Source organism: Agromyces sp. ISL-38, from assembly GCF_018613935.1.
Classification (GTDB): Bacteria; Actinomycetota; Actinomycetes; order Actinomycetales; family Microbacteriaceae; genus Agromyces.
The window spans coordinates 452830-508394 of sequence record NZ_JAGGPF010000009.1 but is presented as its reverse complement, the minus strand read 5'-3'; the positions used below and the strand labels follow the sequence as shown (position 1 = coordinate 508394).

Sequence of the window (55565 nt, the reverse complement as noted above, 5' to 3'; positions counted from 1 at the left end):
CGGTGCCGCGCCGGTGGCGCGCCGACATCCGCTCGGCTACGCGCTCTTCTGCACCTCGCGCCGGGAGCCCGCCTCAGCGACCTCTTCCGGGTGGTAGTGCTCGTACCCGAGCCGGCCCCGCGTCACTACGATCAGCACCAACGCCGTGACGGTGAAGCCGATCAGCACCGGCAGGAGTCCGAACTCGTTCAGGATCGGAGCGGGGAAGAGTGGCGCCTCCACCTTGTTGGCGAAGGTGTTGAAGGACGCGTGCATCAGCATGGTGATGAGGAGGCTGCCGTTCGCGTGGTTGAAGACCCACGTCATCATGATCGTGAGGGCGGTGATCATCACGATGAACATGAGGATGTTCGGAATCGTGGGCGGCGTCCACACGCCGCTCCAGAACAGTGGGAGGTGCCAGAGCGCCCACAAGACCCCCAGGATGATGCTTCCGACCAATGGGCCGTTCCGCCGCTGCAACCGGGGCAGGGCGAATCCGCGCCAGCCGGGCTCTTCGCCCAGCGGACCTCCGAGGAGGAAGGTCGTCGCGAACGCCAGGGGATAGGCGAGGATCAACGAGAGCGTCAGCGGCTGGAACGAACCCAGGACCCCAGGCACCACGATCGCGCCCAAGAGGATGATGACTGGGATGCCCAGGAGCACGAACAGGTACCACTGAACCCCCACGCGCCACTGCACGTACCGACGCAACAAGCGTCGAACGCCCGCGCGCCCTTGGGTCACGCCCGTCATGATGAACGCGGACACGGTGGGGCCCAGGTAAGTCGCGCCGGCGATCGAGAGTGCGATGACGGGTTTCGGAAGCGTATAGGGCAAGAGGCCGGTGCCCGTCTCGGAGAGCACGACCGGCAACTCCACGAGCCACGAGAAGGCGTAGGCCATGACGAAGAACGACGTCAGCGGATGCCGGGCGAGCACGCCGTGCGGAGCAGCGCGCATTGGCTGGTCGGCGTTGTCGACGGATGTCATGACGATGCCTTCCTCTGCGATGAAGAGCGGCCTCAATCTTCGGCACCGATGTGGCGCGCGATGAGCAGAGTTTCCCATGCGCCACGCTGCGTGCGCTGGCCCCAATTCAGGTCTGCCCGCACGCCCGGTGGTTGAGCAGCGCCCGCGCGTAGTCGGAAGCGTATCGAAACCCTTGGGTTGAGTAGCGCCCGGCGGAGCCGGAAGCGTATCGAAACCAACCCGTGAACCCGGTGGCGGGGTCTATCCGTAATTGGGCAACTGCTGCAGGGTCCACTTGTTGCCGTCGGGGTCGTTCAGGGTGACGAAGCGGCCCCACGGCTGCTCGTCAACGCCCTCGGCCTCGACGCCGTTCGCGTGGAGATCGGCGAGCACCGCGTCGGCGTCTAGGATGACGACCTGGATCGAGTCCTGCTGGCCCGGCTGCAGCGTGCCGCCGATGCCCTCGCCGAACGCGATCGAGCAGGCCGAGCCGGGCGGCGTGCACTGCACGAAGCGCAACGTCTCGGAGACCCGCTGGTCGTGGTCGGCGTTGAAGCCGAGCTTGTTCACATAGAAGTCCTTCGCTCGGTCGACATCGGTGACGGGCACGAAGATGAGTTCGATCTTCCAGTCCATTGGGTGTGCTCTCCTTCTCGATGGGCAATCGGCTTCATCGTGGCACCGACCCCTGACGTTCGCACCCCGGTGGTTGAGTAGCGCCCGGCGCAGCCGGACGCGTATCGAAACCACACCCGAACTGCGAAGATTGACCCCATGGCGCTGAACTTCACCGGAGACACGGCCGCCGACGAGCTGCTCGGCAACCACGCGTTCGCACTGCTCACGGGCATGCTGCTCGACCAGCAGGTGCCGATGGAATCCGCATTCGCCGGGCCCGAGAAGATCCGCCAGCGCATCGGCACGATCGACGCCGCTGCGATCGCCGACTACGACCCAGAGGCATTCGTCGAGGTGTTCAAGCAGACGCCGGCCGTGCACCGGTACCCGGGCTCGATGGCGGGGCGGGTGCAGGCGCTCGCCGTGGCGGTGCGCGACGACTGGGGCGACGACGCATCCGCCATCTGGACGCAAGGCGACCCCGACGGCGCCGAGGTGCTGCGCCGCTTGAAGTCACTGCCCGGCTTCGGCGAGCAGAAGGCGAAGATCTTCCTGGCGCTGCTCGGCAAGCAATTCGGGCTTCAGGCGAGCGGATGGCGCGAGGCCGCCGGCCACTACGGCGAAGACGGCGTGTACCGCTCGGTCGCCGACATCGTCGACCCCGAGTCGCTCGTCAAGGTGCGTGCCACGAAGCAAGCGGCCAAGGCCGCCGCGAAGGACGCGAAGAGCTAGGCCGTCTGCTTGGGGTCGATCGTCGCTTCACGGGTGTGGTTTCGATACGCGGCCGGCTCCGCCGGGCGCTACTCAACCACCGGACTGGCCGGGCGCTGCTCAACCCAAAGGTTTCGATAGGCGGCCGGCTTCGCCGGGCGCTACTCGACCGCCGGACTGGCGAGGCGCCCGAGCACGCGGGACGAGACATCCGTCAGCGCCTGCTTCTCGTGGGGCTCGAGATGGTCGAGGAAGAGGCTGCGAATCGCCATCGCGTGATCGCGCATCGCCTTGAGCAGGGCGAGGCGGCCGGCCTTCGTGAGCACGACCAGCGTGCCGCGGGCGTCGGTGTCGTGCTCGACGCGCTCGACGAGCCCGCGGGTCGCCATGCGCGTGAGCTGGTGCGACACCCGGCTCTTCTCCCAGCCGATCTTCTCGCCGAGGGCACTCGGTCGGAGCTGATGCTCAGGGGCCTTGAAGAGCGTGAGCAACACGCCGTAGTCGCCTTGCGAGATGCCCGCGTCGCGTTGGAGTCGGCGGTCGAGCTCGCGGGCCAGGTGGTTGTGCATGGCTACGAAGTCGCTCCAGAGAGCCCATTCGGACTCGTCGATCTCGGACACCTCGGACATGCCTTCGAGGCTACCCGATCATTGGTTGACACGTCAGCTTTCGGTCCAGTCGTCAGCGTGGATCCACCCGAAGGGTCGTGCTCGTGGCGGCGTCACTCGTGATGGCCCGCACGCCGCCGCTTCCCGTGCCGTACTTGGCCCGATAGGCCTCGTCGATCTCGGCGTCCAGTTCGTCGGTGCGATGGAAGGTCACGTCTTTCGTTACTCCGCCGGCCTCGATGCGCCCTTCGCCGCGAATCTGGGTTCCTCTGAACCATGCGGCATCCGGACCGTTGACCGAGCGGATGTAGATCGCATCGCCGATGCGCACCGACCAGATGATGACGCGCTTCCGCAGGGAGCCGTCGCGCTTCATACCGGCGATGCGCAGCTCGCCGGCGCGTCCGATGCGATCGAGTTCGTCCTCTGTCCAAGCGGTCATCGCTCAGTCCCTCCTCGCGGGCCAGGTTCCAGGTCGTCATCTCGACTCTCAGAACGATCGCCGATGCCTGACAGGCCCCAGCACTACACCCTTCGCCCACCGATCGGGCGGTGGCCGCAAAGCCTGGGTGGCGGCATCCGCTCGCTCAGTCGACGAGGAACTCCGCGATCGTCAGCGCCATGATTCTCGGCTCCCAAGTGTGATCGGCTGCCGGGATGACGCGCTTCTCGGCGTTCGGCAGCGCCGCCACGATCGAATCGGCCGCCGGCCCCATGAAGTCGAGGGTCTCCTCACCGACGAGTGCGAGCGTGGGCTGGGTGACGTCGCGCCAGAGCTCTGCGCGCGGAGCGCTCTGCGTCCACGCGAGCGACTCCGAGTCGGGCTCGAGGCTCGGGCCCATCGCGGTCATGATCGGCCAGCCCGGGCTCGCCTTCGCGCCCTCGAGCCATTCGCGCGGCATGTCCTTCATGAAGTACTCGATCGTGGCGTCGCCGTCACCGATCGCGATGCGCTCGCGCAAGCCGGCGAGAAACTCGGTGCCCTGCGAGCCGAGCTCCTCGTCGAGCGGCACCTCCCAGAGCACGAGCTTCGAGATCGGGAGCCCGGATGCCGCGGCTGCGAGCGCGATCGCACCGCCCGACGAGCTGCCGAACAGGGCGACCGCGTCGTCGGCGCCCTCGGTGACGGTGGCGATGAGCGCGCGCAGGTCGTCGAGGGTCTGCGCGAGCGTGATCGGACCATCCGCCGGGCTCTCGCCGCGGCCGCGCCGGTCGTAATTCACGACGGTGAAGCCGTGGGACGCGAGAATCGTGGCCATCTCGGCCGTCGTGGGATCGAACGCGCGGAACTGCATCGCCCCGTGGACGAGGATCACGGGCGGCCCGGAGCCCTCCATGTCGTAGGCGATGCGGGTGCCATCGGCGGATGTCACGTACAGGGTCATCGTCGAGTCCTTCCTCCTGCTCGGGGTCAGGCTACCCAGCCCGTCCGACGGCCGCATCGAGCTGGGGTCGGGTGGCGCGGTCGGGATCTCGATACGCCTGCTTCGCGAGTTACTCGACCGCTGCGCGAGTGAGTCCCGACGCGCCTCTGCGATCCCACTCCCGCGGATGAGGCACATTCGGGCGACACACCGGGGCGGATGCCCCGACACGCCGCGGTCGCGATGAATCTGCCTCATCCGGGCGCTCGCGGGCTACTCGACCGCCGGGGAGGGGGGTCTCGATATGCCTGCTTCGCTGGCTACTCGACCGCAGGGCGAGTCGGTCATCACTGCGCGCCTTTGGGCTCTCCCACTCCCGCGGATGAGGCAGATTCGCGCGCCACGCCGAGGCGGATGCCCCGACACGCCGCAATCCCGATCGTTCTGCCTCATCCGCGGTGCAGGCAGAGGTGCGGGCACAGACACGGGCGCGAGTGCGGGTGCGCGGACGCGCCCCAGGAATGTCGGTGGGTGGTGGCATCGTTGGAGTCACAACACCATATGTAGGGGTCGGCGGGTCGAGCAGGCCCAAGGGATCGTGCCGGGCGACACGCCGCGACACGCCCGGCATCCGTCCACAGGCGAAGAGTTGTCCAGCTCGCCGCATGTGGATAACCTCGGGGCCACCCGCGAGAATCCGCCGATCGTCGCGACATCCGTTGTGCACAGCCGGTGGAGAAACCGGTGGATAACTACACGAATGTAACTACAGCATGTTGTGGCAGTTCAGTTACACAGGCACTAGATGTAGTATTAGAAGTCCAGTGAGGTACTGGGGGCGAGCTCCCTCGGGAGCCCGGAGAACGAGGGGAAGACAATGACGGTAACGGTTTACACGAAGCCTTCGTGCGTGCAGTGCAACGCCACGTATCGTGCCCTCGACAGCAAGGGCATCGAGTACGAAGTGCTCGACCTGTCTGTCGACGAGAACGCCCTCGCGCAGGTCAAAGAGCTCGGTTACCTGCAGGCGCCGGTCGTCATCACCGACGAAGGTCACTGGTCCGGTTTCCGCCCCGACAAGATCGACGAACTCGCCTCACGCCTCGCATAGCGGCCCTCCGGTCGCTCGGGGGAGCAGCCGGAAGCGAACGCAGTGCGAAGGATGAACCATGACGAACCTGGTCTACTTCTCAAGCGTTTCGGGCAACACGCAACGATTCATCGAGAAGCTCGGTCGCTCGGCGACCCGCATCCCGTTGTACGCGCGTGACGAAGCGCTCACGGTCGACGAGCCGTATGTGCTCGTCGTTCCCACCTACGGTGGCGGCGACGGGCACGGTGCGGTGCCCAAGCAGGTCATCCGCTTCCTCAACGACCCGCACAACCGTGCACTCATCCGCGGCGTGATCAGCGCCGGCAACACGAATTTCGGTACGGCCTTCGGCCTCGCCGGCGACGTCATCGCCGCGAAGTGCCACGTGCCGCACCTCTACCGCTTCGAAGTATTCGGAACCCCTGACGACGTTCGCGCCGTCGACGATGGATTGGACGCATTTTGGCGAACTCAGCAATTGCAGACGGTGTCTCAGTGATCGAGGCACCTCGCACGGCGATGGATTACCACTCGCTCAACGCGATGCTCAACCTCTACGGTCCGAACGGCGAGATCCAGTTCGAGAAAGACCGTGAAGCGGCGCGCGAGTACTTCCTGCAGCACGTCAACCAGAACACCGTCTTCTTCCACTCGCTGAAAGAGCGCCTCGACTACCTCGTCGAGAAGGAGTACTACGAGCAGGCCGTGCTCGACCAGTACTCGTTCGAGTTCACCCAGAAGCTCAACGACCTCGCCTACTCGAAGAAGTTCCGCTTCGAGACCTTCCTCGGCGCGTTCAAGTACTACACGAGCTACACGCTCAAGACGTTCGACGGCAAGCGCTACCTCGAGCGCTTCGAAGACCGCGTGGTCATGACGGCGCTCGGCCTCGCCCAGGGCGACGAGCAGCTCGCCGTCGACCTCGTCGAAGAGATCATCGGCGGCCGCTTCCAGCCGGCCACCCCCACGTTCCTCAACACGGGCAAGGCGCAGCGCGGCGAGCTCGTCTCGTGCTTCCTGCTCCGCATCGAAGACAACATGGAGTCGATAGCCCGCGGCATCAACTCGGCCCTCCAGCTCTCGAAGCGCGGTGGCGGTGTGGCACTGTCGCTCAGCAACATCCGTGAAGCCGGCGCGCCCATCAAGCAGATCGAGAACCAGTCGTCGGGCATCATCCCCGTCATGAAGCTCCTCGAAGACAGCTTCAGCTACGCCAACCAGCTCGGCGCACGCCAGGGCGCCGGCGCCGTGTACCTCAGCGCGCACCACCCCGACATCCTGCGCTTCCTCGACACCAAGCGTGAGAACGCCGACGAGAAGATCCGCATCAAGACGCTGAGCCTCGGCGTGGTCGTGCCCGACATCACGTTCGAGCTCGCGAAGAACAACGAAGACATGTACCTCTTCTCGCCGTACGACGTCGAGAAGGTCTATGGCAAGCCCTTCGGCGACGTGCCGATCAGCGAGAACTACCGCGCCATGGTCGACGACGGGCGCATCAAGAAGACGAAGATCAACGCGCGCGAGTTCTTCCAGACCCTTGCCGAGATCCAGTTCGAGAGCGGATACCCCTACATCGTGTTCGAAGACACGGTGAACAAGGCCAACCCGATCAAGGGCCGCATCAACATGTCGAACCTGTGCTCCGAGATCCTGCAGGTGAACACGCCGACGACCTACAACGAAGACCTCTCGTACAACGTCATCGGCAAAGACATCAGCTGCAACCTCGGTTCGCTGAACATCGCCCTCACCATGGACTCGCCCGACTTCGGCAAGACCGTCGAGACTGCCATCCGCGGCCTCACCTCCGTGTCGAACCAGAGCCACATCACCTCGGTGCGCTCGATCGAAGACGGCAACGACAAGTCGCACGCCATCGGCCTCGGCCAGATGAACCTGCACGGCTACCTCGCCCGCGAGCGCATCTTCTACGGCAGCGAAGAGGGCATCGACTTCACGAACATCTACTTCTACACGGTGCTCTTCCACGCGCTGCGCGCCTCGAACCGCATCTCGATCGAGCGCGGCGAGAGCTTCGACGGCTTCGCCGACTCCAAGTACGCGTCGGGTGAATTCTTCGACAAGTACACGGATGCCGCGTGGGTGCCCGAAACCTCGAAGGTCGCCGGGCTGTTCGAGGCATCCGGTGTGCACATCCCCACGCAGCAGGACTGGGTGGAGCTGAAGGCCTCCGTGCAGGACCACGGCATCTACAACCAGAACCTGCAGGCAGTTCCGCCCACCGGGTCGATCTCGTACATCAACAACTCGACGGCGTCGATCCACCCGATCGCGTCGAAGATCGAGATCCGCAAGGAAGGCAAGATCGGCCGCGTCTACTACCCGGCGGCGTTCATGACGAACGACAACCTGGAGTACTACCAGGACGCCTACGAGATCGGCTACGAGAAGGTCATCGACACGTACGCCGCGGCGACGCAGCACGTCGACCAGGGGCTGTCGCTCACGCTCTTCTTCAAGGACACGGCGACCACGCGCGACATCAACCGCGCGCAGATCTACGCCTGGAAGAAGGGCATCAAGACCATCTACTACATCCGCCTGCGGCAGATGGCGCTCGAGGGCACGGAGCTGGATCTTTGCGTGAGCTGCACGCTCTGAGCTCATGATCGAGACAGTCGAGTGGTCGCCAGAATTGGGGCAGGGAGCTCCAATCGTGGGCACCGTCTATGGGTTCCGAGTGCGGGCCACGGGCGAGTATCGCTATGTGGGGCAGACCACAAAGACTTTGAGGCGTCGAATGAGTGAGCATCGAAAGGTAGCTCGAAAGGGGCGTAAGACCCCGTTCTACGACTGGCTGCGAAAGAGTCCGGATGACGCGTACGAGGTCGTTGTGCTCGAGCATGTTGTGACGACTCGCGAAGACCTCGGCCACGCAGAGATCGGATGGATTGCGCTCTATCGTGCGACAGGTGACCGCCTGTTGAACCTCTCAGAGGGTGGGCTCGGCCCGACTGGTGTGGTTTGGACAGATGAGCAGCGGAAGGCGGCTGGCGATCGCGCGCGGGGGCGCCCGACCGGCGTCCACCGATTCGGTGCGGACTCTCCCGTGTGGGGACGCACGCATTCTGACGAACAGAAGGCGAAGTGGTCTGCCATGCGGAAGGGCAGCTACAGCGGACCCGAGAACCCGAACTTCGGAAAGTTCGGCGCCGATCACCCGAGCTTCGGCCACACGATGTCAGCTGAGTCTCGCGAACGGCTCTCTGAAATGCGACGAGGCGAACTCAACCCGAACTTCGGGAAGACCGCCAGCGATGAGACCCGCGCGAAAATGTCAGCGGTGCGCAAGGACAGGCCGATGCCTTCAAGCGTGCGGAGCGCCCACACTCGCCATCACACCAACAAGGGCGTCTTCAAAGAGACTTGTCGACACTGCGTCGACGACCAGAACAACGAAAGAGGCACCTCATGACCCTCACAGACCCGGTCAACTCGGCACAGAACGACCCGGCACACGTCGGCGGCAAGCTCAAGCTCGTCTCCCACGTCAACGCGATCAACTGGAACAAGATCCAAGACGAGAAAGACGTCGACGTCTGGAACCGGCTCGTCAACAACTTCTGGCTGCCCGAGAAGGTGCCGCTGTCGAACGACGTGCAGTCGTGGAACACGCTCACGCCTGAAGAGCAGACGCTGACGATGCGGGTGTTCACCGGCCTCACCCTGCTCGACACGATCCAGGGCACGGTCGGCGCGGTGTCGCTGATTCCCGATGCGATCACCCCGCATGAAGAGGCGGTGTACACGAACATCGCGTTCATGGAGTCGGTGCACGCGAAGAGCTACTCGTCGATCTTCTCGACGCTGTGCTCGACGAAAGACATCGACGACGCCTTCCGCTGGTCGGTCGAGAACGAGAACCTGCAGAAGAAGGCTGCGATCGTCATGGAGTACTACCGTGGCGACGAGCCCCTGAAGCGCAAGGTCGCCTCGACGCTGCTCGAGAGCTTCCTGTTCTACTCGGGCTTCTACCTGCCCATGTACTGGTCGTCGCGGGCGAAGCTCACCAACACCGCCGACCTCATTCGCCTCATCATCCGCGACGAGGCCGTGCACGGGTACTACATCGGCTACAAGTTCCAGAAGGGACTCGAGCGAGTCGATCAGGCCAAGCGCGATGAGCTGAAGGACTACACGTTCTCGCTGCTCTACGAGCTCTACGACAACGAGGTGCAGTACACGCAAGACCTCTACGACGGCGTCGGCCTCACCGAAGACGTCAAGAAGTTCCTGCACTACAACGCCAACAAGGCCCTCATGAACCTCGGCTACGAGTCGATGTTCCCGTCCTCGGTCACCGACGTGAACCCGGCGATCCTCTCGGCCCTCTCCCCGAACGCGGATGAGAACCACGACTTCTTCTCGGGGTCGGGCTCGTCGTACGTGATCGGCAAGGCCGTGGTGACTGAGGATGAGGACTGGGACTTCTGATCCGTCTGAGAGAAGCGACGACAGGTGATTCAGCGAGCGAGCGAAGCTGATCCGTTTCGGGCGCCTTCATCCTGTCCTGGCTGTTCCCTCCACCTCCGGGAACGAGTGAGGGCATTTGTCACATGACCCTTGGCATCGCATTTGCAGGTCGAGACTTCGCTGGAATCGTCTCGGATCGACGAGTCTCAGGCGGTGGGACAGACCCTGACGATGAGTACACGAAGAACGGGGTTGTCGAGTTCATTGACGCCCGCCTCGCGTATTCATTCACCGGCCTCGCTAGGGCTCCCACGCTGCACCTCGAAACAAACTTGTGGGCCGCAGAGGCGCTCTGCCGTGCCGGGGAGGGGCGCAGGATGCGAGCTGCCCTGGACGATTTCGCCCAGCGGTGCAGCGAGAGGTTTCGCCAGCTCCGGGGTGTGCGTTTGGCTGACAGGGCGGCGACCTTTATCTTCGCGGGTTATGAGCGGAGCGCGTTCGGCGCGCTCGCGCCGGTTGTGGCCACGGTGAGCAACCTCGCGATCGGCGAGTCTGTAGGTGGGGCGTTCACCTTGGCTCTTGAACCGATCGAGGACGGAATTGCCGTCGGCGCCATAGGGAGCGGGGCAGCCCATGTGAACCAGGGCGAAATCACGAGGATAGTTGAGGCGGTCAACCGGTCGCGGCGCACAGACGTTCTTGCTCAGATGACCGCCGAAGTGATTAAGCGAATCGCGCAGCTAGAGGCCACCGTTGGTGAGCGAGTGACGAGCATCATAGTGCCGCCTGACCCAACGATCCCCTGCGAAAGTAGGTATCACGCGGCCACGGCAGCTCGTAGCATCCCGCTTGCTGCGCATGTGATCGCTGCATGGGACGACCGCGGGGCACACATCATGATCGACGGTTCGACCTCAAGGGTGGATCAAGCTGTAGTCAGCGTGCCGAACAGCCCACGGAATAGTCCGTGCCCGTGCGGAAGCGGGCTCAAGTACAAGGCCTGCCACGGTCGGCGAACCCGTCCTGGCGGGCAGCAAATTAGTGCGCCGTACACGCAGCAGATTGGCATGCGTTTCATGATTCTCAAACACGCAGCAAGCGAGGTGGACGTGATGGGCTTGGGAGACGATGGCTCGATCACCGTGGGCGGCAACCACATAGCGAGGTAGCAACGCACTTCCGAATATCCTCAAACTTCTCGATCACCACACGCCCACCATTTGGCTGCTGATGGAGGATGATCGGGGGCTCATCCGTGAACTCTTGGAGGTAGGACTCCAGCTCGTACTTCCTCGCGTCGTCTTGGCCATGCACGATGAAGAGTTGTGTGGATGGCTCGGCGTCGATTCGGCAGCAACTACCGGCGTGGCCGATTCGGCTGCGAGTTCAAGTTCGAGTTTCGACGCCTCGAGAATGCTCATGACTTCCTTTACCCCTGCTCGACGGTACGAGAAAAAGGCAGCGGAAGCCCAGCGGGTAAAGGACGCTCGGAAGCAGTACGTCCGCCTCCATGCTCGACTCGCCGGGTTGTACAACGATTTGCGCGGCCTGTTGTATCCGGGGGAGTCGGCCCCCAACCCGAAGCTCGAAACCATCGAGGCTTCATCTCTAATGGAGGGTGATTGAGCCCGGTCATATCGATCGCCGATCTCATGCGATCGCGATACTGGACGAGGTGGCGGGCTGTCCAGGCCCGCACCTCGCGAATGGCACCTGACCGAGTGTGGGGCGACGGAACTGTTCGCCGAGCTCGACCGGCTCGGCGGCCGAAGGGCGCGCGCGAGCGTCGGCCTGAGAGTCATGCTGGCCCGTCCCGCAGTAACCGGATCGAACGCACCGTCGAGATGTGAAATACGCAGCGCCTGCGTGCATTCGCTTGAGAGCTCCCGCTCGGGATCAAGTAGTTTGAACCAGCTCGCTGAGTATGGGTCTGCAGCGCGTATCAACCGAATGGATCATGAAAGGCCGGACCGCATCAGTACCGCGAGGGGTCACAGGCGTTGCGACGCGAGCGCGCGCACGCGCTGGCAGACAGCCGGAGTATCCTGACGCACTGCCGCCCGGGTGGAGACCTGAAAAACGGCGTGAGAAAGATCCTCCAAATGAAGAGATAAGACGCGAGGATTGCCGCATGACAAAAGAGGCCGTGCGAAGAATCGCAGAGGGGCGTAACGCTGACCTCGTTCCAACGCCACTCTTGTCTCCAGATGAGTTCGAAGATTTCGTTGAACGGCTCCTCAGCGTGCACCGCTTCTGCCCGGAGCCGCTCGTCCACGTAACGAGAGTGGAACGCTGGGGTCGTAAGGGCGACAAGCAGGACGGTATCGACTTCGAAGGAGATTTCAGTGACGGCGCGTCCGCCGCGTGGCAATGCAAACGCCAAGACGCACTCTCCGCTAGCGACGTGAAGGCCTACATCGCGGCCGGTACCTTTACCGCAGACCGGTACTATCTGGCGTTCTCCGGGGAAGCGTCCAGTGAAGCGCGGAAGGAAATGCTGGAACATCCCAAATGGGAACTCCTAGATCAGCGAGGGCTTGGACGAATGCTCCAAGATCTCCCATTACACAAGCGCCGCCAAGTCCTTGACGACACTTGGGGTCCACAATGGCGGCGCCAGTACCTGCAGACGCCAGGCGAAGATGCCTTCCTTTCGATGGAACAGGTTCTGGCGGCCCGAACCGACGAAAACAATCTCATCAACGACAGAGGGATCCTGGTCGGCCGTGACCGAGAACTGGAGGAGCTACGCACCGCACTGAACCGCGATCGTGACTGGCCGAGCGTCATCGTCGTGGCTGGCGCAGGTGGGCGAGGCAAATCCAGAATCCTCGCGCAAGCGCTCAGTGAAGCCGAACAGGACTCACCCCAGATTCCAATCCTCACCTTGGGCCCAGGCCGACAGGTCGACGTTGACGCACTCAAGGAATTGCCCCAGATCCCAGCGACGATCTTCGTCGATGACATCCATCGGGACCCAGATCAGCTGTCCACGCTTCTCGCCTACCAACGGAGCGTTGAGGGCACTCAACTCATCTTGGGCTCGAGGGGCAGGGCATCGATCCGATCAAGAATGTGCTATTCCGAGCCGGCTTGACTGATTCGCAGATCGAGATCATCGACGTTGGGGAGCTCTCGCTCAAGGAGGCTCGCGCAATGGTCGCGGACTTGGCAGCCGGGTTGACCCTTCCACCTGGACTGGGGGAGCACCTCGCCAACCAGGCTCGAGAAGCTCCCTATGTGGCCGTGGTCGCATTGAACTTGGCTCGCCGCGGAGAACTCCAACCCGGCTACCTCAGGCTTGACGACGGGATAAGAAGGCAGGTTCTCGCAAGATACGAGGACGTCCTCATCGGATCGCCCCACGGATTCGACACCGACCTCGTCAAGAGATTCCTTGCCACGGTGGCCGCTCTTGGCACCGTTGATTTCACAGACGCAGACACACAATTGGTGATCGGCGATTTTCTCGGAATGAAACGAACCGACGTCCTCCGCCTCGCGAAGGCTCTCACAGAACAGGGCGCCTTCGTGACAAAGGAAAAGGTCTCACGAGTCATTCCGGAGGTGCTCGCAGATCAGGTTCTTGAAAGTGAGGCCATCGCTTTTGGCAGCGACACTGGATTTGTCTCAGAGCTCTGGGCGGCGTTCGGCGACAGTGATGATTGGCGGCTCCTTACGAACCTCGCTTCGTTGGAATGGCGGCTCACGAGCCAAGGTTTGCCGTCGGTGATCGGACCCATTTGGGATCAGATTCGTGAGTTCATCGACGTAGCTTCACTAAGAACGTTGCAAGCGTTCCTCGGCGCCAGCGCCGACCTCGCCTTCAGTCAACCCGTCAGGCTGATGGAAACTCTCTTGCGAATTCGCGAGAGATTGAACTACCTCACTTCGAACCCGAGCGAGGTGGTCGAGGACGAACTTTTCGTTTCCGTCTGGGGCGGACGTCCAATCCAAGTTGGCGACGTCGAGAAGACGCTCCCGAAACTCTTCGCCGATTGCGCACGCAATGACGCAAGTCTTCTCGAGCAAGCGCTGGACGAGATCTGGTCACTTGCCCGAACCGACAATCGCCCCACCAATCAGTTCACGGAGCATCCGCGGCGAGTGATCATCGATTCTCTGGCGGACATCGGCAACCTTGCCGACCCAAGCTTCCCGTCGAGGATCGTCGAACGCGTCAGACTCTGGCTACAAACACCAGGTGCGGCCTCCGATGCTGCAACACCGCTGTTCCCGCTTACCGCACTACTGGCGAAGGAAGGATCGCGCGTTCGTCTCGCTGATCGACGCACAATCCAGTTCGAGCCGTTCCTCGTCAACGCGGAATGGGCCCACCCCATTCGAGACGAAATCAGATCGGTGCTAGTCGAACAAGGCCTTGCCGACGACATCCGCCGCGCCGCCCAGGCCGTGAAACTCCTGACAGATACGCTTCGCTCCCCGCATGGACAATTCGGACTTGTGATTGACCAGGAGGCAGTCGAGTCGTGGGAAGCCGACGACCTGGACACGATGACCGCGCTCGAAGCTATCGCCGACGGCACTGCGGGCCATGTAGTTCGCCGATTAATACGACGAGGGATCGAATGGCACGCCCGACGTGCCGCATCGCCAACGGTCAAGAAGCGCGCCTATCGCCTTCTCGTCCAGCTGGATCAACTTGTTGATGATGATCTCGCCGAGATTCTCCTGCCATCGCATTTCACAACCGTACCCAGCCAGCGCGGTGTACTGGCCGAGGCATGGGGCGATCCGGATTCGGACCTGGATGGCGACAGCGAATCCGCCATGCGGCGTATGGAACGGGACTCGGCCGCAAGACGCAGACAAGCTGTCGAAGTTGCGGACTCCCTCTGGCATACCGGCCTCTCGGAGGAGTCATTGGCTCAGATAGCGCAGACCCTCGATGAGATTGCTCTCGCCCTAGAGGACGACCGAGACGGCCTGGCAATGCTGTTCCAAGCAGTCGCGGTCGAACGACGTCAATACCTCCCAGGCCTGATCGAGCGTGTGGAGGACGCGCAACACCCCGTGATGGATGCGCAACTTCATGTTCTGCTGGTCGGTCTGCTAATGGCAGACCGGCCGGCTGCGCTCGTTCGTCTCACGTCGATGGGCACCGCCCGAGAGGCTGTACGACTCGCTGCTGCCCGAATGTACAACTCCCTCGAATCAGAGAATCGAGCGGACCTGCACGATCTGAGAGAGCAGGGAATGAGGGATGCGTCCGAGCCGGTTTGCCAGGAGTACCTAGCATCCATGGGGCCCGACCTTGTAGCCAGCGTTGCAAGCACCGCGAACGCCCTGATGGGGCAGCAAGCAGAGCCCAAGACGATCGAGCGCGTTCTCTTCGACGCATGGCGGATCGACGAGGACTGGGCAGCAGAACTGAGTCCGGACGATGCGGCCCAAGTCATCAAGCTCATCGTCGCGAGTGACTGGACCGAATGGATGGCTCAACACATTCTTGTCAAGTTGGCGCCCCTCCATCTTGCGCTCATACTCGACTCGCTAATGGGGGTCGACGGCCTCAGCGAGACGTCACGACACAGCCTCGATCACGAGCTGATCGAGGCATTCCGTATGCAACCAACCGTGGTTGCGGACTGGTTGGTCAGCGAGATCCGGGCCGGAACCGAAGCGGGCACACTCGACTCGATACTGGAGATCATCGGAGGCGAGTCCTTCTCTCAGTCACTGGGCGATGCGATCGCCACCCACATCCCCGATTTGAATGCGGAGCAGACAGCTGAGCTAGTCCGAAGCCTTGCAAGTTCTCAGACTTGGGCAGCCACGTCCCCGGCGCTTGCCTTAGCCGTGTTGACCAACGCCCGAAACAACGGGGCAGAGATGCAAACGGAGATTGAAGAGCAGGTCAGCTACGGCACGCGCCCGCACCACTGGAGCGGGTCCAATGGCGTGTCAGACGAACTCAACGCGGCTCTCGCAGCGAACGAGCAAGCCGCTGCCGACGAGACCGACCCACACCTCCACACCGTATTCGAACAGTCTGCAGAAGTCCTACGAGCCATGATCGAGCGGGATCGGCGGGACTTCGAGGATGACGAGGATGAAGACAAATAGGAGTGACGGCATTCACGATGGCAGTCGAAGAGTGCGTGGCCGGAGAAGGATGAAGCCAGCGAAGGTCTGCGTCGACTGAGCTTTGCACTGTTGGCCGTCCGGCACTCGACGGATGCGCACCGGATCTCCCGAGAATCTGAGAGATCTCGTCTTGCCTCGCCTTGGGGCTGGTGGAGATCGGGCGTCAGGAGGAGATTCCTGTCATGGACCTTTTTCTGATCGTGGCATATCTGGTCGGACTGCTGATCTGGTTTTACATCCTCTACGCGGTCGTGGTTAGGGCGGTAACTGAATCGTTGGACCGGCACTATCGCACCGTGAGGTGGTACGAACACACAGGCGAGTGGCCGGGAAAGCAACCTCCGAGGCCATTCAACGCCGGCCCCGTCAACCCGAAGAAGTAGCAGCGGAATCGACACCGCACCTCCCTGCGTCCTGGCATGGTGCGGAAGCCGCCCGCGCGCCCGCCGGAAGCGATGCGATCTCGTCGCGCGGGCTGTAAGCCGCCCACGCCCCGAAGGAGACACTAGGGCGTCGAGCCGAGCGGGATGTGGACGGCCCGCATGGGCGCGTAGTGCAAGGGGGCGATGAAGATTCCGGCCGCGAGGAGGAAGATCACGGTTCCGATGGAGCACACCCGCGTCATGACGGTGCCGATCCTGTCCTGAAACCGAAGGCGCGCCAGGACGAGCAGGCCGAGACCGGACAGGCCCCCGGCGGTGTTGACGACGAGGTCGGTGATGTCGCAACTCCCGACCGACAGGACCCATTGGGTGACCTCGAGCGCGAGGCTCGACCCGGCGACCACGCCCGCAAGCTTCCACCAGGGCCACGACGGTGCCAGGAGGGCGAGGTAGACGCCGAAGGGAACGAAGAGCACGACGTTCGCGATCACCTCGAGGGGGTCACTGGCGCCATCCTCAGCGGTTGGTACGAACGGGACGAGCTTGATGTGGCGCAGCGCGCCCTCGCCGACATACGGCATATGGAGCTTCCACAGCACGACCCAGGTGAGGAGCACGAGGTTAGCCGCGAACAGCGCGACCAGCAAGCCACGCCCGCCCGCTCGCGAGGGGTGGAGAGCCGGGGGCTCCTCGTGCGTTGACGGCCCGATGCGGAGTCCTGCACCGCCGGTCACTGCTGCATCCTCAGGTCCTGGGTGGGGTCGGTGTACGTGCTGGGGCAGCCTTGATCGACGGCTTCGGGGCGCAGTTCGTAGTGCCAGGGCTCGTTGTCGTAGATCTGGCAAAGTCCGTACACGGCACCATGCTCGGACAGCCACGCCGTCGCATCGTCGTACCCGATATCGACCGCATATCCCGACACGTGAGGAGATGTCGCTGCGGTGGCGACCCAGCGGGCAGCTTCCTCGTGCGAGCCGTACTCAGAGATGGCCTCGCGAAGGAGCTGATCCTGGTACTCGGGAGAACGCCAGCCACTGTTGAGGATGAACACCACTCCGTCGCCCGCGGCATCCGTTGCGGCCTGACGGAGGGCCTCGAGCAGAGCCGGATCGAGGTTGGCGAGCGCCGGAACCTCGTCGTCGAAGACCGTGACGCCGTCAGCAACTCGACCGGTCTCGTCGAGCACCCCGCGGTTCTCGCTGCGAGGAGGCGCTGGTGCATCCGGGGACATCAAGGACGGAGATGCAGACGAGGAGCTGGGCAGCGTGGAGGAGATGGCGGCGGTGGTCGCCGCGATGACGATGACCAGGCCGCAGACGACGAGGAGCCCACGAACCCAGCGAGTCGCTGTTCGTTCTGATCGTCGGTTTCGATTCATGCTGCCAGTCAAGGCCGCGCGGTGTTGCCAGCACGTATGCGGGTTTCGATAAGCGGACGATATGCGCGGGTTCGTAGCATGAACAGCATGCACGTGTTCGGCCCAGCGGAGTGACCGAGAATCGAAGCATGACGGAACCGGCCGAGTTCATCGACCGCACCCTCCAGGCCGAGGGCACCGAGGTGCGGGCGGATGTGGACGCCGACCGGATCGGGGTTGGCCTGAAGTTTTACGGCGCCTCGGAAGGCGCGGTGCGCGGTGCGGTTCGTGACGCAGATCGGCGGTATCCCGGGATGTCGCACGACGAGGTCACGGCGCTCGCCTGGGAGTTGTGGTCGGAGCCGGTGTACGAGCGCCGACTCGCGGCGATTGTCCTCCTGCAGCGCTTTCTAGCGGTGCTACAAGGGAGCGACCTCACCCGGCTCGAGCAGTTCCTTCGCGACGCGCGTGTCCTTGAGCTCGTCGACCCGCTCGCCATCGACGTGGTCGGTCCGCTGCTCGATCGGTTGGAGGAACCGGACGCGACGCGCGCACGACGGATCATCGATCGTTGGTCGGAGTCCGAAGACTGGAACCTGCGCCGCGCCGCCGGTTTGCTCTGAGAGTGAATGAAGGCGAAACTGCCCGGATGACCACCGACATCGAGCTGGCGCGGATCGCGGCTGGCGCCGTCACGCTCCACGACGCCCGCCGCAAGGTGCGGTGGAGCGTCGAACTCGAGCCGTTCGAGATCGGGGTGTACGCGGTGACGCAGGAGCAGCTCGGCGAGATGCTCGGCGAGACGGCGTCGCATCAACGCCGGCCGGCGACTGAAGTGAGTTGGCTGCGTGCGATCCGGTTCTGCAACGCGGCATCCGAGTGGGAGGGGCTCGACCCCGTCTACACCTTCGATGGCGAAGACGTCACATGGCACGTCGACGCTGACGGGTACCGCCTGCCGACCGAGGCGGAGTGGGAGTTCGCATGCCGGGCGGGGTCGACGCGCCCGCTCTACGGCCCGCTCGACGAGGTCGCCTGGACGAGCGCCGACGGCGTGACCGCACCGCAAGACGTCGGCGGGAAGCATCCGAATCTCAACGGGCTCTTCGACACCCTCGGCAACGTCTGGGAGTGGTGCTGGGACCTGCTCGATCCCGCCCGCTACGACGCCTACCGCGTGTTCCGCGGCGGCGGGTTCGCCGATGACGCCTGGAGCGTCAGGGCCTCGACCCGGCGGGGCGGTGCACCGCGCATGCACCACGAAGACGTCGGGTTCCGCGTGGCCCGCGGCGGGTTCGATGCGACGGATGCCGCGCAGGGATGGTCCGCGGAGGCCGACCGGGAACGGGCCGCGATCGACGGCCCGCTGCCGTCGGGGTGGACGCCTCGACGCGCGTGACCACGACTACGTGTCGCTGGAGGTGATTGCCTCCAGACCAGCACTCCGACTACGTGCCCGCAGACCGATCCGCTTGCGGTTGTCCGATGAGGACCGGCTTAGGGGCCGGCACCTGGTCGACTAACATTCGGGGATGACGAACCCGGCTCCGATCGACGACGTCCCGATCGGCGGAGAGGTCATTCGCCTCGGGCAGTTCCTGAAGTTCGCTGGGCTCCTCGACTCCGGTGGAAACGTGAAAGAGGCCATCATCAACGGCTATGTGGCCGTGAACGGCGAGGTTGATCGCCGACGCGGACGGCAGCTGCAGCTCGGCGACATCGTCAGCTTCGATGGACGCAGGGTTCGCGTCTGCCCGTGAGGGTACCTATGCCGACGGAGACAGGGACGACAAGCGCAGAACCGGTGATTCGCGGTCGAGGATCCCTCTGCCGGTCAGGCGCGGCCGCGCTACTCCGCTCCCAGACGCTGGAGCAGCCGCTCCGCCTCCGCGTCAGTGAGCGTCAACGCAGTCCGATCGACCCAAAGGATGGTCGCAACTCCGCAAATGCGCGACCCCTCGTACATCCTGACCGCGTCACCCGGGCCAACTTCCCACCATTGCGGCACCTGCTCAGCGAACAGGGGAATGATAACTGCCTCGGTCGTGTCGCCCTGGCTGATATTGGACTTGCTGAAGCCCAGTACTGGCCCGGCGGTTTGGTCGCCATCCGGCCAGCCCGGAAGCCCCCAGTTCGGCCGATACTGCATTCGAGTCTCGATCGAGTTGCCGCCGAGTACCGAGCGCTGCCTGCCTCCTGCTGAGGTCGCCGTGAAAGCGAGTCGAACACCGAGAGCGGGCCGAGCGTCGATCATGGCTTCAATCATCGCGCAGTCACGCCGTGGCTCACAGTCAGCAGCGCACGGGGGAAGGCCAGGTGCTGACTCGTTGAGGGATCCGCCCGCGGGCCCCTATTCATGGTCCACAGGACGCGCTGGTGTCGCCCACAGGTGGAGCGTGTTCAGCGCTGGCTCGTGCCATACGGTGGAGAGACTGCGCGTCAAAGGAGATGCCCGCGTCATCCGTTGCACGAAGGGGCCATCTTGATCACGCTTGCCGCTGCCGTAGGCATCGCCCTTGTCGAGTTGGGGATGGCACTCACTCCCGGGCCCAACATGGCCTACCTGGTCTCCCGCAGTATCAGCCAGGGGTGGCGCGCCGGCATGGTGTCGATGGCGGGCACCGCAGTCGGGTTCGTTGTCTACATGACGATGGCGAACCTCGGGCTCGCTGCGGTGTTCATCGTGGTTCCCTGGCTCTACACCGCGCTGAAGGTGGCCGGTGCGATGTATTTGCTCTGGCTGGCGTACAAGACGCTGCGCCCGGGCGGCATGTCGCTGTTCGAGACCCGCGAGCTTCCCCGCGATTCCGCCGCCAAGCTCTTCCGGATGGGGCTCGTGACGAATCTGCTGAATCCGAAGGCGGCGCTCATGTACCTGGCACTGATCCCTCAGTTCGTTGATCAGGGCGCTGGCAACGTGGTCGCCCAGGGGTTCCAGCTGGGAGCTATCCAGATCGCGGTGGCCATGGTCGTGAATGGGGCGATCATCCTCGCGGCGGGGTCGATCGCGGTGTTTCTTCAGCGCAAACCCACGTGGATGCGCTGGCAGCGGTGGGTCACCGGGACCCTGCTTGGCGCGGTGGGCGTGAAGCTCGCACTTGACGCGCCAGCCCCCGCGTCGCCCGCGTAGCGGTCATCGGAGTGGCTGCGGCGCGGGACACTCTGGTCTTCCGCGCCGCAGCGCTCAGAGGTTCTACTCGGCGGTGTAGGCGGCGGCCACGTCGAGGATCCAGGTCACCCCGAAGCGATCGGTGAGCATGCCGGCTCAGTTTGCGGATGATTCTCGCGGCGGGTTGTACATGAACTCGATGCGGATGCCGTTGTCGTCCTCGATGAAGGATGCGTAGTAGCGGTCGTTGAATCGCGGGTACAGCTTGGGTTCGCGCACTGCCGTCCAACCCGCGCCGAGCGCGATTGCATGCAGGCTGTCGACCTCCGCGCGCGAATCGACGGCGAATGCGAGGTGCTGCCAGCCGACGCGGCCGTGGCGGTGCGGCCCGCCGCTCGTTTCGCGGGCGGGGAAGAGGATCAGCTCCTCCTCGCCCTTGTACCAGGAAACCGAGTCATCTGCGTCTTGCCGCGTGCAGCCGAGCGCCTGCATCACCGGGTCGAACTGTGCGATCGAGCGAGGCAAGTCGTCGACGCTGATTCCGAGGTGGTCGAAGAGAGGCATCCGGTCATCCTATGGGGGCATTTCGGCGGTGCGGTTTCTCTCGCTCGTCCACCGTCGAGTCCAGCGCTTCGGAATCACGCGTCAGCGAGCTTCGCCTGCAGGTCGCGGATGACGAAGCCGAGGATGCCGGAGGTGAGAAGACCAGTGCCGAGCGGGCCGGCCGAGTCTTCCCCCAGTCGCGGCAAGTGCTGCAGGGCGTTCCTCACCGGCGCGGACATGTGCTCGAGTTGCCATCGAATCTCCTCCGCGACGGCTTCGGCGTCTTCGGGGTAGGCGAGGCTCACGGCTTTCGCGGCGTACGCCGCGGCGCCGAGACCGTGCGCGCCCATATGCGCGACGCCCGCAGCTTGTGCGGCGGATCGCGCGGATGCCATCGCGGCTGGGCTGCTCGCGCTGTGAGCGGCGCGGCCGGCGACGAAGCGGCGGCGTATCTCTTCCGCCGCGCTCAGCTCGCCGCGCGAGAAGGCGCGTGCGCGTTCGATGGCGTCGCGAGGGCGACTGTCGTCGGCAACCTCTGCCTCGTAGATGGGCAGCACGCGTTCGGCGCAGTCCGCCGCCCAGGCGGCGACGAAACGGCGGTCGATCAAGCTCAGCGACTGAAGGGAGCTCACGGTCTTACGCCAGTCGCTCTCGGCGGGTCGCGCGAGCCTTCGCCGCGTCGTGCGCGTTCCGCAATAGAACGAGGAGGGCGTCGCTCGTTCGGGTTGCCGGATTGACGACCGAAAGCCACCCCGCAGCGCCGTAGAGCGGGTGCGCAACGAACGAATCCGGCTCGGCCGGGTCGTCGCCCTCGATCAGTCGTTGCGCCTGACCGCGCTCGACCTGAACGTTCACACGAAATCGGCCGGGCTGTTCGAGTCGGGACCGTTCGTCGTCGGGGTAGTTCTTCGTGATGATCGTGCCGTAGGGCTGCGATCGCTCCGGCATGACCCCGTCTGGTGCGTAATAGAAGAACGCGTCGCCCCACGCGAGCTCGGGGAACTCACTGCCTTCGGCGGGTTGCACGACGAGTGCGCCGTCGAAGCCGAGGACTGCATCGATGATCTGTTGCATCTCCATCTCTCAATCGTGACGCTGAAGTGCTTATGTGGAGTTACAGGATGAAAGACCGGGTATTCAGATGGGGAACCCTCAAGAACAGATCTTGAAAACTGCCGAGCTCGGCCGCCGTGTGGGGTACTCCACCCAGCAGGTGCGCGATCTGGAGCGCCTCGGTGTCATCCCTCGCGCGGAACGGGGGAGCAACGGCTACCGCCGGTACCGCGAGCAGCATGTCATCGCGCTCCGCGCATACCGCGCGCTTGCGGGCTCCATCGGCCCCGTCCCCGCCCGCCAGCTGATGCCCTGGCTGCGGACCTGCTCAGTTGACGAAGTCGCCGAGAAGATCGACGAGCTGCATGCGACTCTCGCGAGCGCTCGCGCTCGCGTGAGAGAGGCACGACAAGCGCTGGATGCCGTTCTTCGAGACGCCGGCGAGGTCTTCGACGAACGCGACGCGATGACGATCAGCGAACTCGCTCAGGCACTCGGTGTTCGCACCTCAACGCTCCGGCACTGGGAGCACGAAGGACTCGTCGCCCCGGCGCGTCGCCCACCCCATAACCGTCGGTACGAATCGAACGCGATCGCCGATGCACGTATCGTCGCCGCGCTCCGAAGCGGCGGCTACCCGATCCCCACCATCGCCCGGGCCCTCGATCAGCTCCGAACTCACGGGATGACTTCTGACGCTCGAGAACTGCTGGACGCTCGCCTCGCCGACCTCACCCGTCGCAGCATCAAGTTACTCGAAGCGGCCAGCGATCTGCACACCTTTCTCCGCGGCCGAATGCAGGACGAAGGTCGTTCGCTTATGCTGTCGCGGTGAGCCAAGCACTGGACGAAGGGCCGTTCTTTCACGGCACGAAGGCCGACCTGCACAACGGTGATCTGCTGACGGCGGGCTTCCGGTCGAACTATCGACCCGAAGTCGTGATGAACCACATCTATTTCACCGCTCTTGCCGATGGTGCCGGACTCGCCGCGGAGCTCGCGGCCGGTGACGGTGCCCCGCGCGTCTACGCCGTCGAGCCGACCGGACCGTTCGAAGACGACCCGAACGTGACCGACAAGAAGTTCCCCGGCAACCCGACTCGGTCATACCGCAGCAGCGCCCCGCTCCGTGTCGTCGGCGAGATCACCGATTGGACGCGGCAGACGCCCGAGGCGCTGCAGGCGTGGAGAGAGCGGCTGGCAGAGCTTCGCGCCGACGAGCGAGGCGAGATAATCAACTGACGAGGTGCGGAAACGCATCGAGCGTGGGGTTCACTCGCGCGACGTGACATCAGCCCTTTCGGACCGTTCACTCGACGAGCTTGCCGGCCGTCGAGACCTCGCGCATGAGCGTCGCGATCTCCTCCGGGATCGGCGGGATCTCCTCTCGGGTCACGCCGGTCGAGGGCGACCAGACGAGGTTCACCTGCAGCGACTCGTCGAGTTCGGGGTAGTCGCTGCGGTTGTGGCATCCGCGGGTCTCGCGTCGTTCGAGCGCCGCCTCGAGGGTCGCACGAGCGGCCAGCGCGGCCGACTTGAGGTCGAAGGCGTGCGCCAGATCCTGGTAGCCGGCGATGTCGGGGTGGACGCCGATGTCGCCCATGCGGGCCTCGATCGCGTCGAGCTCGGCGAGCCCAGTGAGCAGGCCGGCTTCGTCGCGCACCACTCCGGCGTGTTCGGTCATGGTGTTGCGGATGGCGCGCTGCAGGGCGCGCACGTTCTCGGAACCATCCGATGCGAGCAGCGAGGCGATCTCGTCGCGCGCGGTCTGCACGGCGGCCGCCGACCGCTTCTGGGCGTCGAGCGACGCGGAGTAAGAGGCCGCGGCCTGCCCCACGATGCGCCCGAAGACGAGCAGTTCGATGAGCGAGTTGCCGCCCAGGCGGTTCGCGCCGTGCAGGCCAGAGGATGCCTCGCCGATGGCGTAGAGGCCCGGGACGTCCGTGCCGTGGTCGTCGGGTCGCACCCACACGCCGCCCATCGAGTAGTGCGCGGTGGGAGCGATCTCGATCGGCGACTTCGTGATGTCGAGCATCTGCAGCTCGAGCATGGTCTGGTACACGCGGGGGAGCCGCGTCATGATCGTCTCCCGCGGGAGGTGCGAGACATCCAGCCAGACACCGCCATTGGGGGTGCCGCGGCCCTCCTTGATCTCGGTGTAGCAGGCGAGGGCCACGCGGTCTCGTGTCGAGAGCTCCATGCGCTCGGGGTCGTACTTGGCCATGAAGCGCTCGCCGAGACCATTGGTGAGGATGCCGCCCTCGCCGCGCGCCGCCTCGCTGATCAGCGTGCCGGCCGCGTTCTCGGGCTCGATGATGCCCGAGGGGTGGAACTGCACGAGTTCGGGGTCGCGCAGTCGGCCGCCGGCCTCGACGGCGAGCCGCCACGAGTCGCCCGTGTTCTCGTCGCGCCGCGACGAGGTGCGCCGCCAGATGCGGTTGTGGCCGCCGGCGGCGAGGATGACCGCGTCGGCGTGGATGAGGTAGCGCGTGCCGTCGTCGAGGTCGAAGCCGTAGGCGCCGAACACGGCGCCGTCGTCGTTGACGAGGATGCGCGTGACGTAGACCGTGTCGAGGATCGGCACCTTCAACTGTGCGGCCCGGTTGATCAGCGTGCGCTGGATCTCGAGCCCGGTGTAGTCGCCCGCGAACGCCGTGCGGCGGTAGGTGTGGGCGCCGAAGAAGCGCTGGGAGATGCGGCCGTCGTCTTCGCGGGCGAACGGCATGCCGTAGCGCTCGAGGTCTTCGATGCCGCGGGCGGCGCCCGAGGTCACGATCTCGACCGTGTGCGGGTTCGCGAGCAGGTAGCTCTCCTTGAGCGTGTCGGCTGCGTGCTGCTGCCAGCTGTCGTCGGCATCCATTGTGGCGAGGGCCGCGTTGATGCCGCCGGCGGCGAGCGAGGTGTGGGCGTCGGACTTCGGGCGCTTGCCCAGGGCGAGCACGTCGACGCCTGCCTCGGCGAGCTCGATGGCGGCGCGCAGGCCCGATCCGCCGGTGCCGATCACGAGGACGGTGGTGGAGATCTGACGCTCTGAGGTGCTCATGCTTCAACGCTAGGCAGCAGCATTCGATTACTCCAATGCATATAAATCGTCGTAACGATGCGCGTAGACTATCGATGTGAACCTCGAGCAACTGCGCAGCTTCGTCGAGGTGGCTCGCTTCGGCAACTTCACCCGCGCCGCCGAAGAGCTGTACCTCGCCCAGCCCTCGCTGAGCCGCCAGATCGCCGCGCTCGAGCTGGATCTCGGCGCCGAGCTGTTCCACCGCGCCCGTGGCGGCAGCACGCTGACGGTCGCGGGTGAATCGCTGCTGCCGCTCGCGCGCCGCATCCTCGCCGACGCGGAGGCGGTCAGGCGCGAACTCGCCGAACTCGCCGGCCTCGAGCGCGGGCGGGTGCGGCTCGGCGCCACGCCCACCCTGTGTATCAGCCTCGTCGCCGAGGTGCTCAGCGCGTTCCACGCGGAGCATCCGGCCATCGAACTGCACCTCTCGGAACAGGGGTCGCGCCGATTGCTCGACGAGCTCGCGAGCGGTGAGCTCGACCTGGCACTGATCACCACGACGGATGCCTCGTCGGCCGAGCGGTTCACGGTGACGCCGCTGCTCATCGAGGAGCTCGTGGTGATCTCGTCGGCCGCCGCGCCGCCGGTGACCACCCGCGACACCATGGGACTCGCGGAGGTTGCGACTCTGCCGCAGATCGGGTTTAGCTCCACCTACGACTTGCGCAGCGCGACCGATGCCGCCTTCCGCGCGGCTGATCTCACGCCAGATGTGGTGCTCGAAGGGGCGGAGATGGATGCCGTACTTCGGTTCGTGGAGCGCGGGCTCGGCGTCGCAATCGTGCCCGCGATGGTGCTCATCGATCGCCCTGGACTGCGATCGGTGCGACTCGACGGCCCGACGCTCGAGCGGACGATCAGTCTCACCCGCCCCGCTGACGTCGCACCGACCGCGGCGGTCGAGGTCATGCGGCAGACGATCACCGCCAGCGCCACGGCGTTCGCAGCACGAGCAGGGGCGACCATGCGGATCGCCGGTGCGAGCGCGTGACGCTCGGAGAGCAGCCACGAGGGAACGGAGATCCGCTGCGGGCGGACGCGTCGGCATCCGTCCGTTCGTCCATGTGTGCCGCAGCGGGCGGTGAGGGGTGACTCGCGCAAGTGCGCGAGCCACCCCTCACCAGCTTCCTTACCGTTCGCGAGCTACTTGCAGTTCGCGGCGGCGTACGCGACTTCGCCGTCGAACGTGGCCGGGCCGCCCGGCTCGGTCGCGCTCACGGTGGCCGTGCCTGCCGGCATCGACCCAGCGCGAGAGCGGAAGTCGGCCGACACTGACTGGCCCGGTTGCACCGACGGGAACGACTTCGCTCCGTAGACCGTGGTGATCGACACGTCGGCCGGAGTGTCGTCATCGTTGCGGACGGCGATCTCCACATGCGCCTTCTTGGCGACACAACGTGTCGTCGCCGAGGTGGCGAGTTTGAGCAGATCCTGCGGAACTCCCTCGACGATCTGCCATTCCTGTGAACCGTCGGCGAGCGCGTTCTGCAGGGTGAGCGGGGCGCCGGCGTTCGGTCCGGTCAGGTAGACGCTCGGGTTCGCCGAGGACTGGAACTTCACGTAACCATCACTGGATTCGACGATGTTCCAATGCCCGACGTGGCGGTGGTCGACCCACTGCCCGATCCGCTGTCCGACGGTCGCGTTTCCGGTCCAGATCGAGGCCTCGCGTCCGCCCGACATGTTGAGCAGCGTCGTGGTACCGCCGTCCTTCTCAGTGAGGTGCCAGTACTGCGTCGCTCCGTTCGAGACCGAGCCGAGATCCTCGAGGCGGACGTCGGGCTCGTCGAAGTTCCCGAGATTCGCATCGTTCGTGTTGTCGCCGGTGCCGATCACCTGACCCGTCTTGCGGTTCACGATGCGGTAGTAGGCGCCGTCCGTGTATCCGAAGTCGATGTCGGCGTGTCGGATGATGGCCTCGCTGCCGGGTCCACCCCAGCTCGACTGCAGAATGAGGAGGCGTCCGGTTCCCTCCACGTACTGGAGGGTTCGGCTGTAGCCGGCGCCGATGGTCGTCTGGTACTCCGTCCATGCGCCGGTGCTGGAGCCGTCGTTGATCCACACGCTTCCGCTTCCGGCCGCGTTGTAGGCGATGCGGCCGTCGGGCAGCGCGATGGTGACCGGGCTGCCGCCCTGCGGAAGGACTCGCGAACCCTGGTCGATCGGAAGCTGGCCGATCGAGGTGCCCTCTGCGCCGCCGACCTCATAGAACTTCAGCGGGTCGTCGGCGATCTTATAGCGGACGTTCGCGCCCCCGCCCCAGTACTCGTAGGTGAGGAGCCATTTGCCGTCGGTCGTCGGCGCGATGGTCGTCATGCCGGGGCGTCCGCGGCCGATCTGCTGACCACCGTTCCAGGCGAACGTGGGCCCCGCGACATCGACCACCGGCTGGCTCCAGGCGGCGCTCGTGCCGTCCCACGTCTTGTGGACCAGGATCTGCGCCTTCGAGTCGGCCGCGGTGTCGTTGGCGGGATCGAGGATCGGCACGCCCGTGGCTGCGTCGTAGCCGAGGTAGTCGTTCTCGTCGGAATAGTAGGCGACGAGCTGGCCCTCGTGCACCATCAGGTGCGGCTCCCAGATGGGGTCGACCTGCTTGTACACGTTCGCCTTCGCGACGTTCACCCCGGTGGCGCCGGCACTGCCGCCCTGCCAACCGCCGGTCGCGACGATGTTCTCGAAGTTCCAGGTCGATCCGTCGTCGACGCTCGAGTACAGCGCAAGTGCGAGGTTGCGGCGGTCGCCGTCGTTGCTCGGCACCCAGTTGGGGTCAGCGGCCTTCTGCTCGCGATAGAACTCGTCCTCGCCGGTGACGACGCTCGCCAGGAGCAGCGTGCCCGCCGCGAGATCGCCCACGTCCTCGGGGAGCGTGTACAGGTACGGGCTCGCCCAGTTGCTCGTGTAGATGTCGTTGGCCGGATCGTCCGAGAGGAAGGCCGGCGCCGGGACATCCGACAGGTGCTGCCACGTGGTGCCGTGGTCGTCGCTCGCCCAGACCGGCATCGTCTGGCCGACTGCCCCGGTCGTGCCGTCCGCGTACGTGACGGCCGTGGCCTTCTCGAAGGCGGTGACCAACCTGCCGCTCGGCGTCTGCGCCGACTTCCCGTAGATGACGCAGTTGCCGCGGCCTTTCAGGCACGGCTCGTCACTGGACAACTGGTAGAGCACCTCAGGCGTCGGAGAATATGCCTGCGCGGTGACAAGCGGTGCCACCGCCAGTGCCGTACCGACGAGGACGGCTCCGACCGCCGTCGCCAGTTTCTTCCTCTTCGATGTACTCATGTGCTCCTCGCCCTGTTCGTTGAATCGTGCTCGGGATTCGACATTCGTCGAAGGTTGATCGACGCCGAGCCCGACCGAACGATGGACGAGGTCCGTCGCGATTCCGTCGTGTTCAGTCACGGAAACGGTCTGAGTGGGGACGGCATTGTCGGCCACGCTGGAGACGATAGAGCAGAATGTTATCGATGACAAGAAGTTTCTGTTATCGATGACATTCATGTCGCGGTGAGGGTGGAGAAGACCGCGAAAGCGATCTGCGGGGAGCACAATGGGGGTGTGATGACACGGAGCGTAGCGTCGAGTTCACCGACGAGACCGGCGACAGTGCACGACGTGGCGAGGCTCGCCGGAGTGTCAGCGCAAACCGTTTCGCGGCTCATCAAGGGGTTCGAGGGGATCCGTCCTGGAACGCGTGAACGCGTCGAGGCGGCGATCGCGGAGCTGGACTATCGGCCGAATCAGGCGGCACGGCTCCTGCGGACCCGGAAGTCCAAGCGCATCGGAGCACTCGCTCACGAGATGTTCGAGTTCGGTCCCGCTCGATTGCTGCGTGGAGCGGCGAATGAGGCACGCAGATCCGGCTACTCCGTCAACATCGTCGGCGTCGACGGCGACGACGAGCTTGCGATCGAGGAGGCGTTCCGTTCCTTCGAGGAGGAGCAGGTCGCGGGCATCATCGCCGTGACGTTGACGGACAGTATGCGGAGGGTGGTCGAGCGGCGACCGCTCGACGTGCCGATCATCGTCGACCCGGCAGAGACGTTGGGCGGTGGTCAGACGATCAGCCAGACCGGCGCAGCGATGGCCGCCGACCACCTGCTCCAACTCGGACACCGAAGAATCGGGTATCTGGGCGGACCGGATGGGTGGCTGCCGTCCCGTGAACGGCGATCGCAGTTTCTCGCCGACGTGCGCGCCGGCGGAGGACAGATCGTCGCGGAATGGTCGGGAGATTGGACACCAGCGTCCGGCGATCGCGCCGGCGGGGTTTTCGATCCGAGTGCGAACATCACAGCCGTGTTCGTCGCGAACGATGCCATGGCGATCGGGTTCATTCACCGACTCTTCGCACGAGGCTTCGACGTACCCGGGGATGTCAGTGTCATCGGCTTCGACGACATCGCTGAGGCCGCCTACATGAACCCGCCGCTCACCACCGTTCGCCCCGACTTCGAAGCGGAGGGGCGGATCGCCATCGGTGCGCTCCTCGCCGAGATCGAGCACCATCCGCGCGGTGACTTCGCCCATCCCGGCGGGGAGCTCATCGTGCGCTCGTCGACGGCTTCGGTCCGCTAGAGAGACGAGTTCTCACGACTGAGCCACCCTGGCCTCACGTTCCGTAAGGATCTCGCCTCAGGTGCGCGTGCCGTGGTGCGCCGCCTCGCCCGCGAGGAAATCGCACCAGATGTCAGCTGATTCGCGAGGTGTACGTGTGGTCGCCGCCGTCGACTGCGATCAGCTGACCATCGGGGAGCGCCACTTCCGCTGGCAGCCCGGACGGAAGCGACACATTGAGCGTGAAGGTTTCGTCTGTTTCGTTGATGCGCCAGGCGCAGGCCACGCGACCCGCAGGGGACTCGACGCTCGTCTCAGCCCAGGTGATGCCCGGTCCCGGGACCGGTTCAATTCGCACCCTCGCGTATCCGGGAGCGGCGGGGCGGATACCACCCACCACTTGGTAGACCCAGTCGACAACGGCACCGAGAGCGTAGTGGTTGAAGCTCGTCATCTCGCCCGTGTTGACGGTGCCGTCGGGGAGCATCGAGTCCCAACGTTCCCAGATCGTGGTCGCTCCCATCGTCACCGGGTAGAGCCAGGAGGGGCTTTCCTTCTCGAGAAGCAGACGATAGGCGTCTTCGACGTGTCCCGTCTCCGAGAGCGCCCACGTCACGAAGGGGGTGCCGGCGAACCCGGTCGTGACGCGGTATCCGGATGCTCGCACGATCTCCGCAAGGCGGTCTCCGGCGAGCACGCGATCTTCCGCATCGAGGAGGTCGAACGTGATCGCCAGCGCGTAGACGGTGGCGCAGTCCGATTGCACGCGCCCGCGCACGACATAATGGGTGTTGAATGCAGAGCGGGTTCGATCCGCGAGACGTCGCCAGCGATCGGCATCGTCCGGCTTCCCGAGGATCCTCGCTGCCTCGGCGGCGAACGAAGCTGAGCGATACAGGCAGGCGGTCGCGACAACGGATGGATCGGCTTTGGCCGCGCCGGGGTCGTCTGGCGGAGCGTCTGGGTCGAGCCAATCACCGAGCTGATTGCCGAGCGACCAGAGTCCGGTTGGCGAGATGTCCTGTTCGATCGACTCCAGGTGCAGGACCATCGCCGGGTAATGATCTGCCAGCCTCGCAGGGTCTCCGTACGCCTGCCAGAGCGCTTGGGGCACCCAAACGGCGGCGTCACCCCACACGGCCGTCGCGCGGTGCCAGGGGATCGTGAACCCTTCAGGAAAGTTCGCATACTTGAGTACGTCGGGGATGACGAGCGGGACGATCGCCCCGGAGGCGTGAGTGGTTTCGGCGAGGAGGTCTTGCAGCCAGTTGTCGAGGAAGCCGGCGGTGTCGAACTGGAACGAGGCGGATGCCGCGTAGGCGGCGAGATCTCCGGTCCATCCGAGTCGCTCGTCGCGCTGGGGGCAGTCAGTGGGAACGCTGAGGAAGTTCCCCTTCTGCCCCCAGACAGAGTTGTGCACGAGCTGGTTGACCAAAGGCTCGGAGCAGGCGAACTGCCCGGTGCGTCTCATATCGGAGTGGACAACCACGGCCTCGATGCTCTCCGTCGTCAGCTCGCCGGGCCAGCCGTCGATCTCCGCGTATCGGAACCCGTGGAAGGTCATGGTGGGCTCGAAGGAGTCGACCTGACCCGACAGGATGAACACGTCGGTGGCTTCGGCACCGCGGAGGGGACGGATGCCGAGCTCGCCGTTCTCAAGAACCTCTGCGTGCCGGATGGTGATCACTGAGCCGGCGTCGCCCTGGATGTCGAACCGAATCCAGCCGACGAGGTTCTGACCGAAGTCGACGAGCGTGCGGCCGCTCGGAGATGTCCAGATGTTCACTGGACGCAGCCGCTCATGGCGCAGGACGGGTGGAGCCGTCTGGGCGAAGAGGGTGGATCGGTCGATGTCGGTCGCCCGTACCTGCAACGGGCGACCGGCGCCGCGAAGCCGGGCGTCGATGGTCTGACCGTTGTAGAGGGAGTTGCGAGTGGTCATGGATTCCTCCGCCGTCCACTGGGCGTCGGTCGCGATTGATTGGGCGGAGCCGTCCCGGAACGTGATGTCCACTACGGCGGCCACGCAGATCTCGTCCCCGTAGTTCGCGTTCGCGCTGGCGAACCCGAGGTCGCCGCGGTACCACCCATTGCCGAGGACGACATCGACTCGGGTCTCTTCGTTTGTACCCCCGCGCATGAGGTCGGTGACGTCGTAGGTCTGGTACGCCAGGCGCCATTCGTAGGAGGTCCAGCCCGGGTTGAGAACCGACTGAGTGATCGGTTGCCCGTCGATGAACGCCTCGTAGACGCCGTGTGCGGTGGCTGTCATCGTGGCGCGCAGGATCTTTTCCCGTGGTTGGGCAAGGGCGGCGGTCGTCCAGAATCGTGGGGCGATCCCGCGCTCGGTTTCGGCTGTGAGGAACGAGGCCGTGCGCAGGGCGGGGGCGGCGAGCGTCGGGTCCGTCATGTTCGGCGTGCCTTTCTGGGTTCTGTAAATTCTGGTGCGGTCAGGATGCGCGGCGAGTTGCCTCAGCCGCGAGACGGGCGAGTTCGAGCGAGCGGTGGTCCGCGCCGCCGGGATACTGCATAGGGACCGGGATGTAGCCGAACGACAAGCCGGTGGTCGGGTCCGCGAACGCGAGCGCGCCGCCGGCGCCGTCGTGTCCGTAGGCGCCGAGCCCGCCGAACGGCATCCGGGGCTGCGGGAGCATGAAGACGACTCCGAAGCAGTTCATCACGTTGAGCACGCGGTCCATGCCCCACGATTGCTGCTGGGCCATCACGGCGAACGCGTCGGGGCTCGCGATCGGATGCGGCGCGCCGGGAAGGGTCGCGGCGTACAGTAGCGCGAGGCCATGAGCGCTTCCGACCCCGCCGATGGCCGCGGGGCCCGATCGCCGGATGACCTCGTTGTTCGAACTCACCCCCGTGGGACTGCGGTCGTCGGGGGCATCGGTGTTGGTGAACACCGCCGTGGCGAGGGAGTCGAGTGGCGGACGGCTGGCGAGTTCCCGGGCCTGGTCCTCCGTGAGCTCGATGTCTCGCACGCCAACGTACCTTCCTTCCACCGATTCGGGCAGTCCGAGGAAGAAGTCGGCATCCAGAGGCGCGCGGATCGACGTCTCGTACACCTCCTGGAGTGTGCGGCCGGTCAGCCGCCGCACGAGTTCCTCCATCAGGATGCCGATCGTCAGTGCGTGGTATCCGAAAGCAGTACCGGGGTGCCAGAGAGGACGCTGGGTGGCCAGCACCTCTGCTGCAGAGCGGTCGGTGAGCTCTTCCAATCTCAGTGTGCGGGCGGCCAGGGGAAGGCCGGCCTGGTGAGACAGCAGTTGACGGACGGTGACCGCCTCCTTGCCGTTCTGGGCGAACTCCGGCCAAAAGGTGGATACCGGATGATCGAGCTCGAGCAGCCCCTGGTCGATCAGGGTGGCGATGACCAGCCCAGCGACACCCTTGGTGACCGAATACACCCCCGTTAGTGAGTCGATTGACAGATAGGGTCCCACGGCCATCTCGAGCATCAGATCGCCGTGCACACGGATGCTGAGCTGAGCGCTGAACCCAGGGTCAGCTGCGGCATAGCTCTCGAGTTGTCGTGCGACGCCCGCGAACCGTTGATCGTAGGCACTGGAGTAGGCGAACGTCATCTGCACGTTGCCTCCGCGGCCGGTGGGCGAATCGGCGTTCACAGCGGTGGCCACAAGTCTCCTTCGATCGGCGGCCGAGGACGGCGTGCGACTGAATATACCGATCAGTGACTGGTATTACAACTCAACGGGGCTCTAGCCGAGGATGAGAGCGTGTGAGAGATCGCCCCGTCGCCGGGCGGTGTCACGCGTTCTTTCTGATCAGGTCCCAGAGCACCTTGAGTTGGTTGGGCATGTCGACCTTGTCAGGCTGCAGCAGCCACTGGAGCTGTAGTCCATCCGCCGCGGCGACGAGGAGCGACGCCACGTCGTCTGGATCCAGGTCGGGTGAGATCTCGCCACCCTTCTGCCGTCGCTCGATGTCGGCCCGCAGTTCACCCCGCAGCCAGTCATAGCGCGACTCGAAGAAGGATCGGGTGGGACTGGACTCGTCGACGCTCTCGGCCGACATCGAGACGAACAGGCGGACGAGCCCTGGCTCGTCGACGTTGTGCTCCACGGCATGGATGAGGTGGTCGACTGAGTGCACGTGCCGGTGTTGCTCTGGATCCCCGTCACGGTCGTCGCGTCGGCGCAGGACTTCGAGGAAGAGTTCTTCCTTGGTGCTGAAGTGGTGCAGCAGTCCGGCCTGACTGAGTCCGGCTTCTCGTGCGATCTCACGAACGGAGGCCCGGTCGTAACCTTTCCGCGCGAAGTGCTCGAGGGCCGCAGCGAGGATCTCTTCGCGCTTTGCCACGCCCTTCGCATAGGGGCCACGTTCCGTCATGCTCCGAAATGCTACATGTCTTGCGAACCGACGCGCGGCCGTTGACGAATCGCGCTCGGCGACATAACATAACGCGAAAGCCCGTCGTTGACTTGTTTTAACTCGGCGGCACTCCCGTCGCATTGAGACGGCCTTACAGAGAGGTAAGTCATGTCATCACACTCCCGACGCGCGCTAATGCTGGCGGCCGCCGGCGTCGCGACCGTCACCCTTGGCCTTTCCGGCTGTGCCGCCGGAGGAGGCGGCTCCGAAACCGAGGGAGCCGTCACCCTGACCTGGTTCCAGGGCTCCGGGGTCGAAACCAACATCCAAACCGCGGACGCTCTCGCAGCGGCGTTCCACAAGAAGAACCCGGACATCACCGTCAAGGTGGATGCGTCTGGACCGAGCGACTCCGCTCAGCTGGACAACCTGATGAAGACGCGCCTTGCGACCGGCGAGATGCCCGACATGTTCTGGTACAACAGCGGTTCGCTGCTGCAGGCCCTCAACCCCGACCAGACGATGCTGAACCTCAAGGACGAGGATTTCATCGACAACCTCGACGATGCGTGGATCAACTCCGTTTCGACCGAGAACGGCATCTACGGCGTGCCGGTCCAGTCGGCGGGCGGAGGCGGGATCTTCTACAACATCCCGCTCTACGAGGAGCTCGGACTCGAAGTCCCCAAGACGTGGGACGAGTTCCTGGCGAATGCCCAGAAGATCAAGGATGCCGGTCACGTCGCGGTCGAGCAGACCTATGGCGACACCTGGACATCGCAGATCCTCACCCTCGCCGACTTCTACAACGTGTATGCCAGCGACGAGGACTGGGCGTCGCAGTACACCGAGAACAAGGTCAATTTCGCCGACGACCCCGTTGCTGTCAAGAGCTTCACCAAGCTTCAGGACCTCGTCGAGGGTGGATTCCTGAACGTGGACTTCGCATCGGCGAAGCTCGACGATGGGCTGAAGGCGGTGGCCACCGGTACGGCGGCGAACTATCCCATGCTGGGCTTCGCACAGGCGACGATCGCAACGAACTACCCCGACAACGTCGATGATGTCGGCTTCTTCGGGATCCCCGGTGAGTCGGCCGACAAGAGCGGCATGACCGTATGGGAGCCGCCCGCTCTCTACGCGCCGGCCAACACTCCCCATCCGGACGCCGTGAAGAAGTTCATGGCGTTCATCGCGAGCCCGGAGGGATGCGACACGATCACCGAGGCGCTTGGCGTCACGGGCGCCTACCCGGTCAAGGGCTGCACCCTTCCTGATGGCGCTCCGAAGATCGTTGCTGACATGCTGCCGTACTTCGATTCTGGCGATCTGGCGCCGGCGCTCGAGTTCCTCTCGCCGGTGAAGGGGCCGAACCTCATGCAGATCACGGTCGAGGTCGGTTCGGGCATCCGCGATGGCAAGAGTGGCGCAGAACTCTACGACGAGGATGCCGCGAAGCAAGCTCAGCAGCTCGGTCTTCCCGGCTGGTAGACCCACCGGCCGCAAGCCGACCACCGACGGGGGCCACCAGCCCGGCTGATGGCCCCCGTCTACAGCAGGAAGTCACGACCATGGCGACACTCGCACCCCCTCTCCAGAAAAATGAGCTCGCGAAAACGAGCAATCTCAAGCGGCCTCGACGATATGCGCACCGCATGTACCCGCATTGGTTTCTCCTACCGGGTGCCGCCATTTACACAGTGCTGTTCATTGCGCCGACGTTCGCGTCGTTCTACTTCGCGTTCACGAGGTGGACACTGTTCGACGTTCAGTTCATCGGATTCGACAACTTCGTCACGTTCTTCACCGACCCTCAACTGAGCAAGGGCTTCACGAATACCCTGATCTACGGCGTCCTCACTTCAGGCCTCAAAGTCGTGCTCGGGCTGCTCCTGGGCGTGCTGCTGACCTCCAACATCCTGGCGCGCGGATACCTTCGCGCGGTGGTGTTCTTCCCCGTGCTGGTGAGCACCGTCGGAGTCGGAATCACCTTCCAGGCACTCATGGATCCGTTCGACGGCGCCATCAACCGGACGCTTGCGATCTTCGGCATCGAGGGACCGGGGTGGCTCACCGACCCGACCTTGGTGCTCTACTCGATCATCGCAGTGGATGTGTGGAAGGGCGTGGGATTGGCCGCCTTGATCTACATGGCGGGCCTCGTCGCGATTCCACGCGACTACTACGAAGCCGCTCGTGTCGACGGTGCGGGGGCGTGGGACAACTTCCGGCACATCACGCTGCCCCTTGTCCGTCCCGCGACGACAACGGTGGTCATCCTCTCCCTCATCGGCGGCCTGCGGTCGTTCGAACTCATCTGGGCGATGACGGGCGGCGGGCCCGGCTTCTCGAGCGACGTCGTCGCGTCGGTCATCTACAAGCAGTACGCCGCCGGATTCTACGGCTTGTCCACCGCTGGAAACGTCGTGCTCTTCGTCCTGGTGAGCGCCATCATCCTGCCACTGTTCTTGTGGCTCAACCGAAAGCAGACCGACCTGTGAAACGTCACGTCGCCGCCCGGCACGTCACCGGGATCATCGCGATCTTGGTTTCTGCAATCCTTTTCCTTGTCCCGTTCGGGTTCATCGTTGTGCAGACCTTCAAGACCGGACCCGAAGCTGCCCGCCTGGACTTCGGCTTGCCGACGCAGTTCGTGTTCTTCGACAACGTCGCGAAGGTCTTCGAAACTCGCGATTTCATGCTGGTCACTGCGTTCATCAACAGCACGATCCTCACCGTGCTGTCCGTGTCCATCATGGTGGTCCTGTCCGCGATGATCGGCTGGGTGCTCGCCCGCCGCCCATCGCGATGGAACGGACTCATCAGTTTCCTGATCCTCGCGGGTCTCATTGTTCCCCCCGCCATCGTGCCCACAGCCTGGGTCATGCAGCGACTCGGCATCTTCAACACGATCGGTGGGCTGGCGCTCGTTGAAGTCGCCTACGGGATGGCGTTCTGCATCCTCCTGTTCCGTGCATTCGTGTCGACGATCCCCCGCGAACTGGATGAAGCGGCCACCATCGACGGCGCGGGACCGATTCGCCTCTTCTTCCGGATCGGGTTCCCACTCCTGCGCGGCGTCATCGTGACCGCGATCGTGGTTCAGTCGGTGGCCGTGTTCAACGACTTCGCGAATCCGCTGTACTTCCTGCCCGGTGAGAGGAACGCGACAGTGCAGCTGACGCTGTACAACTTCCAGAGCCAGTTCCAGACGACATGGAACCTGCTGTTCACCAACATCCTGCTCATCACCATCCCGCCGCTGTTGATGTACATCTTCTTCAACCGTCAGATCGTGGCCGGCCTGACTTCCGGTGCCGTCAAGGGCTGAGTGATCCGCAGAGCTGACCTGCTTGCGCCCTCGTTGGTCGAGTCGTTCTGGGCGGGTCTCGTGCGAGACGGCGCGCGCCTTGTGGCGCCGGTAGGCACAAGAGATGTGTGAACTCAAGAAATGTCAATGACTGGTTTTATACCTACCTTTCGAAAGGTGAAAGATGTCCGCGATCAATGACGAGGTTCTCCGCACCCTGTGCGATCAGCTGAGCCTCGAGGAGAAAGTTCAGCTACTTACGGGACGGGATTCTTGGTCGACATGGCCGCTTCCGCGAATCGGGCTGCGATCGATCGTGATGTCCGACGGGCCGGCCGGTGTTCGCGGCGACACGTGGGACGAGCGATCCCCATCCTTGAACCTCCCATCTCCCACGGCGGCCGCCGCCTCCTGGAACCGCGATCTGATGCGCCGCTACGGACAGGCGCTCGGTAGCGAGGCGGTGAGGAAAGCCGTCGATGTGCTCCTCGGCCCGACAATCAACATCCAGCGAACCCCTTACGGTGGCCGCCATTTCGAGGCGTTCAGCGAGGACCCGGTTCTCACGGCGGCGTTGGCCACCGAGTACGTGCGAGGCGTGCAATCCTTCGGAGTCGGAGCGACACCGAAGCACTATGTCGCGAACGACTCCGAGACCGAAAGATTCACCGTCGACGTTCACGTCGGCGAGCGAGCCCTGAGAGAGGTCTACCTCCTCGCCTTCGAGCAGCCCATCGTCGAAGGCGACGCTTGGCTCGTCATGAGTGCATACAACTCGATCAACGGTGTCACCGCATCAGAGAACCCGCTGCTGGAGAGTCCACTCAACTCGGAGTGGGGCTTTGACGGCGTCGTGGTCAGCGACTGGACCGCAGTGCGTTCCCTCCAGAGCGCCCGGATGCCCCAGGACCTCGCCATGCCGGGACCGAGGAGCGCCTGGGGTGACGCCCTCGTCAGAGCGGTCCGCGCCGGTGACATCGATCTGGATGCCATCGACCGGAAGGTACTGCGCATTCTCCGGCTCGCCACGCGCGTTGGCGCGCTCGCCGACATCGACACCCCTCAGAAGCCGTCGCCCATCCCCGACGCAGAGCTTCGCAGATTCGCTCGCGAAGCCGCCATCGCAGGTTCCGTCCTCCTCAAGAACGAGGGACTCCTCCCTCTGAGTGCACCCGACAGCATCGCCGTCATCGGTGAAGGTGCCGTCATCGCACGCACCCAGGGCGGCGGCAGCGCAACAGTCATACCCGCTGCCGTGGTTACCCCACTCGAGGGAATCAGCTCTGCCTTCCCGCAGGCGGCCGTCACGTGGGCACACGGCGCAGTCGTCCAGCAGGGGCTCGCAGACCTGGTGGACGGGACCTTCACGGCGGCTGATGGAACGCCGGGAATGACGGTCCGGTACTTCACCGGTGAGCGGCTGCTCTCGGAAGAGCATCGTCGCGCCTCGGGAATCGTTTCGTTCGATGGGTCCGCGCTCGCCGCACGGTCGGATCTGATCGAAATGCACTTCCGATACACCCCCAGCACGTCCCAACCAACGGTTCCGCTGGGAATCGCCGGACTCTGCGACTACGAGATTTTCGCCGACGAAGAAGTTATAGCGAGCGGCGAGCTCCGGCTCCGCCCAGATGACGATCCGTCCGCTGCAGTTCTGCACCCACCGACCACGACGTTCGCCGCGCCGCTCACCGGTGCAGCCGTCGACCTCCGCGTGCAGTTCCGCCCGAAGCTGGGCGAGATGGGCGATGCGATGTCCTTCCGCATCGGAACACCCCCCACCACACGATCCAGCGCCGACCTTCTTGCAGAGGCGGTCGCCGCGGCGAAGAACGCGCAGGTCGCAGTCGTTGTCGTCTCCACATCCGCGGAGGTCGAGTCCGAAGGATTCGACCGCGACTCGCTCGCTCTGCCCGGCAAGCAGGACGAGCTCGTGCGCGCGGTGCTTGACGCGAACCCGAACACTGTTGTGGTTGTGAACGCGGGCGCACCAGTCCGACTGCCATGGCTGGAGGATGCGGCGGCGGCCCTCGCGATGTGGTTCCCCGGCCAAGAGTTCGGTGATGCTCTCGGCCGGATACTCGCGGGCACCGACGAGCCGAGCGGACGCCTCCCAATGACGTGGCCCGCAGACGAGACCAGTCTCCCAGTCGCTACCGTCACCCCCAGGGATGGCGTGCTGCGATATGACGAGGGTGTGCACGTCGGGTACCGCGCCTGGCTCCGCTCGGACAACACGCCGGCGTTTCCATTCGGGTTCGGCCTCGGATACACGACATGGGATGTCACGTCAGCCGACGTAATCGGCGTTCCGTCACCGGAGAGCGATCTCAGCGCCATGGCCTCGGTGAGCAACATCGGCACTCGCAGAGGCAGCACCGTGATTCAGTGCTATCTCGAGAGAATCTCGCCATCGGCGGTCGATCGCCCGAAACGCTGGCTCGCTGGATTCGAAGTCGTGAGCGCCGAGGCCGGTGAGACCGTGACGGTGGAGATCACCATCCCTTCACGGGCCTTCGCGCACTGGAGCGGCGGATGGCTCATCGAGGGCGGGGAGTACCGCCTCCTCTTCGCGTTCTCAAGTGTCGACATCCGCGCGGAGAGGGTCGTCACGGTCGCCGCGCGCGGTCCGGTTGGTGTCGAAGATGCTCAAGACATGGTCGGTCTTGGCGCATGAGAAGTCGCCGAACTGGGGGCATCCACAGTTTGGTCGCGGTGGCGTGGTTGGCCTCGCGCCAGGTGCGGAACGTTTCGGGGCGTGAGATGAAGAGCGGCCGCTCGGGTCTGCTGCGCCGACACGAAGGGCCCGAGTAGCGGCGGGCTTGACGAGTCTCTCAGGGCGTCGTCGACGCCTGCCCGATGCTGAGCCACTCGTCAGGGCTGCGGCTGCCCCGGTTCTGTGAAGCTCGGCTTCCGCTGGCGGCGCCGGCGTCCTTCATCGCCTCCAGCTGGCGCTCCACGTCCGATTTCGTCGCCATCGCCGCCAACTGCCGTTCGATGTCGGCGTCGGGTGCTGCGGTGAGATCCTGCAAGGCGCCGCTGTTGAGCAGGTCGTCGGTGTGCGGCCCTCGGCGGTGAGTTGCTTGACGAGCGCGGGGTCATCCGTCACCGAGTCCGAGCCGCACGGGCGAGGTCGGACTCGGCCGAGGAAACCATCGTCGCATGCGACGTCGAGGTCTCGCGGTGCTCCAAGCAGGGCACCCCCCTCGGGCCTTGGAGGGCCTTCCGGCGTTGGGCCTCAGGCGAACGCCGCGATCTCCTGCCGGAGCTGCGCTGCCATCGCCTCGACCTCAGCGTCAGTGAGAGAGCGAAACATGTTTCCATCCCGCAAGACAGCGATCGGAAGTTTCACGGGACCAGCCGGCGAAGAGACAGTGAAGTCGATGGACCTCGTCCAGCGCACACCGAGGAGCGTTTCCCCGACGGAGATGTCCGTGACGTCGTCGACCGGCACGTTGATGCGCGGCGCCTCGCCACCTCCGACGAAGATCTTCAACCGACCCTCGTGCACGATCAGGGTGCCGTGAGCCGATGTCGATATCCGTGCGGCGAAGGCCCTGGCAGCGGAGGCGAGCTCGGGCGACGGGCTGAACTGCACCTGCCGTGCCCCTGGATGGTCGTCGGCGATGCGTGAGCGTCGCGCCCGCATGCGCAGCGCGAACCAGCCGAAGATCGCCGCGGCTATCACGAGCGTGACGGTAAGGCTGGAGATGATGATCGTCGCGGACCCGTCACCATCCTCAAGCCGAATTGCCATCCGAACGAATTGCGGGAGAAGGAATACCGCCCCACCAACGAGTAGCAGGATCATCGGGATCCAACGCCGTAGTCCTGTGACTCTCCGAGTCGCCATACAGGGCCTCCCATCTACGCGATCAGCATAGGGGTAGCTGGGACGCGTTCGCCGCGGCGAATGTGTCGGTATCCGCCCCCGTCCTTGTTCTCCACGCTCGACGGAAGGCCGACTCACAACCGAACGAGGAGGGCTTCCCGCTCGACGAGGAACTCCCGCCAGGTGCGCGTGCCGCGTTGCGCTCCCTCGCCCGCGAGGTTCTCGCCCGCGCGGTAGGCACGACCCACGGCACCGGGCAGGCGGATCGGAAGACGCCGACGCTGGCGAGCACCCGTCACCTCGGCGAACGTCGAGACGAGCTGCGCCACATCGAGCACCTCCGGTCCGGCCAAGTCGGCGACCCGTCCGGCCGGCGCGCCGAGTGCGAGCTCCGCGAGCCGTGCCGCGACCTCGTCGCCGTGAACCGGCTCGAAGCGCAGACCGCCGGGTACCGGGAGCAGCGGCATCCGCGCCATGCCTCGCGCAACCGGGAGCACGAAGTCGTGCAGTTGGGCGGCTCGCAGCACCGTCCACGGCACACCGGACTCGACGATCACCTGCTCGGCCTCCGCCTTCGCCCGGAAGTAGCCGATGGGCATCCGGTCGGCGCCGATGACCGAGATGAGCACGAGGTGCCGTACGCCGGCTTCGCGTGCGGCGGCGGAGAGATTGCGTGCGGCGACATCGTCGCCCTTCGCCCCGCCGGCTAGGTGCAGCACGACCTCGACGCCCTCGAGCGCCGTCGCGAGTCCCCGGCCGGCAACGGTATCGCCTTCGACATACTGGATGCCGGGCTCAGCCGCGCGCGGGTGCCTCGATAGGATCCGGATGTCGCGGCCGGCCTCACGCAGCAGCGGCACCACACGGCTGCCGATGTTGCCGGTACCGCCCGTCACGAGCAGAGGTGCGTTCATGGTCGAGTTCCTCTCATGTCACATCCGAGGGCGTTGCCTCGTCGATATCCCGACGATCGAACTCGAGGAGATGTGACATGACGGATCGAAGAATTCTCGCCCGCCGGTTCGAGACTGAACGGCCCCGGCTGCGGGCGATCGCCACGCAGCTGCTCGGCTCAGCCGCCGATGCCGATGACGCCGTGCAGGAGACCTGGCTTCGCCTCGAGCGGACGGATGCCGCGGAGATCGACAATCTCGCGGCCTGGCTGACCACCGTGGTCTCGCGCATCAGCCTCGACCTGCTGCGCGCCCCGCGTCGGAAGCGGGAGCATTCGTGGCAGGTCGAGCCCTGGCGCGACGAGCCCATCGCCGCGGAGGCGGACCCCGCCGACCTGGTCGCTCGCAGCGATCAGGTGAGCGTCGCGCTGCTCGTGCTGCTCGAGACACTGAGCCCGGCGGGGCGGATCGCGCTCGTGCTGCACGACGTCTTCGGCCAGTCGTTCGATGAGATCGCGGTCGTGCTCGATAGATCGCCCGAGGCGGCACGGCAGCTGGCCTCTCGCGCGCGCAGGCGGGTGCGCGGCGCCGAGGAGCCCGCGCGGCCCGATCGTGAACGCGGCCGCCGGATCGTGAACGCGTGGCTCGCCGCCGCCCAAGACGGGAACATCGGCGCGCTGCTGGAGCTCCTCGACGACGGCGCGGTGCTCCGCGCGGACTACGGCACGTCGACACAGCTCGTCGAGGGCGCGCGAACGATCGCCGAGCAGGCGGTGCTCTCGGGTCGCCTCGCCGCCCATTCGACGCCGATCCTGATCGACGGCCGACCGGGTGTCGCCGCGGTCATGGGTGGGCGCGTCGTGTCGATCATGGCGTTCGACCTCGAGGGCGACCGGATCGTCGGACTCGAGGTGCTCGCGGATCCGAGCCGGCTCGAAGCCCTCGGCGTCCACCGAATCGTGCACGGAACCGACGGCTGACGCGGCGGCATCCGTCACTCCGCGGCGCGCACGAAGGCGTCGAGCGGTCGCCGCCGGCGTCGACTCAGACTCCGTCAGGCGTCTGGGCGGGCCACGTCGTCGATGCGTCCGTCGGTCGTCGGGGTGATCGTGCCCTGAGCGGTGATGTATGCGAGCAGGTCGTTCGCCATCAGGTTGCGGGTCACTCCCTGACCATCGGCCAACTCGACGTACCCATCCCCACCGGCGTTCGTGAAGTCGTTCGTGGTTGCGGTGTACGTCGTCGCGTCGTTCGCGATCACGGTCCCGTCGTCGAGCGACACCGACAGCACCCGCGCGCCGACCGGTTGCGTCGAGTCGTAGGTGAAGCGGAATCCGGAGATCTGGAGGAAGCCCCCGAAGGCGTTCGGTGCTTGACCGACGCTCCGCTCGAGAACGGCCCACAGCTGAGCCCCGGTGACCGTACGGGTCAGCGACTCGTTGCCGAACGGCAGCACGGAGAAGACGTCACCGATGACCACGTCGTAGGGCGGACCCGCCGCGTAGCCGGGACTCGGCCGACGAAGGGTCGTGTCCTGCGGAAGATACGATGACGAGGGCAGCGAGGAGCGGAGACCACCACCGTTGGTGAACGCGATCTGAGTGGCGTACGTGGTCCGCAGCGCGTCAGCGGTGAGGTCTCCAAGCGGGACCTCGCGGATGCGTTCGATATTGCTTCCGCGCAGGAATATGTCGGTGGCGACCCCGATGACGCCGTCGAGCTGGGCGCTGAGCTCTGCCCGATAGGGCTGCAGCAGCGCGACCACGTTCGGGTCGGGGGTCACCGCGTTGGAGAGCGGGACGATGAATTGCGAGCTCGCGCTCACGGCTCCGCCGCCGCGACGGTCGTAGTGCAGCACCGTCTTGGCGTAGGTCGCCCCCTTGCTGAGGTTCTCGAGAACAAGTGCACCGTTGATCGTGCTCTTGTACTGGACGTCGGTGTGATCACCCAGGATGAGGTCGAAGCCCTGCACGTCGTTCGCGAACTCGGTCAGCGGGCCGCTCGGCGCACCAGTTTCGTCGGTGCCCTCGATGCCGAGGTGACCGATCGCGATGAACACCTTCGCCCCGAGTTCCTCGGCCTGGGCGCGTGCCGCGTTCGCGGCGGCGGCAGGATCCGTGATCTGGATGGTGCCAAGGGCACCGGGGGCGACCAGCGTCGGCGCCTCGGGATTGGTGACGCCGATGACAGCCACCTTGACGCCGCCGACCTTCTTGATCACGAACGGCGCGACCCCGATGAGGTTGTATTCGACGTTGGTGAGGTTCGCCGACACGTAGCTGAACTCGGCTCGATCGATCTGCGCCTGAAGGTGCGCAATGCCCTTGTCGAAGTTGTGGTTGCCGAACGTATCGGCATTGAAGCCTGCGTAGTTCATGAAGTCGATGGTCGGGACGTCGTCGAAGAAGGACGAGAGCGGCGGACTCGCTCCCACCGCGTCTCCTGCGGTCAACAGGAGCGTGTTCGGGTTCTCCGCCCGATCCTGTTGCCAGTAGGTGCTCAACGCGGCAGCTCCTCCGACGTTCCCGACGCCGGCGACGTTGAGCGGATCGAGCTGACCGTGGAAGTCGGACACATTGAGGACCTGGATGTCGACCATGTCGGCCCGCGGGCCTGCTGCGGCGGGAAGCGAGGGCGCCAGGCCGACCAATGTCAGCGCGGCGATTGCGATCGTCGTGGTGGCAAGCTTGAGGTGATTGCGCATCTTTGCTCCTCCATCGCACTCGGGCGTTCTCAGGCTATGAGGGCGTGCAGCTTGCGACAAGCCTCATTTCCGCGCAACCTCGTCGCGCGTCGGCCCATCGATGTGGTCGGCCTGTGAGGGCGCGCGGGAGCGACGCCTGCACTTCATGACGGTTCAGCGCAGCGCGTGCCGGTCGAGCCAGGCCCCCACCGCACGGCCGATCTCGGCCGACCTGTCCTCGGTCGCGTGGTGCCCCGCCGGTCCGAGACCCTCGATCTCGACGGACGCCAAGTGCTCCCGCGCCCAGGCGATCGATCGCTCGTCGATCAGCAGGGTGGCTGAGTTCTCGAACGTGAGCAGCAGCTTCGGCACGTCTCCGGACGCCTTCAGCCATGACCCAGCCTGCTCGAGCCGCCCGACCAGTTCCGCGGGCGGCTCGGCGAGCTGACGCGCCCAGGCGAGCAGCGGGCGACGGCTCTCTCGGGAGGGATAGGGCGCCAGGTATGGAGCGAGGTCCTCGTCGGTCACCGGCGTCAGCACACCGAAGGTGTAGGCCTGCCGAAGTGCCGTGTCGTGGTCCAGGAACATCACTTCTCCCTCCGGTGAGGCGATGAGCTCGCTCCGGGCGCGGGCCTGAGGGGACAGGTGCTCGGGTCGCACCGGCCGGAGCACCGCCTCGAACAGGGCTGTGCCCCGCACGCTGTCGGGGAACCGTGCCGCCCGGTCGATCGCCAGAGCGCCTCCCCAGTCGTGTCCCACGAGGACCGCCGGTTCGTCCCCCAGCACGGCGTCGAACCAGCCGTCGAGGTAGCGGGCATGGTCGGCGAAAGTGTAGGCGAGGTCAGGCTTGCCCGACCTGCCCATGCCGATCAAGTCGGGCGCCAGCAGACGGCCGTGCCCGACCACGGGGAGCACGTTGCGCCAGGTGTGCGACGACGACGGATTGCCGTGCAGGAATACGACCGGCGTCGTGCCGGGATCTGCGGGCCGGGTCTCGGTGAAGTGCATGGTCGAGGTGAGTACGGTCACGTCAGGCATCGGTGGCTCCAAGATCGAGTGGCGCGTTGAGCAGCTCAGTGAGGGTGGCGACGAACTCGACGGTTCGAGTGCTGTCGCGCCCGCCGAGTGGCGCGAGTAGCTGGTCGAGGAGCGCCTGAACCGTGCGCATCGCGGGGCGGACGACTGAGAGGCCGCGGTCCGTGATGTTCAGGCGGACGATGCGCGTATCGCGTTCGTCGCGTGTGCGGACGACCAGTCCGTCGGACTCCAGCGAGCGGATCAGACGCGAGACATACATGGGTTCCATGCCCGACGCGTCGGCGAGGGCACGCTGGCTGGGGGAGCTGGGACCGTCGGCCGGGCGAGCGGCACCCCGCAGTGAGTAGAGGGTGGTGAGCACCACGTACGTGGCGTGCGTGAGGCCATGAACGCTCACGGCGCGGTCGACGGCGGCGCGCCACCGAGTGGAGAGCCGCCAGACGAATGCGCCGGCCATGGCACCGGGTGGGTTGGGCATGGCGTTCAATATACATGGCAATAGTAGCCATGACAACTAAAGACTCCGCCGTTCCACGGCGTACTCATGAACGAGTCGGATGTCGCGCCGTGCCAGTGCCACTCGCCGGGCGGGGTGTGGACGGTATCGCCGGGGCCGGCGCCCCCACGTGCCCGAACTTCTCCAGCCCGCAAGTGAGAAATGCTCGTATACAGGTGCCCGGCGCGCGCGTAGTGTGAAGGGACGGGTCATCGTCGCAGAGCACGAACGAGCGGGCGACGGTTGACCCGACGGGCAACCCCTGAATCAACGCCCGAACGGAGCGGCTCACCGATGTCATGGGACGACGATTCCTACGCCGACGAAGACGGCGAGCGTCGCCCAGCCCGAGCCACGGGGAGGCAGGTTGCACGCCGTGCCGTCGGATATGCCGGCCTTGTGACCGGCGTCGGGGCATTGGTTGTCGCGCTGGTCGTCGGTGCCATCTACGCGGCGAACGTCGTGGGGCTCGCGGCCAACCCCGGCGGATTCGCGGCACCGGCTGCGAACGGCCTGATCGTGGCCCTGCCACCGGTGACCACGCAGCCCGGGCAGAGCGAGCAGAGTGAGCAGAGCGCGCAGGAGGCGCAGGACGCGCAGGTCGACGGCCAGACCAAGCCGATCGAGGAGTCGACGGCAGTGCCAGGCCCCGAGGCGTCGCCGATGCTGCTCGTGGATCCCGCATGGATCGTGCGGATCGCGGTGGCGACGGGGATCCCGGAGCGAGCATTGTCGGCCTATGCACGCGCGCACGTCGCGCTCGCCGCGGAGGATCCGGCGTGCGGTCTCGACTGGGCCACGATCGCCGCCATCGGTTCGATCGAGTCGGGTCATGGGAGCTACGGCGATGCGGTGCTCGATGAGAACGGCAGAGCGCAGCCGTCGATCATCGGTCGGGCACTCAACGGCGACGGTGTCGCCACGATCAGGGACACCGACGGCGGTGTCCTCGACGGCGACGTCACGTGGGACCGGGCGGTCGGACCGATGCAGTTCATCCCGTCGACCTGGTCGAGGTGGGCGAGCGATGGCAACGGCGACGGGGTCACCGACCCCCACCAGATCGACGACGCCGCGCTGGCGACGGCACGGTACCTCTGCGCGTCGGGGTCGATGACCAGTCCCGAAGGGTGGCGGGCTGCGGTCTTCTCGTACAACCACGACAACGACTACGTCGACAAGGTCGCGAGGTTCGCACGCCAGTTCGCGACCTCAGCCGGGTAGGGCATCGGATGCCGCGGCATCCGTCGCCACACCGTCGCAGTAGCCGCATTTCACCGTGAAGCCGCTCCATCGAGCAGCGTGAAGCGGTATCCCTCGTGGGCGAGGGCTGCCGTGGCGGCGGCGAGTCCGGCCGCCGTTCCTGAATCGGGCTGGTTCATGTGGGCGATCGCGATGCCACCGGGGGCCAGCATTCGCGTCTCGCTCTCTACCGCCGCGGCGTCGTACGTCGCGCCGCCGTCTCCGTTGACGGTGAACCCGACGACCCGCTCACCCAGCTCCCGCACGATCGCCACAGCGACCTCGTCGTAGTGCGCGGTACCGGAGCGGAACCAGCGCGGGGAATATCCCGCGAGTTGCGAGAGCGTGAGATGGTTGCTCCAGATCTCCTCCACGACCTCATCAACGCTCGTCGTGCCCGGTATGCCATAGGCGGACTGGCCGGAGATGGACAGCGGGCGGTGCGCGGTACCGTGATTGCCCAACTCGAACTGCGGCATGCCGGCGAGCTGACGTGCCAACGCTTCGTTCGACTCGATCCACCGCTGATTGAGGAACAGGGTGGCGGGGATCCCATGCGTCACGAGGTGGTCAATCAGTGCTTCGTCGACGCTCCCTCCGGATGACCCGCCGCAGGCATCGAGCGTCAACGCGACGAGTGGCGTGGAACCGTCGTGGGTCACCGCAAGCTCGTTCTCCACCCCATCGACGAAGAGCCCCCACTGGTGTGCCTGGGCGCCGCGGAACCTCTCCGCCACCGCCAGCGGATCCACCTCGGGCGGTAACGGCGTCGGGCTCGGGCTCGGGCTGGCGGCGAAGGCGGTCGGAGGCACGCTCGGCAGAGGGCGTGAACCGGCTGGCTGGCTGCTGTGTGACCGGGCAGTCGCGCAACCGGCCGTGAGCAGCGCAACGCCCGCAAGCAGGGCGGTGCGCCTCGTGCACCCCCCACGCGACATTCTCGGAGTCTAGCGAGATGGGCACCGAGGGCGACGTAGCCGAGCGGCAGACGAACACTTCGCGTCAGCCTCAGCGGAGCCCGAGCGAATCCGCCAAGGCTACCGGCGTGGGAGCTCCGCTGCGGCCTGCGCGGCAGCCGCGGCTTTCTCCACCCACTTCGGCGTCTCGCCGTAGCGCTGGAACGGCACCAGCCGGCCCGCCGCGCTGTCTTCGATGACCTGCGTGAGCCGGCGTTCGCGCGTGGCCTCCTGCTTGGCCGAGAGCACCCAGTGGGTGACCTGGCGGCGGTAGGTTGCGGTGGCCGCCTGCCAGAATGCGGATGCCGCGGCATCCGTCGCCAGCCGCGCAGCGGCCTCGGGCGGCAGCTCGCTGTTCGGGTTCTCGTGGGAGTACACGCCCGACCGGTCTTCGCGCCGCCGCTCGAACGCGGCGATGCCCGCTTCGTGCATGCGCCCTTCGGCGATGAGCTGCTCGACGAGGGCGATGTTCACGCTCGACCAGATGCTCGAGGGCTTACGCGGGGTCCAGCGCTGGCGGCGCGCATCGTCGTCGATGCGCTGCGACACCGAGTCGATCCATCCGAAGCACAATGCCTCGGGCACCGCCTGTTCCCAGGTCAGCCCCCGATCGGGCACGTGCTTCTTGTAGAGGCCCATCCACAGTTCGGTCTCGGTGGCGTGGTGGGCCTCGAGCCAGGCTCGGAACTCCTCGGGCCCCGAGAAGAAGAGGGCGGGCCGCTCCGGTGTGCCGCCCGGCGTGCCGGCCGTCGTGGTCCTCGTGGTCATGACCCGAGTCTGCCAGCAGCCACCGTCGAGCGACGTCGTGCCGGAGTCCCGAAGGGACCGATGCGGCCGGGGCCGCCGGGGCGCTACATTGACCCCATCGAGGCAAGGGAGGTGCGTCATGTCGGATGCCGAGCTCGCATACCTGCGGGAACGAGCCGCCCGCGGCGACGAGGACGCGGCCGCGCAGCTCGTGGAGTTGGCCGGTGAGCGGGAGGACGCCTACGAACTGCGGCTGCTCGCCGAGAGCGGCAGCACCGACGCGATGGACGAGCTCGTGCAGCTCGCAGCCGAGAAGGGCGACGTCGCCGAGCTTCGGCGACTCGCGGCGGGCGGCAATCAGGATGCAGCCGAACTGCTCGACGAGCTCTACGACGAGGACCGGACCGAAGACGGCACCTGACGGCGTCAAGCCATCGCATCCGAGGGGAGCCCTCGATACGCTTGGCGAGGACGCAACGAGAGGACATCGAATGACGATCAACGATGACGACATCACCCTCGAGCCGGGCGCTGAGGGTGAAGGTGTCGCCGACGGCGGCGCCAACCCTGCTGGCCACGATGGTGCCGCTGATGGATCCGCCGCTGAGGGGGAGGGTGTCGCCGACGGTGGCGCCAACCCGGGCGGCCACGACGGTGGCGCCGACGGATCCGCCGCTGAGGGAGAGGGTGTCGCCGACGGCGGCGCCAACCCCGAGGGCAACGACGGCGGCGCCGACGGTTCGGCGTAATGACCCGTTCGGAGCGCGGGCCGATCAGTCGGCCCGCGCTCTCACGGTGCATCCGGGTGTCGGCTGAGGAGTTCGCCGAACGGTACTGGGGCTATGAACCCCTCCTCTCCACGGCCGACGACCTCGCCGCCGGCTTCGACGATCTCTTCTCGGCGGCGGCCGTCGACGAACTCGTCACCCGGCGCGGCGTGCGCACCCCCTTCATCCGGATGGCGCAGGAGGGCTCGGTGCTCGCGGCATCCGCCTACACCGCCTCAGGCGGTTTCGGAGCGGAGATCGCCGACCAGGTCTCCAGCGACAAGGTGCTCGCCGAATTCGCCGGCGGCGCGACCATCGTGCTGCAGGGCCTGCACCGGCTGTGGCCGCCCATCATCGACTTCACGCGCGAGCTCATCGACGACATCGGGCACCCTGCGCAGGTGAACGCCTACGTGACCCCGCCCTCGTCGCAGGGATTCGACCCGCACTACGACACCCACGACGTGTTCGTGCTGCAGATCTCGGGCGAGAAGCACTGGCGCATCCACGCGCCGGTGCTCGTCGACCCGCTGCGCACCCAGCCGTGGGACCAGCACCGCGCCGCCGTCGCCCGCGCGGCGACGCACGAACCGGTGATCGACGTCGTGCTGCGACCGGGCGATGCCGTCTACCTTCCGCGCGGCTGGATCCACTCGGCGACCGCGCTCGGTGCGACATCCGTGCACCTGACCGTGGGCATGTCGGCCTACACCCGCGCCGACATCGTCGATGCGCTGCTCGAGCAGGTGGCCGACAACGCCGCCTTACGCGCGTCGCTGCCGCTCGGCCTCGACCTGCGCGACCCCGAGGCACTCACGCCGATCGTCGAGCAGACCGTGCAGGCGCTCATCGAGACGCTGCAGCAGACGGATGCCTCGCGGCCGGCCGCCATGCTCAGCAGTCGTTTCGACGCCGCCACCCGCGCCGAGCCGGTCGCTCCGCTCGCGACCCTCGAGGCGCTCGCGACGCTGGACGCATCGACCCCGGTGCGGTGGCGCGGGTCGCTTTCGGTGCGCATTGCGACGGCCGACGACCGGGTGCGCATCGTGGCGCGCACCAAGACGTTGTCGCTGCCGATCGAGGCGGAGCAGGCCGTGCGCCGACTCGCCACGGGCGACGTCGTGACGTCGGGGGAGTTGCCCGGTCTCGACGCCGAGAGCGCCGTGGTGGTCGTGCGCAGGCTTCTGCGCGAGGGATTCGTGGTGGCGCCCGCGTGACCCTCGTTGCAGAGCACTGGGCACCGTGCAGCGATCGCGCCCGCGAGCGGGACGATCCGCTCGTCGGCACCGGTTCGCGCGGGCTGCGCTGGTTCCTCATCGAGGTCGCCGCGAGCTGGGGGCACAATGCCTTGCTCAACGAGCCGTTCGACCGCACGCTCGGACGCGCCTTGGTGCGGCGCATCGAGGGCGCCGGCATGCGACCGCTCGCCATCCGTCGCACGGGCCGCCGGGTCGCTCCGGCGACGCAGCGGTGGGCGATCGTCGATTCGCGACCGGGTCGCGAGAGCGTGGTGTGGGGAGAGGTGGCGGATGCCGCGGCGCTGCTCGAGGTGCCGCTCGACGGGTCCACCGGCACCCCATCTTCGCGGCCCCTCTATTGCGTCTGCACCCACGCCCGCCACGACCAGTGCTGCGCCGTGCGCGGACGCCGCGTGGTCACGGCGCTCGCCGAGGCGCATCCTGAGGAGACGTGGGAGTGCTCGCACCTCGGCGGCGATCGGTTCGCCGGAACGATGGTGGTCTTCCCGCACGGGCTCTACTACGGGTACGCCGACGACGGCGATCCCGTGCGGATCGCTGACGCCTTCGAAGACGGTCGCGTCGTGCCGGAGCGGTACCGCGGGCGCAGCTCGCTGACGCATCCGGTGCAGGCTGCGCAGCACTACGCGCGAGAGACGTTCGGAGACGACCGGATCGCGTCGTTCCCTCCGATCGCCGAGGAGGCGGCCGACACCGGATGGCGGGTGCGCCTCGAAGGCGCCGACGGTGTCGTCGTCGTGGAGCTCGACGAGGCTCCTTCCGAACCACTGCTGTCGACGTGCGCCGCGACCCGGTTCGTGCGGGTGCGGCAGTACGTGCTTCGCTCGATCAGCGTCGAGCGTTCGCAGGAGTAGGCGTAGGCGAGTGCGGCGCTCGCCTACGGCATCCGTGACCGGCGGCATCCGCTGACCGGAGGCATCCGCTGACCAGGAGGCAGCCGTTCGTCGTCGCTGATCGGCCGGTGCACCTCGACGTATTCGCCGCCCGGCAGGCGGACGATCCGGCCGGTCTCGAACCCGTGGAGCACGAGATCCCGGTCCTTGCGTTGGAGCCCCAGACAGACACGACGAGTGATCTCGAACGCGATGATCGGCACGAGGAGCAAGGAAATCGGCGTCGACGAGATCGTGCGGGGACGACGCCTGACGGTCCGACGCGAGGCGCATGAGCAGCACTCGTCATACTGATCGGATGACAGATGAACCGCCCCGGCGACGGCCCGACACCCGATCGATGACCATCGACGAGTACTTGGAGTTCAACCCGCGTCTTGACCGTGAGCGCCTCATCGGCGAGATCCGGTCCGATCAGCGTGGGGAAGATGCCATGGTCGCCCGAGCTCGCGGCGCGACGCTGCTCGACGGTGCGCTGGAGTTCGAACTGTTTCTCGAACGGAGCCGCCGACTGAGTACGTGGCCGGGAGTCCGGCGGCTCACTCGCGATGAGGTGTTCGCCGACCACGATCGGGAAGCCGTCGACCAGGCGAAACTCCGAGCGCGCGCCCTCCTCGATGATGCTGAACGGTATGGCGAGGAACTGCGCAGCCAGGAGAGCCGTCAAGATCTCGGGAAACCGTCGGATCGCGAACGTGATGTCCGAGCGGAGATGCGAACCGAGCATCCCGGCTTCTCGGACCGCAGTTACTCCGCGGTACTCAATCGGGGATTGTTCCTGACCCGCTGACCGTATGCCTCATCGGCGAAGTGGTTTCGACCGCGGAATCCGACGACCAATATGACCAGAGGCAGCGGTGCACGCGCCGAGGCCGCGAGAATGGCTGACATGAGCGCGCTGATCCCAGCACTGACCGAGATGCCGGCGCCGCAGTACGTGATGTCGGCCGACGGGCGCCGCATCGCCACGTACCTGTGGGGCGACGAGGATGCGCCCACGGTGCTGTGCGTGCACGGATTCGCGTCGAGCTGCCGCGACAACTGGGTGAGCACGGGGTGGGTGCGCGACCTCACGCGCGCGGGCTTCCGGGTGCTCGGGGTCGACCAGCGCGGCCACGGTGCCAGCGACAAGCCACACGAGGCATCTGCGTTCAGCATGGATGCCCTCGTCGACGACCTCGTCACGGTGCTCGACACCTACCTGCTCGACACCGTGCAGTACGCCGGGTACTCGCTCGGCGCGCGAGTCGGCTGGCAGGTCGCGGTGCAGGTGCCCGACCGCATCGAGCGCGCGGTGCTCGGCGGCATCCCCGACGGGCGCCCGCTCGCGCGACTGCAGATCGAGCAGGCGCGTGCCTACGCCGAGCACGGCACCCCGGTCGAAGACCCGGTCACCCGTAACTACGTCACCCTCGCCGAGCGGGTCGCGGGCAACGACCTGCGTGCGCTCGTCGCACTCGCCGGGGGCATGCGCTCCGGCGACGCCGACCCAGACCCGCAGCATCCGCCGATGCAGCGCATCCTGTTCGCCACCGGCAGTGAAGACGCCATTCTCGAGCGGTCGAAGGGACTGGCGGATGCCACGCCGAACGGCGTGTTCGTCGAGCTGCCCGATCGGCACCACTTCAACGCGCCGGGCTCGCGGGTGTTCCGGCAGGCTGCGGTGGAGTTCTTCACCGGGCGCAGCTGAGGTCGCGCAGGCTGCTCACACCGCCGGGCGCTCGAGCGGAGCCGCCGCGTCGCCCGGCGCCTCCGGGCGGGCGATCCGGTCTTCGAAGAAGAACCGGGAGAGACGAGCTCGCAGTCGCCGCGCCGGCGTGAGCCTGCCCCGCGCGTCGGGGCGGAGCACCGCCGGCACCTGGTCGACGACGCCGACCAGTCGCTGCCGTTCGTCGTCGCTGATGCGCCCGTGCACCTCGATGTACTCGCCGCCCGGCAGGCGCACGATCCGGCCGGTCTCGAACCCGTGGAGCACGACCTCTCGGTCCTTCCGCTGCAGCCCGAGGCAGACACGACGAGTGAGCTCGAACGCGATGATCGGCCCGAGGAGCACGAGGAGCTGCAACGTTGCGATCACGCCCTCGATGGTCAGCGAGAAGGCGACGGCGACGAGGTCGGCGCTGCCCGCGAGCCACAGCACGCCGAAGAACGTGAGCCCGGCCACGCCGATGCCGGTGCGCGTGGGCGTGTCACGAGGGCGGTCGAGCAGGTGGTGGTCGCGATGGTCGTCGGCGATCCACTCCTCGAGGAAGGGATACACCGCCACGACTGCCAATGCCAACGTGATGACGGCGAGGGGCACGAGCAGGGCCAGTGTCCACGTGCGGTCGAGCCACACGAACTCCCAACCCGGCGGAACGAGCCGGAGGGCCCCGTCAAGGAAGCCGGTGTACCAATCGGGCTGGCTGCCCGCCGAGGCATCCGCTGGCGACGAAGGCCCGTAGAGCCAGATGGGGCTGATGGTCACGGTCGCCGAGATGAGCACGAGGATGCCGCTCACGAGGAGTCCGAGGCCCAAGCCGCGGCGAGCGGCATTCGGAACGAGCGGTACGCCCATGACACGCGTCTCGGTGCGACCAGAACCGCGGAACTGCGGCGACCGCTTCCGCAACCAGAGGCCCGCTCGCACGACGAGAAGCGCCACGAGCGCGACCGAGACCGCGAGGTGCAGCGGGTAGAGGTTGGCGAGCACGCTCCCGGGGAACGCCCCGCCGAAGAGCAGCCGGGAGACGTCGGTGCCGATGAACGGGATGCCGAGCACGATCCCCTCCACGATGCGAAGACCCGTGCCCGACAGCATGTCGTCGGGAAGCGCATAGCCGCTCCACCCGCCGGCCAGCGCCGCCACGAACACGAGGAACAGCAGCACCCAGGTGGCGCGGCGCGGTCTGCGGAAGCCGCCGGTGAAGAAGATGCTCAGCATCTGGAGGATCACGGATGCCGGGAGCAGGAGGGCCGCCCAGTGGTGCGCCTGTCGCACGAGGAGCCCGCCCGGCACGTCGAAGCTCACGTGCATCGTCGAGTCGAACGCCTTCGAGACCTCGGCGCCGCGGAGCGGGGCGTACGAGCCGGAATACGTGACGACCTCGTTCGATGGCGTGTAGAAGAACATGAGCACGAGGCCGGTGACGAACAGCACGAGAACGCACGCGGCGGTG

Annotated in this window: 58 protein-coding genes (1 of these 58 running past the window's edge); 31 read left to right on the top strand and 27 right to left on the bottom strand. The window is 65.8% G+C overall.

What is annotated here, in order from left to right; all coding sequences use genetic code 11:
* Positions 1–36 precede the first annotated feature (36 nt).
* Both J7E25_RS09910 and J7E25_RS09905 read right to left on the bottom strand, forming a co-directional pair.
* The gene (locus J7E25_RS09910) at positions 37–972 is read right to left on the bottom strand and encodes a CPBP family intramembrane glutamic endopeptidase (RefSeq protein WP_214869951.1); all 936 of its coding nucleotides are present in this window, start codon (positions 970–972) and stop codon (positions 37–39) included.
* Positions 973–1212: 240 nt separating this feature from the next.
* The gene (locus J7E25_RS09905; RefSeq protein WP_214869950.1) at positions 1213–1587 is read right to left on the bottom strand and encodes a glyoxalase superfamily protein; all 375 of its coding nucleotides are present in this window, start codon (positions 1585–1587) and stop codon (positions 1213–1215) included.
* Between the two features lie 138 nt (positions 1588–1725).
* Here J7E25_RS09905 and J7E25_RS09900 point away from each other — a divergent pair, with 138 nt between their 5' ends.
* Positions 1726–2301, top strand: a complete 576-nt coding sequence (locus J7E25_RS09900) for an HhH-GPD-type base excision DNA repair protein (protein WP_214869949.1) — start codon at positions 1726–1728, stop codon at positions 2299–2301.
* A 140-nt stretch (positions 2302–2441) separates the two neighbouring features.
* Here the strand turns inward: J7E25_RS09900 and J7E25_RS09895 are convergent, their stop codons facing one another.
* The 3 genes from J7E25_RS09895 to J7E25_RS09885 all read right to left on the bottom strand — a co-directional run bounded on the left by J7E25_RS09895 (position 2442) and on the right by J7E25_RS09885 (position 4273).
* Positions 2442–2909, bottom strand: coding sequence for a MarR family winged helix-turn-helix transcriptional regulator (locus tag J7E25_RS09895; protein ID WP_214869948.1), 468 nt, complete (start codon positions 2907–2909; stop codon positions 2442–2444).
* Positions 2910–2961: 52 nt separating this feature from the next.
* Complete coding sequence (locus J7E25_RS09890) at positions 2962–3330, bottom strand: DUF2255 family protein (RefSeq protein ID WP_214869947.1); 369 nt, start codon at positions 3328–3330, stop codon at positions 2962–2964.
* A 145-nt stretch (positions 3331–3475) separates the two neighbouring features.
* Positions 3476–4273: an alpha/beta fold hydrolase gene (locus J7E25_RS09885; protein ID WP_214869946.1), complete on the bottom strand. Its 798-nt coding sequence runs from the start codon at positions 4271–4273 to the stop codon at positions 3476–3478.
* Between the two features lie 856 nt (positions 4274–5129).
* On the opposite strand from J7E25_RS09885, the gene nrdH reads away from it, so the two are divergent.
* The 6 genes from nrdH (at position 5130) to J7E25_RS09855 (ending at position 10951) form a co-directional block, all read left to right on the top strand.
* Positions 5130–5363: a glutaredoxin-like protein NrdH gene (gene nrdH / locus J7E25_RS09880; RefSeq protein WP_026481845.1), complete on the top strand. Its 234-nt coding sequence runs from the start codon at positions 5130–5132 to the stop codon at positions 5361–5363.
* Between the two features lie 58 nt (positions 5364–5421).
* The gene (gene nrdI, locus J7E25_RS09875; RefSeq protein ID WP_214869945.1) at positions 5422–5844 is read left to right on the top strand and encodes a class Ib ribonucleoside-diphosphate reductase assembly flavoprotein NrdI; all 423 of its coding nucleotides are present in this window, start codon (positions 5422–5424) and stop codon (positions 5842–5844) included.
* Between the two features lie 20 nt (positions 5845–5864).
* A complete protein-coding gene (gene nrdE, locus J7E25_RS09870) occupies positions 5865–7970 on the top strand; it encodes a class 1b ribonucleoside-diphosphate reductase subunit alpha (protein ID WP_214870064.1) in 2106 nt (701 codons plus the stop codon).
* A 4-nt stretch (positions 7971–7974) separates the two neighbouring features.
* Positions 7975–8784, top strand: coding sequence for an NUMOD3 domain-containing DNA-binding protein (locus tag J7E25_RS09865; protein WP_214869944.1), 810 nt, complete (start codon positions 7975–7977; stop codon positions 8782–8784).
* Positions 8781–9803 (top strand): class 1b ribonucleoside-diphosphate reductase subunit beta, encoded by a 1023-nt coding sequence (gene nrdF / locus J7E25_RS09860; protein ID WP_129519652.1) that lies wholly within the window; start codon positions 8781–8783, stop codon positions 9801–9803. Before J7E25_RS09865 ends, nrdF begins: the two co-directional genes overlap by 4 nt.
* 122 nt (positions 9804–9925) lie before the next feature.
* Positions 9926–10951 (top strand): SEC-C domain-containing protein, encoded by a 1026-nt coding sequence (locus J7E25_RS09855; protein WP_214869943.1) that lies wholly within the window; start codon positions 9926–9928, stop codon positions 10949–10951.
* Here J7E25_RS09855 and J7E25_RS18440 read toward each other — a convergent pair.
* Positions 10920–11096, bottom strand: coding sequence for a hypothetical protein (locus tag J7E25_RS18440; protein WP_214869942.1), 177 nt, complete (start codon positions 11094–11096; stop codon positions 10920–10922). The genes J7E25_RS09855 and J7E25_RS18440 overlap by 32 nt on opposite strands.
* On the opposite strand from J7E25_RS18440, the gene J7E25_RS09845 reads away from it, so the two are divergent.
* The 4 genes from J7E25_RS09845 (at position 11013) to J7E25_RS09830 (ending at position 16273) form a co-directional block, all read left to right on the top strand.
* A complete protein-coding gene (locus tag J7E25_RS09845; protein ID WP_214870074.1) occupies positions 11013–11408 on the top strand; it encodes a hypothetical protein in 396 nt (131 codons plus the stop codon). The genes J7E25_RS18440 and J7E25_RS09845 overlap by 84 nt on opposite strands.
* A 505-nt stretch (positions 11409–11913) precedes the next feature.
* Complete coding sequence (locus J7E25_RS09840) at positions 11914–12879, top strand: restriction endonuclease (protein WP_214869941.1); 966 nt, start codon at positions 11914–11916, stop codon at positions 12877–12879.
* Positions 12876–15869, top strand: a complete 2994-nt coding sequence (locus J7E25_RS09835; RefSeq protein WP_214869940.1) for a hypothetical protein — start codon at positions 12876–12878, stop codon at positions 15867–15869. Before J7E25_RS09840 ends, J7E25_RS09835 begins: the two co-directional genes overlap by 4 nt.
* 203 nt (positions 15870–16072) lie before the next feature.
* Positions 16073–16273 (top strand): hypothetical protein, encoded by a 201-nt coding sequence (locus J7E25_RS09830; RefSeq protein WP_214869939.1) that lies wholly within the window; start codon positions 16073–16075, stop codon positions 16271–16273.
* 122 nt (positions 16274–16395) lie between these two features.
* On the opposite strand, the gene J7E25_RS09825 is transcribed toward J7E25_RS09830, so the two are convergent.
* Entirely contained in the window at positions 16396–17007 is a 612-nt protein-coding gene (locus J7E25_RS09825; protein WP_308164482.1) for a VanZ family protein, read from the bottom strand.
* Positions 17004–17459: a M15 family metallopeptidase gene (locus tag J7E25_RS09820; RefSeq protein WP_308164481.1), complete on the bottom strand. Its 456-nt coding sequence runs from the start codon at positions 17457–17459 to the stop codon at positions 17004–17006. Before J7E25_RS09820 ends, J7E25_RS09825 begins: the two co-directional genes overlap by 4 nt.
* Positions 17460–17779: 320 nt before the next feature.
* Here J7E25_RS09820 and J7E25_RS09815 point away from each other — a divergent pair, with 320 nt between their 5' ends.
* The 3 genes from J7E25_RS09815 to J7E25_RS09805 all read left to right on the top strand — a co-directional run bounded on the left by J7E25_RS09815 (position 17780) and on the right by J7E25_RS09805 (position 19390).
* Positions 17780–18253, top strand: a complete 474-nt coding sequence (locus J7E25_RS09815; RefSeq protein WP_214869937.1) for a DNA alkylation repair protein — start codon at positions 17780–17782, stop codon at positions 18251–18253.
* A gap of 26 nt (positions 18254–18279) precedes the next feature.
* Positions 18280–19029 carry a formylglycine-generating enzyme family protein gene (locus J7E25_RS09810; protein ID WP_214869936.1) on the top strand — a complete coding sequence of 250 codons (750 nt, stop codon included), beginning with the start codon at positions 18280–18282 and terminating at the stop codon, positions 19027–19029.
* Positions 19030–19162: 133 nt separating this feature from the next.
* A complete protein-coding gene (locus tag J7E25_RS09805; RefSeq protein ID WP_214869935.1) occupies positions 19163–19390 on the top strand; it encodes an RNA-binding S4 domain-containing protein in 228 nt (75 codons plus the stop codon).
* A gap of 89 nt (positions 19391–19479) precedes the next feature.
* On the opposite strand, the gene J7E25_RS09800 is transcribed toward J7E25_RS09805, so the two are convergent.
* Positions 19480–19896 (bottom strand): hypothetical protein, encoded by a 417-nt coding sequence (locus tag J7E25_RS09800; RefSeq protein ID WP_214869934.1) that lies wholly within the window; start codon positions 19894–19896, stop codon positions 19480–19482.
* A 216-nt stretch (positions 19897–20112) separates the two neighbouring features.
* On the opposite strand from J7E25_RS09800, the gene J7E25_RS09795 reads away from it, so the two are divergent.
* Positions 20113–20760: a LysE family translocator gene (locus tag J7E25_RS09795; RefSeq protein WP_214869933.1), complete on the top strand. Its 648-nt coding sequence runs from the start codon at positions 20113–20115 to the stop codon at positions 20758–20760.
* A gap of 135 nt (positions 20761–20895) precedes the next feature.
* On the opposite strand, the gene J7E25_RS09790 is transcribed toward J7E25_RS09795, so the two are convergent.
* The 3 genes from J7E25_RS09790 to J7E25_RS09780 form a co-directional block, all read right to left on the bottom strand.
* The gene (locus J7E25_RS09790; RefSeq protein WP_214869932.1) at positions 20896–21303 is read right to left on the bottom strand and encodes a VOC family protein; all 408 of its coding nucleotides are present in this window, start codon (positions 21301–21303) and stop codon (positions 20896–20898) included.
* A gap of 74 nt (positions 21304–21377) precedes the next feature.
* Positions 21378–21914 carry a putative immunity protein gene (locus J7E25_RS09785; protein ID WP_214869931.1) on the bottom strand — a complete coding sequence of 179 codons (537 nt, stop codon included), beginning with the start codon at positions 21912–21914 and terminating at the stop codon, positions 21378–21380.
* A gap of 4 nt (positions 21915–21918) precedes the next feature.
* Entirely contained in the window at positions 21919–22362 is a 444-nt protein-coding gene (locus J7E25_RS09780; protein ID WP_214869930.1) for a DUF6194 family protein, read from the bottom strand.
* Positions 22363–22447: 85 nt separating this feature from the next.
* Between J7E25_RS09780 and J7E25_RS09775 the strand changes: the two genes are divergently transcribed.
* Both J7E25_RS09775 and arr read left to right on the top strand, forming a co-directional pair.
* On the top strand, positions 22448–23170 hold the full coding sequence (locus J7E25_RS09775; RefSeq protein WP_214869929.1) for a MerR family transcriptional regulator: 723 nt from the start codon (positions 22448–22450) through the stop codon (positions 23168–23170).
* Entirely contained in the window at positions 23167–23577 is a 411-nt protein-coding gene (gene arr, locus J7E25_RS09770) for an NAD(+)--rifampin ADP-ribosyltransferase (protein ID WP_214869928.1), read from the top strand. Before J7E25_RS09775 ends, arr begins: the two co-directional genes overlap by 4 nt.
* Before the next feature lie 67 nt (positions 23578–23644).
* Here arr and J7E25_RS09765 read toward each other — a convergent pair whose 3' ends face one another.
* A complete protein-coding gene (locus tag J7E25_RS09765) occupies positions 23645–25378 on the bottom strand; it encodes an L-aspartate oxidase (RefSeq protein WP_214869927.1) in 1734 nt (577 codons plus the stop codon).
* A 76-nt stretch (positions 25379–25454) separates the two neighbouring features.
* On the opposite strand from J7E25_RS09765, the gene J7E25_RS09760 reads away from it, so the two are divergent.
* Entirely contained in the window at positions 25455–26390 is a 936-nt protein-coding gene (locus J7E25_RS09760; RefSeq protein WP_374196206.1) for a LysR family transcriptional regulator, read from the top strand.
* Between the two features lie 152 nt (positions 26391–26542).
* Here J7E25_RS09760 and J7E25_RS09755 read toward each other — a convergent pair whose 3' ends face one another.
* A complete protein-coding gene (locus J7E25_RS09755) occupies positions 26543–28678 on the bottom strand; it encodes an RICIN domain-containing protein (RefSeq protein ID WP_214869926.1) in 2136 nt (711 codons plus the stop codon).
* 279 nt (positions 28679–28957) lie between these two features.
* Here J7E25_RS09755 and J7E25_RS09750 point away from each other — a divergent pair, with 279 nt between their 5' ends.
* Positions 28958–29974 (top strand): LacI family DNA-binding transcriptional regulator, encoded by a 1017-nt coding sequence (locus tag J7E25_RS09750; RefSeq protein WP_251038903.1) that lies wholly within the window; start codon positions 28958–28960, stop codon positions 29972–29974.
* 112 nt (positions 29975–30086) lie between these two features.
* Here J7E25_RS09750 and J7E25_RS09745 read toward each other — a convergent pair whose 3' ends face one another.
* The 3 genes from J7E25_RS09745 to J7E25_RS09735 all read right to left on the bottom strand — a co-directional run bounded on the left by J7E25_RS09745 (position 30087) and on the right by J7E25_RS09735 (position 34312).
* Positions 30087–32363, bottom strand: coding sequence for an alpha-L-rhamnosidase (locus tag J7E25_RS09745; RefSeq protein ID WP_214869924.1), 2277 nt, complete (start codon positions 32361–32363; stop codon positions 30087–30089).
* 40 nt (positions 32364–32403) lie between these two features.
* Positions 32404–33600 (bottom strand): serine hydrolase domain-containing protein, encoded by a 1197-nt coding sequence (locus J7E25_RS09740; RefSeq protein WP_214869923.1) that lies wholly within the window; start codon positions 33598–33600, stop codon positions 32404–32406.
* 130 nt (positions 33601–33730) lie between these two features.
* Positions 33731–34312: a TetR/AcrR family transcriptional regulator gene (locus J7E25_RS09735; RefSeq protein WP_214869922.1), complete on the bottom strand. Its 582-nt coding sequence runs from the start codon at positions 34310–34312 to the stop codon at positions 33731–33733.
* A gap of 177 nt (positions 34313–34489) precedes the next feature.
* Between J7E25_RS09735 and J7E25_RS09730 the strand changes: the two genes are divergently transcribed.
* The 4 genes from J7E25_RS09730 (at position 34490) to J7E25_RS09715 (ending at position 40281) form a co-directional block, all read left to right on the top strand.
* Positions 34490–35785 carry an ABC transporter substrate-binding protein gene (locus J7E25_RS09730; RefSeq protein ID WP_251038902.1) on the top strand — a complete coding sequence of 432 codons (1296 nt, stop codon included), beginning with the start codon at positions 34490–34492 and terminating at the stop codon, positions 35783–35785.
* Between the two features lie 209 nt (positions 35786–35994).
* Positions 35995–36795 (top strand): sugar ABC transporter permease, encoded by an 801-nt coding sequence (locus J7E25_RS09725; RefSeq protein WP_308164479.1) that lies wholly within the window; start codon positions 35995–35997, stop codon positions 36793–36795.
* Positions 36765–37625: a carbohydrate ABC transporter permease gene (locus tag J7E25_RS09720; protein WP_308164478.1), complete on the top strand. Its 861-nt coding sequence runs from the start codon at positions 36765–36767 to the stop codon at positions 37623–37625. The genes J7E25_RS09725 and J7E25_RS09720 overlap by 31 nt, the downstream gene beginning before the upstream one ends.
* A 298-nt stretch (positions 37626–37923) precedes the next feature.
* Positions 37924–40281 carry a glycoside hydrolase family 3 protein gene (locus tag J7E25_RS09715; RefSeq protein ID WP_251038901.1) on the top strand — a complete coding sequence of 786 codons (2358 nt, stop codon included), beginning with the start codon at positions 37924–37926 and terminating at the stop codon, positions 40279–40281.
* 157 nt (positions 40282–40438) lie between these two features.
* Here J7E25_RS09715 and J7E25_RS09710 read toward each other — a convergent pair whose 3' ends face one another.
* The 3 genes from J7E25_RS09710 to J7E25_RS09700 all read right to left on the bottom strand — a co-directional run bounded on the left by J7E25_RS09710 (position 40439) and on the right by J7E25_RS09700 (position 42350).
* Entirely contained in the window at positions 40439–40636 is a 198-nt protein-coding gene (locus J7E25_RS09710) for a hypothetical protein (protein ID WP_214869918.1), read from the bottom strand.
* 206 nt (positions 40637–40842) lie between these two features.
* Positions 40843–41361: a hypothetical protein gene (locus J7E25_RS09705; protein WP_214869917.1), complete on the bottom strand. Its 519-nt coding sequence runs from the start codon at positions 41359–41361 to the stop codon at positions 40843–40845.
* A gap of 209 nt (positions 41362–41570) precedes the next feature.
* Positions 41571–42350 (bottom strand): SDR family oxidoreductase, encoded by a 780-nt coding sequence (locus J7E25_RS09700; RefSeq protein WP_214869916.1) that lies wholly within the window; start codon positions 42348–42350, stop codon positions 41571–41573.
* Between the two features lie 77 nt (positions 42351–42427).
* Between J7E25_RS09700 and J7E25_RS09695 the strand changes: the two genes are divergently transcribed.
* The gene (locus J7E25_RS09695) at positions 42428–43309 is read left to right on the top strand and encodes a sigma-70 family RNA polymerase sigma factor (protein WP_214869915.1); all 882 of its coding nucleotides are present in this window, start codon (positions 42428–42430) and stop codon (positions 43307–43309) included.
* A gap of 74 nt (positions 43310–43383) precedes the next feature.
* On the opposite strand, the gene J7E25_RS09690 is transcribed toward J7E25_RS09695, so the two are convergent.
* The 3 genes from J7E25_RS09690 to J7E25_RS09680 all read right to left on the bottom strand — a co-directional run bounded on the left by J7E25_RS09690 (position 43384) and on the right by J7E25_RS09680 (position 46528).
* Positions 43384–45033, bottom strand: coding sequence for a bifunctional UDP-sugar hydrolase/5'-nucleotidase (locus J7E25_RS09690; protein ID WP_214869914.1), 1650 nt, complete (start codon positions 45031–45033; stop codon positions 43384–43386).
* 153 nt (positions 45034–45186) lie between these two features.
* Positions 45187–46050 (bottom strand): haloalkane dehalogenase, encoded by an 864-nt coding sequence (locus tag J7E25_RS09685; protein WP_214869913.1) that lies wholly within the window; start codon positions 46048–46050, stop codon positions 45187–45189.
* A complete protein-coding gene (locus J7E25_RS09680) occupies positions 46043–46528 on the bottom strand; it encodes a MarR family winged helix-turn-helix transcriptional regulator (RefSeq protein WP_214869912.1) in 486 nt (161 codons plus the stop codon). Before J7E25_RS09680 ends, J7E25_RS09685 begins: the two co-directional genes overlap by 8 nt.
* A 312-nt stretch (positions 46529–46840) precedes the next feature.
* Here J7E25_RS09680 and J7E25_RS17880 point away from each other — a divergent pair, with 312 nt between their 5' ends.
* Positions 46841–47770, top strand: a complete 930-nt coding sequence (locus J7E25_RS17880; protein ID WP_251038900.1) for a lytic transglycosylase domain-containing protein — start codon at positions 46841–46843, stop codon at positions 47768–47770.
* Between the two features lie 50 nt (positions 47771–47820).
* Here J7E25_RS17880 and J7E25_RS09670 read toward each other — a convergent pair whose 3' ends face one another.
* On the bottom strand, positions 47821–48525 hold the full coding sequence (locus J7E25_RS09670; RefSeq protein WP_214869911.1) for a polysaccharide deacetylase family protein: 705 nt from the start codon (positions 48523–48525) through the stop codon (positions 47821–47823).
* Between the two features lie 297 nt (positions 48526–48822).
* The gene (locus tag J7E25_RS09665; protein ID WP_214869910.1) at positions 48823–49509 is read right to left on the bottom strand and encodes a YdeI family protein; all 687 of its coding nucleotides are present in this window, start codon (positions 49507–49509) and stop codon (positions 48823–48825) included.
* Between the two features lie 118 nt (positions 49510–49627).
* On the opposite strand from J7E25_RS09665, the gene J7E25_RS09660 reads away from it, so the two are divergent.
* The 4 genes from J7E25_RS09660 (at position 49628) to J7E25_RS09645 (ending at position 52368) form a co-directional block, all read left to right on the top strand.
* Complete coding sequence (locus J7E25_RS09660; RefSeq protein ID WP_214869909.1) at positions 49628–49909, top strand: hypothetical protein; 282 nt, start codon at positions 49628–49630, stop codon at positions 49907–49909.
* A gap of 70 nt (positions 49910–49979) precedes the next feature.
* Positions 49980–50237 carry a BatC protein gene (locus tag J7E25_RS09655; protein WP_214869908.1) on the top strand — a complete coding sequence of 86 codons (258 nt, stop codon included), beginning with the start codon at positions 49980–49982 and terminating at the stop codon, positions 50235–50237.
* Positions 50237–51472: a cupin domain-containing protein gene (locus tag J7E25_RS09650; protein WP_214869907.1), complete on the top strand. Its 1236-nt coding sequence runs from the start codon at positions 50237–50239 to the stop codon at positions 51470–51472. The genes J7E25_RS09655 and J7E25_RS09650 overlap by 1 nt, the downstream gene beginning before the upstream one ends.
* Positions 51469–52368, top strand: a complete 900-nt coding sequence (locus J7E25_RS09645) for a sucrase ferredoxin (RefSeq protein WP_214869906.1) — start codon at positions 51469–51471, stop codon at positions 52366–52368. Before J7E25_RS09650 ends, J7E25_RS09645 begins: the two co-directional genes overlap by 4 nt.
* A 23-nt stretch (positions 52369–52391) precedes the next feature.
* On the opposite strand, the gene J7E25_RS09640 is transcribed toward J7E25_RS09645, so the two are convergent.
* Entirely contained in the window at positions 52392–52619 is a 228-nt protein-coding gene (locus tag J7E25_RS09640) for a hypothetical protein (protein WP_214870073.1), read from the bottom strand.
* A 128-nt stretch (positions 52620–52747) separates the two neighbouring features.
* Between J7E25_RS09640 and J7E25_RS09635 the strand changes: the two genes are divergently transcribed.
* Positions 52748–53197, top strand: coding sequence for a hypothetical protein (locus J7E25_RS09635; protein ID WP_214869905.1), 450 nt, complete (start codon positions 52748–52750; stop codon positions 53195–53197).
* A gap of 99 nt (positions 53198–53296) precedes the next feature.
* Entirely contained in the window at positions 53297–54097 is an 801-nt protein-coding gene (locus tag J7E25_RS09630; protein WP_214869904.1) for an alpha/beta fold hydrolase, read from the top strand.
* Between the two features lie 15 nt (positions 54098–54112).
* Here the strand turns inward: J7E25_RS09630 and J7E25_RS09625 are convergent, their stop codons facing one another.
* Positions 54113–55565: the 3' portion of a cytochrome b N-terminal domain-containing protein gene (locus J7E25_RS09625; protein ID WP_214869903.1), read on the bottom strand. The gene runs 152 nt beyond the window's last position; only the last 1453 of its 1605 coding nucleotides appear in the window; its start codon lies beyond the right edge, outside the window; its stop codon occupies positions 54113–54115.

What these genes read in the sequence shown, in the direction of transcription:
- nrdF (WP_129519652.1), top strand. Translation starts at nt 8,781, where the DNA reads ATGACCCTCACAGACCCGGTCAACTCGGCACAGAACGACCCGGCACAC.
- J7E25_RS09790 (WP_214869932.1), bottom strand. Translation starts at nt 21,303, where the DNA reads ATGCCTCTCTTCGACCACCTCGGAATCAGCGTCGACGACTTGCCTCGC.
- J7E25_RS09715 (WP_251038901.1), top strand. Translation starts at nt 37,924, where the DNA reads ATGTCCGACGGGCCGGCCGGTGTTCGCGGCGACACGTGGGACGAGCGA.
- J7E25_RS09655 (WP_214869908.1), top strand. Translation starts at nt 49,980, where the DNA reads ATGACGATCAACGATGACGACATCACCCTCGAGCCGGGCGCTGAGGGT.
- J7E25_RS09665 (WP_214869910.1), bottom strand. Translation starts at nt 49,509, where the DNA reads ATGACCACGAGGACCACGACGGCCGGCACGCCGGGCGGCACACCGGAG.
- J7E25_RS09685 (WP_214869913.1), bottom strand. Translation starts at nt 46,050, where the DNA reads ATGCCTGACGTGACCGTACTCACCTCGACCATGCACTTCACCGAGACC.
- J7E25_RS09660 (WP_214869909.1), top strand. Translation starts at nt 49,628, where the DNA reads ATGTCGGATGCCGAGCTCGCATACCTGCGGGAACGAGCCGCCCGCGGC.
- nrdH (WP_026481845.1), top strand. Translation starts at nt 5,130, where the DNA reads ATGACGGTAACGGTTTACACGAAGCCTTCGTGCGTGCAGTGCAACGCC.
- J7E25_RS09910 (WP_214869951.1), bottom strand. Translation starts at nt 972, where the DNA reads ATGACATCCGTCGACAACGCCGACCAGCCAATGCGCGCTGCTCCGCAC.
- J7E25_RS09630 (WP_214869904.1), top strand. Translation starts at nt 53,297, where the DNA reads ATGAGCGCGCTGATCCCAGCACTGACCGAGATGCCGGCGCCGCAGTAC.
- J7E25_RS09800 (WP_214869934.1), bottom strand. Translation starts at nt 19,896, where the DNA reads ATGATTGAAGCCATGATCGACGCTCGGCCCGCTCTCGGTGTTCGACTC.
- J7E25_RS09905 (WP_214869950.1), bottom strand. Translation starts at nt 1,587, where the DNA reads ATGGACTGGAAGATCGAACTCATCTTCGTGCCCGTCACCGATGTCGAC.
- J7E25_RS09765 (WP_214869927.1), bottom strand. Translation starts at nt 25,378, where the DNA reads ATGAGCACCTCAGAGCGTCAGATCTCCACCACCGTCCTCGTGATCGGC.
- J7E25_RS09815 (WP_214869937.1), top strand. Translation starts at nt 17,780, where the DNA reads ATGACGGAACCGGCCGAGTTCATCGACCGCACCCTCCAGGCCGAGGGC.
- J7E25_RS09705 (WP_214869917.1), bottom strand. Translation starts at nt 41,361, where the DNA reads ATGGCAATTCGGCTTGAGGATGGTGACGGGTCCGCGACGATCATCATC.
- J7E25_RS09695 (WP_214869915.1), top strand. Translation starts at nt 42,428, where the DNA reads ATGACGGATCGAAGAATTCTCGCCCGCCGGTTCGAGACTGAACGGCCC.
- J7E25_RS09735 (WP_214869922.1), bottom strand. Translation starts at nt 34,312, where the DNA reads ATGACGGAACGTGGCCCCTATGCGAAGGGCGTGGCAAAGCGCGAAGAG.
- J7E25_RS09635 (WP_214869905.1), top strand. Translation starts at nt 52,748, where the DNA reads ATGACCATCGACGAGTACTTGGAGTTCAACCCGCGTCTTGACCGTGAG.
- J7E25_RS09730 (WP_251038902.1), top strand. Translation starts at nt 34,490, where the DNA reads ATGCTGGCGGCCGCCGGCGTCGCGACCGTCACCCTTGGCCTTTCCGGC.
- J7E25_RS09805 (WP_214869935.1), top strand. Translation starts at nt 19,163, where the DNA reads ATGACGAACCCGGCTCCGATCGACGACGTCCCGATCGGCGGAGAGGTC.
- J7E25_RS09900 (WP_214869949.1), top strand. Translation starts at nt 1,726, where the DNA reads ATGGCGCTGAACTTCACCGGAGACACGGCCGCCGACGAGCTGCTCGGC.
- J7E25_RS09745 (WP_214869924.1), bottom strand. Translation starts at nt 32,363, where the DNA reads ATGACGGACCCGACGCTCGCCGCCCCCGCCCTGCGCACGGCCTCGTTC.
- J7E25_RS09865 (WP_214869944.1), top strand. Translation starts at nt 7,975, where the DNA reads ATGATCGAGACAGTCGAGTGGTCGCCAGAATTGGGGCAGGGAGCTCCA.
- J7E25_RS09750 (WP_251038903.1), top strand. Translation starts at nt 28,958, where the DNA reads ATGACACGGAGCGTAGCGTCGAGTTCACCGACGAGACCGGCGACAGTG.
- nrdI (WP_214869945.1), top strand. Translation starts at nt 5,422, where the DNA reads ATGACGAACCTGGTCTACTTCTCAAGCGTTTCGGGCAACACGCAACGA.
- J7E25_RS09885 (WP_214869946.1), bottom strand. Translation starts at nt 4,273, where the DNA reads ATGACCCTGTACGTGACATCCGCCGATGGCACCCGCATCGCCTACGAC.
- J7E25_RS09755 (WP_214869926.1), bottom strand. Translation starts at nt 28,678, where the DNA reads ATGAGTACATCGAAGAGGAAGAAACTGGCGACGGCGGTCGGAGCCGTC.
- J7E25_RS09855 (WP_214869943.1), top strand. Translation starts at nt 9,926, where the DNA reads ATGACCCTTGGCATCGCATTTGCAGGTCGAGACTTCGCTGGAATCGTC.
- J7E25_RS09780 (WP_214869930.1), bottom strand. Translation starts at nt 22,362, where the DNA reads ATGGAGATGCAACAGATCATCGATGCAGTCCTCGGCTTCGACGGCGCA.
- J7E25_RS09840 (WP_214869941.1), top strand. Translation starts at nt 11,914, where the DNA reads ATGACAAAAGAGGCCGTGCGAAGAATCGCAGAGGGGCGTAACGCTGAC.
- J7E25_RS09700 (WP_214869916.1), bottom strand. Translation starts at nt 42,350, where the DNA reads ATGAACGCACCTCTGCTCGTGACGGGCGGTACCGGCAACATCGGCAGC.
- J7E25_RS09810 (WP_214869936.1), top strand. Translation starts at nt 18,280, where the DNA reads ATGACCACCGACATCGAGCTGGCGCGGATCGCGGCTGGCGCCGTCACG.
- J7E25_RS09690 (WP_214869914.1), bottom strand. Translation starts at nt 45,033, where the DNA reads ATGCGCAATCACCTCAAGCTTGCCACCACGACGATCGCAATCGCCGCG.
- J7E25_RS09830 (WP_214869939.1), top strand. Translation starts at nt 16,073, where the DNA reads ATGGACCTTTTTCTGATCGTGGCATATCTGGTCGGACTGCTGATCTGG.
- J7E25_RS09680 (WP_214869912.1), bottom strand. Translation starts at nt 46,528, where the DNA reads ATGCCCAACCCACCCGGTGCCATGGCCGGCGCATTCGTCTGGCGGCTC.
- J7E25_RS17880 (WP_251038900.1), top strand. Translation starts at nt 46,841, where the DNA reads ATGTCATGGGACGACGATTCCTACGCCGACGAAGACGGCGAGCGTCGC.
- J7E25_RS09845 (WP_214870074.1), top strand. Translation starts at nt 11,013, where the DNA reads ATGGAGGATGATCGGGGGCTCATCCGTGAACTCTTGGAGGTAGGACTC.
- J7E25_RS09890 (WP_214869947.1), bottom strand. Translation starts at nt 3,330, where the DNA reads ATGACCGCTTGGACAGAGGACGAACTCGATCGCATCGGACGCGCCGGC.
- J7E25_RS09895 (WP_214869948.1), bottom strand. Translation starts at nt 2,909, where the DNA reads ATGTCCGAGGTGTCCGAGATCGACGAGTCCGAATGGGCTCTCTGGAGC.
- J7E25_RS09650 (WP_214869907.1), top strand. Translation starts at nt 50,237, where the DNA reads ATGACCCGTTCGGAGCGCGGGCCGATCAGTCGGCCCGCGCTCTCACGG.
- nrdE (WP_214870064.1), top strand. Translation starts at nt 5,865, where the DNA reads ATGGATTACCACTCGCTCAACGCGATGCTCAACCTCTACGGTCCGAAC.